Genomic DNA, 56,910 nt, shown 5'->3' on the forward strand with positions numbered 1-56,910 from the left:
GACCCCGCGCTGCTGGGGCTCGACCTGCACGCGCTCGACGTGCCGGTCACGCCCGACGGTGCGGCCGACGCCGCGGGTGCGGACACCTCGGCACCGTCCGACGCGTCCGCGTACGCTCCTCACGTGGACGCTGCAGCCCGCGAGGCCGAGGTGGCCTACGCATGACGACGCCGAGCACGGCTTCTGAGGCCGCGCCGGACTCCGGTGCCGCCGTGGGCCGCGCCGCACCCGTCCGGGCGGTCGCTGCGCAGCCTGCGCTCGACCCGGTGCTCGCAGGCCTGACGGTCCTGATCACGGCGGACCGGCGCTCGACCGAGCTGCGTGCGGCTCTCGAGCGGCGCGGCGCGATCATCCGGCACGCCCCGGCGATGCGGATCATCCCGCACGAGTACGACACGGAGCTCGTCGCAGCGACGCGCGCCCTCCTCGCCGAGCCGCCGAGCACGGTCGTCGCGACGACGGGGATCGGCTTCCGGGCGTGGATCGAGGCGGCCGACGCGGCCGGGCTGGCCGACGAGCTGCACGCGCTGCTCGACCGGGCGCGCCTGATCGCTCGCGGCCCGAAGGCCCGCGGGGCGATCCAGGCCGCTGGCCTCACGGCCGACTGGGTGGCCGAGTCCGAGACGAGCGCCGAGATCCTCGACCTGCTGCTGACGGAGGGCGTGGCGGGGGAGCGGATCGCGATCCAGCAGCACGGCTCGGGCGCGGACCAGCTCGACGTCGAGCTGGCCGCGGCGGGCGCGGAGGTGCGCAACCTCGTCGTCTACCGGTGGGGCCCGCCCGCGGACCCGCAGGCTGTGGTCGCGTCCGTGCGTGCGGCGGCGCTCGGTGAGGTCGACGCCGTCGTCTTCACGTCGGCGCCCGGCGCGTTCGCGTGGCTCGAGGTGGTCGACCGTGAAGGGGTCGGGCAGGCGCTCGCGGCACGCTTCGCCGACCATTCGCTCGTCGCGGCTGCTGTCGGGCCGGTCACGGCGGCTCCGCTCGAGGCGCGCGGCATCGTCCCGATCGTGCCGGAGCGCGCTCGCCTCGGCGCGCTCGTCCGAGCTCTCGTGAGCCACTACGAGGAGGACCGCACGACGCAGGTCGGGACCGTCGCGGGCTGCCTGCAGGTCAGGTCGCGTGCTGCGCTGCTCGACGGTCACGTGCTGCCGCTGTCGCCCGCGACGCTCGAGGTGCTTCGCGTCCTCGCTGCCCGGGCGGGCGACGTCGTCACGCGCGCCGAGCTGCTCCAGGTGCTGCCCGGCCTCTCCGAGGACCCGCACACGGCGGAGGTCGCGGTCGCGCGCCTGCGGGACGCCGTCGCGCAGCACGCGCCCGACGCCCGCGCGCTCGTCCAGACGGTCGTCAAGCGCGGGTACCGGCTCGCCGTCCGGTGACGGCGTAGGCACTCCCTCGAGCTCGGCGCTCGCCCGCGCGCGGGCCCAGTCCCCGACGGGTGCGGGCCGAACGAGGGGAAGCACAGCGGCACGCCGCCGCGGATCGCCGCGCCAGGCGTGTACGCGGAGCGCGGGGACACCCACAGCACGTCGGCGCCGCCCGTCGGCACCCACGAGACGAGGTGCGCGCCGTACGTGTGCAGGCGCGCGGTGCCCGACGGCGTCTCGACGACGAGCAGCTCCGCGTCGCCCACGCCCGGCTCCACGTGGACGGACGGCGGCCCACCCCAGGCGGGGGTGGGAGGGCGTCGTCGTGTCAGCAGACCGGCGCGATGCGCGCCGAGACCGCGAGGTGGTCGGTGCCGTCGACCACGTGCGTACCCGCGGCCGTCGCGCCCGTGCCGACGGGGACGACGACGTGGTCGAGGTCGACCCACGGCCGCAGCGTGTCCGTCGGCCACGTCGGCGCCCACGCGAGCCCCGCTGCTGAGCGGGCCGTCGTGAGGCTGTCGCCGAGCATCGCGCGGAAGGTCGGCAGCGTCAGCCCGGCGTTGAGGTCGCCGGCGGCGACGTCGACGACACCGTCGTCGGACCGCAGGAACAGGCCGAGCGCAGCCAGCTCTGCACGCCACGTGCCCTCCGCCCCCGGGATCGGAGGCATCGGGTGCGCCGCGAGCACACGCACCGCGCAGCGGCCGACGTCGAGCGTCGCGAACGGCATGCGCATCGTCGAGCCCGGGATCTCGCCGCCGTCGCGCAGCGGCGTGGCCGACCACAGCCCCGAGCCCTCGGGCCCGCGCGCCGGCAGGACCTCGCGGTGGGGGAGGACGTCTGCGAGGCCCGCGTCATCGAGGCGCTCGACGAGCTCGGGCGTGAGCTCGACGACGACGAGCACGTCGGCCTCCTGCTCCCGGACGAGCGCGACGATCTGCTCCGCGTCCGCGAGCCCGTACCTGGCGTTGACCGACACGATGCCGAGCGTCGGACGGTCCGGGTCCGCGGCGAGCGCGCCCGCAGCGCCCGCCGTCGCGAGCGGGAACGCCCCCACGCCGAGGGCGACGACGAGGACCCCCGCAGCCCACCACCGGCGCACGACGAGCGCGACCACGGCGACGGCCGCGAGCACGAGGAGCGCCGGTACGCGCAGCGCGAGCACCTGCACGACGCCCGGGCCGCGGTCCCACGGCGTGAGCCCCCACAGCACGGGCAGCGGGAGCACGATGACGACCGCGAGCCACACCAAGGATGATCGACGCATGTGCCGACGCTAGCGGGCACCTCACCCGGTGGGGATCGTCCCAGGGGTTGACGCACCCGGGGCCGGTCACCACGATGGGGCGACGCCTGGGACGCGTTCACCGTGCGGCCCGGCGCGATCGTCGACGGCTCGTCGGGCGAGGTCGCGTGCGACCATGACCACCGCTACCCCGAGGGCGTCGCGCTCATGCGCGACCTCGGCGTCGACGCCTACCGCTTCTCGATCGGCGTCGACGTCGGCATCGCCTGCAACCACGCCCCCCGTGGTCGGCGCCCGCTGACCCCCTCTCGACGGATTGACGGCCTCCGACCGTTCAACGGGGGTGCAGCGCCAATCGGTCGAGAAGGGGGCACGGCAGGCGCAGGGGTGTGGGGACCCGGGGCGGTCGCGGCGGCGGGGGCCCTTCTGGTAGACCGGTGGGAGAACCGCCCGTCCCGCGAGGAGCTCGTCGTGCCCGTCACCCTGCCGTCAACCGTCCGCCTCGAGCCAGGGGTGGGCGACGCGCCGCTCGTCGTCGTCGAGCACCCCGCCGCGACCGCGCGCGTCCACGCGTACGGGGCGCACGTCGTCGCGTGGGCGCCCGCCGGCGCGCGCGACGCGCTGTGGCTGTCGCCCGACGCGGTGCTCGCGCCGGGCGCCGCGATCCGCGGCGGCATCCCCCTGTGCTTCCCCTGGTTCGGGCCGCACCCGGACGGTGCCGGTCCCGCGCACGGCTTCGCGCGGACAAGCGCGTGGCGGCTCGTCGGCGCGACCGAGCTCCCGGACGACGAGCAGCGCCCCGGCGGCGCCATCCTCCTCACCTTCGAGCTCACGCCCGCGGACGTCGACCCCGCGCTCGCGGCCCTGTGGCCGCACGACTTCACGGCGCGCACGGAGGTCGAGGTCGGCGCGTCGCTCACCGTGAGCCTCACGACGACGAACCACGGCGGCGAGCCCGCTGACCTCACGCAGGCGCTCCACACGTACCTCGCGGTCGACGACGTCCGGCGGGCGCGCGTCGACGGGCTCGACGGCGGCCCGTACCTCGACAAGGTCGACGGCGACGCCCGTCAGGTGCAGGACGGTCCCGTGCTCTTCACGGGCCCGACGGACCGCGTCTACCGGGGGACGTCGGCGCGGCTCACGGTCTCGGAGCCGGGCGGGCGGACGCTCGAGGTCGCGAAGGCGGGCTCGCGGACGACGGTCGTGTGGAACCCGTGGGCCGAGGGCGCGTCGGGCATGCGTGACGTGCCCGACGACGCGTGGCCGCGCTTCGTGTGCGTCGAGGCGGCGAACGCGGCCGACGACGCCGTCCGTCTGCCGGCGGGCGAGACCCAGACCCTCATGACTCGCCTGACGGTCCTCTGACGTCGCGCGGCTGCGTTGGATAGCCGATCCGTGCGCGTGCGGCGCACGGATCGGCTATCCGCACCCCTGCGCCGCGTACTCTCCCTTAAGGTCGGGGCATGGACAGCGCTGTCGGCAGGTCGATCGTCGCGGTCGAGATCGCGGTGCAGGACGCCGCCGGAGCGCGCGTCGCCCGCGAGGCGGGCGCCGACCGCGTCGAGGTCTGCGGCGCGCTCGCGGCCACGGGCGGCCTCACACCGTCGCTCGGGACGATCGAGCAGGTCGTCGCCGTCGGGCTTCCCGTCCACGTGCTCGTGCGCCCGCGTGCCGGTGGCTTCCAGCACGACGCCGACGAGCTCGCGCTCATGGCCGCCGACGTCCGTCACGCGGTGCGGGCGGGCGCCGCAGGCGTCGTCGTCGGCGTACTCGACGCACGGGGCGACGTTGACCGCGACGCGGTCGCGCGCCTGCGGGACGCGGCCGACGGCCGTGACGTGACGTTCCACCGGGCCCTCGACGTCGTCCCCGACCGGCTCGCCGCGCTGCGTACGCTCGCGGACCTCGGCGTGCGGCGCGTTCTCACCTCGGGCGGCGCCGCGCGTACGATCCTCGGCCTCGCCGAGCTTGCCGCGATGGTGCGCGAGGAGACGGGCGTCGAGATCATGGCCGGCGGCGGCCTGCGCTCACAGGACGTCGCACCGCTGCTCGTCGCTGGCGTCGACGCCGTCCACCTGTCCGCGTCCGTCGAGCGCGACGACCGCGGGCCCGCCGGGCCCGGCGGCGGCGCGGGCGCGGCCTACCTCGTCACGGACCCCGAGCGGGTCCGGGCCGTCGTGAGCGCCGCCCACACCTGATCCTCCACGATCTCGCCATGCGGACCCCGAGGGCGAGGCGTGCACTGCCGTCGCGCCGTCGTCGCGGCGTACGTGCGGGAGGCGAAGCGCAAGGGACCAACGTTCCTGCGCCCCGGGGCACGACCTTGCCGCGGTCGGATCTTGAGACGTCACTGCAGCCCCGGGCACGCAGTGCCACAGTGGTCGGTTGGCGGCCTGGACACAACGTGCCCACTTACCGATACGTGCCGTCAGAACTGGGCGTCACCGCACGCCACGACGCCGAGGAGTCCCCATGCAGAGCTCACTTGAGCCGGTCTTCGAGCAGGTCCTTCGCAGGAACCCTGGGGAGACGGAGTTCCACCAGGCCGTCCGCGAGGTCTTCGACTCCCTCGGCCCCGTCCTCACGAAGAATCCGCAGTATGCGGACGCCGCCGTGCTCCAGCGCATCTGCGAGCCCGAGCGCCAGATCATCTTCCGCGTGCCGTGGGTCGACGACTCCGGCCATGTCCAGATCAACCGCGGCTTCCGCGTCGAGTTCAACTCTGCGCTCGGCCCCTACAAGGGCGGCCTGCGGTTCCACCCCTCGGTGTACCTCGGCATCATCAAGTTCCTCGGCTTCGAGCAGATCTTCAAGAACTCCCTCACCGGCATGCCCATCGGCGGCGGCAAGGGCGGTTCGGACTTCGACCCGCGGGGCAAGTCCGACCGCGAGATCATGGTGTTCTGCCAGTCGTTCATGACCGAGCTCTACCGCCACATCGGCGAGTACACGGACGTCCCCGCGGGTGACATCGGCGTCGGCGGGCGCGAGATCGGCTACCTCTTCGGCCAGTACAAGCGCATCACCAACCGATACGAGTCCGGCGTGCTCACGGGCAAGGGCATCTCGTGGGGCGGCTCGCTCGTCCGCACCGAGGCGACGGGCTTCGGCACCGTCTTCTTCGCGCAGCACATGCTGGAGACCGTTAACGGCGGCTTCGAGGGCAAGCGCGTCGTCGTCTCCGGCTCGGGCAACGTCGCGATCTACGCGATGCAGAAGGCCCAGCAGCTCGGCGGACACGTCGTCGCGTGCTCCGACTCCTCGGGCTACGTCGTCGACGAGGCCGGCATCGACGTCGAGCTCGTCCGCCAGGTCAAGGAGGTCGAGCGCGCTCGCATCTCCGAGTACGCGGAGCGCCGCCCGTCGGCGACGTTCGTCCCCGGCGGCCGCGTCTGGGAGGTCGGGGCGCAGGTCGCGCTCCCGTGCGCGACGCAGAACGAGCTCGACGAGGGCGACGCGCGCTCGCTCATCGCCTCCGGCCTCGTCGCCGTCGCCGAGGGTGCCAACATGCCGACGACGCCCAAGGCGATCCAGCTCCTCCAGGAGGCCGGCATCCTCTTCGGACCCGGCAAGGCCGCGAACGCCGGCGGCGTCGCGACGTCCGCGCTCGAGATGCAGCAGAACGCCTCGCGTGACGCGTGGAGCTTCGAGCACACCGAGGAGCGCCTTGCCCGCATCATGAGCGACATCCACGACCGCTGCGCGACGACAGCCGAGACGTACGGTCAGCCAGGCAACTACGTCGCGGGCGCGAACATCGCGGGCTTCACGAAGGTCGCCGACGCGATGCTGGCACTCGGCGTCATCTGACGCCGTCACGTTCCGGGCCGGTCCGCCGGCCCTGCCGTCGCAGGTCCCCACCACGGGCTGGCACGGTTCCTCGAGGGCGGACTCCCCACAGGGAGTCCGCCTTCGGCCTGTCCACAGGACGGCAGAACGCGACGTCGTCCACGGATGTCGCCGGAGGTCTGCGGCAGGACGAGACGAGACGGTACCGTGACGCCCATGCGTGCTCTCCACCACCGTTCCCTCGTCGTCGGGCTCCTCGCCCTCGGCCTCGCCGCGGGCACCGGCCTGCCCGCAGCAGCGGTGCCGGCGGCCGCGGCATCCGCGGTCGCGTCGGTCGTGTCGGCCGCACCGGGAGACGGCCCGACGGTCTCCGTGAGCCGCACGGGTGGCCGCACGGCCGCGCGGACCGCCCGCAAGCTCTACGTCGACCCGACCTCACAGGCCGCGTCGGCCGCGGCCGCCGCACGACGCGACGGCCGACGCTCGACCGCGAAGAAGCTCGACGTCATTGCGACCGCACCCCAGGCCCGCTGGTTCGGCACGTGGAACCAGACCCGCACGGTCAAGGCCGAGGTCCGCGCCTACGTCAAGGCAGCCCAGAAGAAGAAGCGCGTGGCCCAGCTCGTCCTCTACGCGATCCCGGACCGCGACTGCGGCGGCTGGTCGTCGGGCGGGTTCTCCGCGACCGAGTACCGTGCGTGGATCCGTCAGGTCGCGGCCGGCCTCAAGGGTTCGAAGGCCGTCGTCGTGCTCGAGCCCGACTCGCTCGGCCACACGTGCGGCGGCTCGCAGCGCACCGCACTGCTCAAGGATGCGACGAGCAGGCTCGCCAAGGCTGGGGCGTGGGTGTATCTCGACGGCGGGCACTCGCGATGGAACAGCCCCGCGACCGCCGCGAAGCGCCTCAAGGCCGCAGGTGTGAGCAAGGCGCGCGGCTTCGCGGTCAACGTCTCGAACTTCAACTCGACGAAGGCCGAGGTGGCGTACGGCAGGAAGGTCGCCGCACAGCTCGCGAAGCGTGGTGTGAGCTCGACGCACCGGAAGTTCGTCGTCGACACCTCGCGTAACGGCCGTGCGACCGCGAACGGCCAGTGGTGCAACCCGGGCGGACAGGGGCTCGGACTACGTCCCCGGTGGGTGTCCTCGGGCGGCGTCGACGCGTACCTGTGGGTCAAGCGTCCCGGCGAGTCCGACGGCGCGTGCGGTGGCGGGCCTGCCGCCGGCGAGTGGTTCGAGTCGTACGCGCTCGGGCTCGTCGCGCGACGGGTGAAGGGATGACGCGCCACACGCTGCGGCTCGCCACGGGTCCCGGCGCAGAGCTCGAGGCGTCGTTCGCCGCGCTGCGCGCCGAACTCGAGCTGCCCGGGGACTTTCCCGCACCCGTCGTCGCGGAGGCTGACGCGGCCGCCTCGCGCCTCTCCGCAGCCGTCGCTGCGCCCGGGGCCGGTGTGCTCGACGCGCGCGACGTGCCGTTCGTGACGATCGACCCGCCGGGGTCGATGGACCTCGACCAGGCCGTGCACATCGCGCGCGGCACCGACGGCTTCGTCGTCCGCTACGCGATCGCCGACGTCCCGGCCGCCGTCGTTCCAGGAGGCGCGCTCGACGCCGAGACCCTCGCCCGCGGCACGACCGTCTATGGTCCCGGCACCCGGATCCCGCTGCACCCCGAGGTCCTCTCCGAGGGCGTCGCCAGCCTCCTGCCCGGCGTTGACCGTCCCGCGCTCCTGTGGGACATCACTCTCGACGCGCGGGGCGTGCAGACCGCCGCGACGGTGCGCCGAGCCGTCGTCCGCTCGCGCGTGCGCCTGTCCTACATGCAGGCGCAGGCCGTGCTCGACGGTGAGGATACGCGCCTCGACACGCACGACGAGCTCGGCCACGACGAGATCGCGTCGCTTCTTGATCTGCTGCGCGAGGTCGGCACGCTGCGGCAGGAGCGCGAGCGGGAGCGCGGTGGTGTGTCGCTCGACGTCCCCGAGCAGGAGGCAGCGGTCGTCGACGGCGTGCCCCTCCTCGAGTTCCGTCACGTGCTGCCCGTCGAGGGCTGGAACGCTCAGATCTCGCTGCTCACAGGCATGGCGGCCGCGCAGATCATGCTCGACGGCGGCATCGGGATCCTCCGGACACTGCCGCCCGCAGACCCCCGCGACCTCCGTCGGCTCCGTCGTGCGGCCGCGGCGCTCGGCATCGAGTGGCCCCGTGACGTCGACTACCCGGGGCTCGTTGCGACGCTCGACGGCCGCGACCCGCAGCACGCGGCATTCATGGAGGAAGCCACGTCGCTGTTCCGCGGCGCGGGATACCTCGCGTTCGACGTCGAGCGCGGTCTGCCCCTGCCCGACGGCGAGGGCGGCCGCCGACACGCGGCGATCGCCGCCCCGTACGCGCATGTCACCGCACCCTTGCGCAGGCTCGTCGACCGGTTTGGCCTCGCGATCTGCGTCGCGCTGTGCGCGGGCGAGGACGTGCCGCCCGCGATCCGCGAGGGTCTCGCGGGCCTTCCCGAGATCATGTCGTCGACCGGACGCCGAGCCGGTGCGTTCGAGCGAGGGTGCCTCGACGCGGTCGAGGCCGCTGTGCTGCGTGGCCGGGTCGGCGAGGTCTTCGACGCCGTGTGCCTCGAGGCGAACGAGCCGGGGACGAAGGGTGAGATCCTCATCGCCGATCCTGCGGTCCGCGCGAAGGTGACCGGAACTGGTCTTGAGCCGGGGGAGCGCACGAAGGTGCGCCTCACCGTCGCGGACGTCGCCGCGCGCACGGTGCGCTTCGAGACGCTCGCAGTGCCGGCCCCGACCCACGACTCGTAGGGTCTGAGCACCGTTCGATGGTGCTGGGGCCCTACGAGTCGGGGAGATCCCGGTCAGCGGGGGCGGGCCGCCTGGAGCGGAAGAAGCCGCGAGATGTCCGCACGGGTCCCCGACGGACGCAGACGACCGTCAGCGACGGCGTCCTCCCACATCACCGTCCCTGTGACGAGCCCGAGCCACGTCTGGGGGTCCGTCTCCACGACGTTCGGCGGGGTGTCGCGGGTGTGTCGCGGCCCCTCGATCGCCTGGACCGCCCCGTCCGGCGGCACCCGCACCTCGACCGCGTGCCCGGGTTCGATCTCGGCGATCTCCTCGAGCGTGAAGCGCACGGCGGTGCGTCGTGCGGCGCGGTCGTCGGGGTTCTCACGCCAACGGGCGAGAGCCGCATGGCCTGCGGCGGGGTCGGTGCGTCGTCGGGCGGGCATGCTCCGATCGTAGGCGCGCGGGAGGCTAGGGTCAGGGGGTGAGCACGACGCCTGCCGACCAGCCCGAGCCGATCCGCCCCGCGGACGAGAACCACGACATCCCGTCGTCGCCGTCCGGCACCGACGAGTCTGCTGCCGACGTGCACAGCATCGACGGATCCGACGGGGCCGCGGCCAGCACCCCCGAGGACGGTGCCTCCGCGCCCGAGGCCCCCGAGGCTGCCGACCTCGTGTCCGAGCGCGCCGCTTCCTCGGTGCTCAGCTTCGAGACGGGCGAGGACCCTGGGGCGGACGAGGCCCCCGCGACCCTCACTGCTTACCCGGATGCGGCGCACCCCGTGGTGCTCGACCGCGACACGATCCGACGGGCACCACGCTTCGGGCGGTTCGCGCTCGCGGCGGTGCTCGGCGGGCTGCTGCTGGGCGTCATCGTCGGCTACGTGATCTTCCCGGCCTCCCACCCGGGCTGGTCGCGCACGATCTTCGCGTTCGAGGTCATGCTCGTGACGCTCGCGGTGACGCTGCTCGTCGCGCTGGCGTCGGACAGGCGCTCCCGCCGCCCCCGCCGCCGCTGAAGTGTTCCGATAGCCGATCCGACCACGCGGCCGGCACCTGGCCAGTCCTCGATCGCGGATCCGTTCGTCTGACCTGTACCGATCCGCTATCCGTGGAGTACCGCCGATGGTGTGCTGCACCGATCGGCTATCCACGGGGTGGTGTCGGTGGTGTGCTGCACCGATCGGCTATCCACGGGGTGGTGGCGGTGGTGTGCTGCACGGATCGGCTATCCACGGGGTGGTGGCGGTGGTGTGCTGCACCGATCGGCTATCCACGGGGTGGTGGCGGTGGTGTGCTGCATGGATCGGCTATCGACAGGCAAGCGGGGCAGGGGTGTGCTGTGCGGATCGGCTATCCGCACCCTTCGCGGGCGTGCGCGGAGCCCGTGGACTCAGACCGCGAGCGTGAGCGCGTGCGGGGCCGGCCGCAGCCACACCGTCGAGCCCGCCTCCGCGCCGAGCGTCCTCGACTCCGCGCGCGTGAGCGTCACGGTCGTCGGCGCCGCGTCGGGCACACCCACGAGCGCGACGTCGAGACGCACCTCGAAGCCCACGCGCAGCGCGCGCACGACACGTCCCTCGGTTGACGCGAGACCCGCGGGCGGCTCCGTGAACACGTGGACGTCGTGCGGGCGCACGAGCCTCCCGCTGAGTTCCGTCACCGGCCCGAGGAACCCCATGACAAAGCGGTTCGCGGGGGCGTCGTAGAGGTCGTCGGGCGACCCGACCTGCTCGACGCGCCCCTCGTTGACGACGACGATCTCGTCGGCGACCTCGAGCGCCTCCTCCTGGTCGTGCGTGACGAAGACGGTCGTCACGGGCACCTCGTCGTGGAGGTGCCGCAGCCAGTCGCGCAGCTCCTTGCGGACCTTTGCGTCGAGGGCGCCGAACGGCTCGTCGAGCAGCAGCACGGACGGCCGCACGGCGAGGGCGCGCGCGAGCGCCATGCGCTGACGTTGCCCGCCGGAGAGCTGCGACGGCTTGCGGTCGGCGAACTGCTGCAGGTGCACGAGCCGCAGGAGCTCGTCGACGCGCTCGCGGATCTCCTCCTTGGGCGTCTTGCGGATCTCGAGGCCGAACGCCACGTTCTTCGCGACCGTCATGTGCTTGAACGCGGCGTAGTGCTGGAAGACGAAGCCGACGTTGCGCTTCTGCGCGGGCTCGTGCGTCGCGTCGCGACCCTCGATCGACACGGAGCCGGAGTCGGCGGTCTCGAGCCCCGCGATGATGCGCAGGAGGGTCGACTTGCCGCCGCCCGACGGCCCGAGCAGGGCGGTGAGCTGGCCGGTCGGGATCGACACGGAGACGTCGTCGAGCGCGACGAAGTCACCGAAGCGCTTGGTGGCGTTGCGGACCTCGATGCTCATGGCTGCTCCTGAGGGGCTGGGCGGGCGGGACGGATGGTGAGGAGGCTCATCGTGCGTTCCCGTGGGCGGGCCGCAGGTAGGTGACGAGGGTGATGCACGCGACGGACACCGCCGCGAGGAGGAAGGCGACGGCGTACGCGGTCGCGTGGTCGAAGTCGTGGTACCGCTGCTCGACGAGGAGTGTCGCGGTCTGGGTGCGGCCCTCGAGGTTCCCGGAGACGATCTTCACGGCGCCGAACTCGCCGAGGGAGCGGGCGAGGGTGAGGACGACGCCGTAGACGAGCGCCCACCGGATCGACGGCAGCGTGATGCGCCAGAACGTCTGGAGGCTGTTCGCGCCGAGGGATCGGGCGGCCTGGACCTCGTCGGTGCCGATCTCCTCGAGGACGGGCACGACCTCGCGGACGACGAGGGGCAGGGAGACGAACGCGGTCGCGAGGACGATGCCGAGGGGTGCGAAGAGGACGTCGACGCCCGCTCCCGTGAGCCAGGGGCCGAACCAGTCGCCCCGAGGCCCGTAGGCGAGGACGATCGCGAGCCCGACGACGACCGGCGACACTGACAGGGGCAGGTCGATGAGCGCGGACAGGAGCCGCTTGCCGCGGAAGTCGGTGCGCACGAGCAGGAGGGAGATCCCGACGCCGAAGACGGTGTTGAGGAGCGTCGCCTGGAGCGCGACGGACACGGTGAGCTTGAGCGAGAAGACGACGGTCGGGTCGGTCAGCGCGTCGCGCAGGGCGGTGAGTCCGTCGGTGAAGGTCGCGCGGACGACGAGGCTCACGGGCCAGCCGACGAGCAGCACGAGGTAGACGATGACGACGGTGCGCAGCGTGAGGCGCACCCAGGGGCTAGTGCGTGCCACGGTTCACCACCCGGCGCTGGAGGATGTCGAGCGTGAGGAGCGCGACGAGGGAGACGCCAAGGAGGACGGTCGCGACGGCGGCGGCCGACGTCTGGTCGCCGTTCTCGAGGTAGGCGAGGATCCGGACGGACGCGACCTCGGTGCGCATCGGGAGGTTGCCCGAGAGCAGGACGAGCGAGCCGTACTCGGAGATGCCGCGCGCGAAGGACAGGGAGGCGCCCGCGGCGATCGCGGGGACGAGCGCGGGCAGGACGATACGGCGCAGGACGGTGAACGGGCGGGCGCCGAGGGAGGCGGCGGCCTCCTCGACGTCGCGGTCGAGCTCGGCGAGGACGGGCTGGACGGTGCGGACGACGAACGGCAGGGTGACGAACGCGAGGGCGAGGGTCACGGACCACTGCGTGTTGGCGACGTTGACGCCGACGGGGCTCGTCGGGCCGTAGAGGGTGAGGAGGACGAGGCCTGCGACGATCGTCGGCAGCGCGAAGGGGATGTCGATGACGATCTCGAGGATGCGTCGGCCCGGGAAAGGGTCGCGGACGAGCACCCAGGCGATGACGGTGCCCATGACGGCGTTGAGCACGGTGACGCCGAGCGCGTTGAGGACGGTGAGGCGGATCGCGGCGGCGGTCTGCGGGGTCGTGAGGGCGCGCGCGAAGGCGTCCCAGCCGCCCTGGGAGGTCTCGACGACGACAGCGACGAGGGGGATGAGCGCGAGGATCGAGAACCATAGGACGCCGACGCCGAGGCCGACGCGCGAGGCGGGGGTGAGGGCGCGCGGGCCGCGGCTCCGGCGGGGACGGCGGGGCCGGGGCGCGGCCGTCCCCGCCGGGCTGGCGGGGGCGTCGGCCGGTGCGAGAGTGGTCGTCACGAGGTGCCCTTCTCCTGCTGGATGCGGGTGACGAGTCCGTCATCGGCGAAGAACCGGGCGTTGACGTCCGACCATCCGCCGAGGTCGGCGATGGTGAAGAGCTTCGACGGTGCGGGGAACGGGTCGGCCGGGTCGTTCGCGCCGGGGACGTTGAGGTCGCCGACGTCGACGAGGGGGCGGAAGCCCTTCGATGCGAAGATCTTCTGCCCGGCGGGGGAGTGGACGAAGTCGAGGTACTGCTGCCCGCGCGGGTCGGCGTTCTTCGTCACGGCGGCGGGGTTCTCGATGAGGAGGGTCGCGTCGGGCACGACGTACTCGAAGGTCTCACCCTGCTGGCGGGCGAGGATCGCCTCGTTCTCGTAGCTGAGGAGGACGTCGCCCGTCCCGGAGGTAAAAGCGGTCGTGGCGTCGCGTCCCGAGCCGGGGAGCGCGGCGACGTGATCGAAGAGGTTGCGCAGGTAGGTCTCGCCGTCGGCCTCGGTGCCGTCCGCGACGGCGGCGCCGTAGGCGGCGAGGATGTTCCAGCGCGCGGATCCGGAGGACCCGGGGTTGGGGGTGACGACGGCGACGTCGTCGCGTACGAGGTCGTCCCAGCCGCGGATGTTCTTGGGGTTGCCGGCGCGGACGACGAGGACGACGACGGACGTCGAGAGGATGCCGGCGTGGGGGCCGTCGTCCCAGGTGTCGGCGACGAGCCCGGCGTCGACGAGGCGCGTGAGGTCGCCCTCGAGGGAGAGGTGGACGACGTCGGCGTCGAGGCCGCTCGCGACGGCGCGTGACTGGTCGCCGGACGCGCCGTACGAGGTGGTCCACGTCGTGCCGTCGCCCGGGGCGGTCGCGGCGAAGGCCTTCTGGGCCTCATCGTGCGCGGCCTTGGGGACGGCGAAGCCGACGAGCGAGAGCGGCGCGTCGGACGTGCCGGGGGCGGCGGCGCCGCCGATCGGCTCGGGGCTGCAGGCGCCGAGTGCCAGCGTCGTGAGGATGGCGACGGCCGTGGCCGTCGCCGCGCTCCTGCGGCGGTCTCGTGCGGGCATGTCCTGATCCTTCCGGCGGGCCCGTGGCTCGGGCCGGTGTCGAGGAACGTACGGCCTTCCCGACCAGAACGCTCCAGATCGAAGCGTCCGTTTTGAATCCTGAGACGCGAGGCCGCCGACCTGGGACGAGGTCCGCCGCGGCCCCCGCGGTCCGCATGCTGGCGCCCTGCCGTGGCCCGTGGGCGCTGTGGGACACTTCTCCCGTGGCGCTGCGTGGAGACGGACGACTGAATCACGACCTCATGCCCGACGAGAAGGGTCCGCAGGACGCCTGCGGCGTCTTCGGCGTCTGGGCCCCCGGTGAGGAGGTCGCCAAGCTCGCGTACTTCGGGCTCTACGCGCTCCAGCACCGCGGTCAGGAGTCGGCGGGTATCGCGACGAGCAACGGCTCGCAGATCCTCGTCTACAAGGACATGGGGCTCGTCTCGCAGGTGTTCGACGAGACCGCGCTCGACGCGCTCCGCGGCCACATCGCCCTCGGCCACTGCCGTTACTCGACGACGGGCGGGGTGACCTGGGAAAACGCGCAGCCGACGCTCGGCGCGACGTCGTCGGGCACCGTCGCCCTCGCCCACAACGGCAACCTCGTCAACTCCGCCGAGCTCCTCGAGCTCGTCACCGAGCGCTACGGCCAGCAGGCGCGCGGCGAGCTCGCGCGCGGCAACACGACCGACACCGCGCTCGTCACCGCGCTCTTCCACGGTGACGAGGACCACACGCTCGAGCAGACGGCCCTTGAGGTCTTGCCGAAGCTCCGCGGCGCGTTCTCGCTCGTCTTCATGGACGAGCACACGCTCTACGCGGCACGTGACCCGCAGGGCGTGCGCCCCCTCGTCCTCGGCCGCCTCGAGCGCGGCTGGGTCGTCGCCTCCGAGACGAGCGCCCTCGACATCGTCGGCGCCTCGTTCGTCCGCGAGGTCGAGCCCGGAGAGATGATCACGATCGACGGCGACGGCCTGCGCTCGCAGCGCTTCGCCGAGGTCAAGCGCGCCGGCTGTGTCTTCGAGTACGTCTACCTCGCGCGCCCCGACACCTCGATCTCGGGCCGTTCGGTCCACGCCGCGCGCGTCGAGATGGGCCGCCGCCTCGCCGCCGAGCACCCCGTCGACGCGGACCTCGTCATCCCCGTCCCCGAGTCCGGTACGCCCGCCGCCGTCGGCTACGCACAGGGCTCGGGCATCCCCTTCGGCCAGGGCCTCACGAAGAACGCCTACGTCGGGCGTACGTTCATCCAGCCGTCCGACACCCTGCGCCAGCTCGGCATCCGCCTCAAGCTCAACCCGCTGCGCGACATCATCCGCGGCAAGCGGCTCGTCGTTGTCGACGACTCGATCGTCCGCGGCAACACTCAGCGCGCCCTCGTCCGCATGCTCCGCGAGGCTGGCGCGGCCGAGGTCCACATCCGGATCTCTGCGCCGCCCGTCAAGTGGCCCTGCTTCTACGGCATCGACTTCGCGTCGCGCGCCGAGCTCATCGCCAACGGCCTCGACACCGACGCGATCGCGAGCTCGCTCGGCGCCGACTCCCTCGGCTACATCTCGCTCGAGGGCATGATCGAGGCGACCGAGCAGCCTCGCGAGAAGCTCTGCACCGCATGCTTCACGGGCGACTACCCGATCGACCTTCCGTCCGACGACAAGCTCGGCAAGAACCTCCTCGAGCCCCCGGCCGCCCTCGGTGAGCCCGAAGCCGGCCTGCGCCACCTCACCGTCGGCGCGGGCGGTGCAACCGCCCTCGACCACCCCTGACCACGGCCGGCCCGGCCGGCACCGCCCGGCCCGTGGGAACCCCGCGGGCGGACACGACCAAGGAGAGCCACATGACCGAGCCGATCACCTACGCCGCCGCAGGCGTCGACACGGAGGCCGGTGACAAGGCCGTCGAGCTCATGAAGGACGCGGTGCGCAAGACGCACGGCCCCGAGGTCCTCGGTGGTGTCGGTGGCTTCGCCGGATTGTTCGACGCGTCCGCGCTCGTCGGGTACACGCGGCCCCTGCTCGCGACGTCCACGGACGGCGTCGGTACGAAGGTCGCGATCGCGCAGGCCATGGACAAGCACGACACGATTGGCCACGACCTCGTCGGCATGGTCGTCGACGACATCGTCGTCGTGGGTGCCAAGCCGCTCTTCATGACGGACTACATCGCGTGCGGCAAGCTCGTGCCCGAGCGCATCGCGGACATCGTCCGCGGCATCGCCGAGGCGTGCGAGATCGCCGGCACGGCTCTCGTCGGCGGCGAGACCGCCGAGCACCCGGGCCTGCTCGGCGTCGACGAGTACGACGTCGCGGGTGCCGCGACGGGCGTCGTCGAGGCCGAGCGGATGCTCGGCCCGGACCGCGTGCGCGTGGGAGACGTCCTCATCGCGCTCGCGTCGTCGGGACTGCACTCGAACGGCTACTCGCTCGTCCGTGCTGTCGTCCGGCACGCTGGCTGGGAGCTTGACCGTCACGTCGACGAGCTCGGCCGCACGCTCGGTGAGGAGCTGCTCGAGCCGACGAAGGTCTACGCGTCCGACTGCCTTGCGCTCGCCGCCGACGAGGCTGCTGACGTCCACGCGTTCACGCATGTCACGGGGGGCGGACTCGCGGCGAACCTCGCGCGCGTCCTGCCTGCCGGGCTCGTCGCGACGGTCGACCGTGGCTCGTGGGAGGTGCCCGCGATCTTCCAGCTCGTGCGCGAGCTCGGCAGCGTGCCGCGTGGTGACCTCGAGAACACGCTCAACCTTGGCGTGGGCATGGTCGCGATCGTCGGTGCCGAGGGAGCCGACGCGGCGCTCGAGCGCTGCCGCGCGCTCGGGCTTGACGCGTGGGTGCTCGGCGAGGTGGCGGAGCTCACGGACGAGACGTCGCGGGGGAACCTCGTCGCGGGCACGAAGGGCGTCCAGGCGGGCGCGGTGCTTCTCACGGGCGACTACCGCTGATCCCGATCCTGGCTCGTGGCGTCTGAGCACCGTTCGACGGTGCTCACGACCGACGAGTCGGGGACACCGTGCAGCAACGAGGAGCGCCGCCCGGCGGGCGGCGCTCCTCAGTCATGCTCCGACGGACGGACCGGCGCTCAGTCCTTGTCGCTCCAGCTGGCGTACGGATCGTCGTCCTCGCGGTCGTCGACCGCGACGTCTGAACGCTTCGTGTGGGCGAGCTCCTGCTCGAGCGCCTTGATGTCCGTGGGAGGCGTGTAGTACTTCAGCTCGCGAGCGACCTTGGTCTGCTTCGCCTTCTGACGGCCGCGGCCCATGGCTCCGACCTCCCTTTGAGTCGAGGCGGGACTGGTCCTGCGTCGGCTCCGGACGCGGGCGGCCCCTCGTGGTGTCTCATTCGAGGCCCACGGTACATGAGACGGACGGGTTCCGACCACTTTCTGAGAACGTGACGATGGCCGCGGGGACCGGTTCCGCCGTCCGCGAACAGAGTGTCGGGCACCGCTGGCGGGGGGCGCGAAATCGCGCGACGATGAGGTCGTAGGTCCTGATTCGGAGATTAGTGGTGCATATCTCACCAGTTCACGAGCTGGACTTGCTACGCTTCTCACTTGCAGGTGGGAACATCATGCAGTAACTGAACACTTTCTAAGGAGTGACCATGCCCGTCCACGGCACTGAGTCCGAAGTCCTGCTCACGCCCGCCGAGGTTGCGAGCCTGTTCCGCGTCGACCCGAAGACGGTGACCCGCTGGGCCAAGGCTGGCAAGATCTCGGCGATCCGCACCCTCGGTGGCCACCGCCGCTACCGCGAGGCGGAGGTGCTCGCGCTGCTGAGCGCCGGTTCCTCCGAGGCAGGCACGCCGAGCGTCTGAGACGCATACCGCCCCCGTCCACGGGGCGGAGACACCGATGGCCGGGAACCTTCGAGGGTTCCCGGCCATCGGGGTCTCGCCGTGCGGACGCCGTCAGCGTCGGCGGATGACGAGGATCGCGACGAGCGCCACGGTGCCGAGCACCGCGCCCGCGAGGAGCTTGACGTTCCGCGACCGCTTCGGGTCCTCAGCAGGGAAGCCGTTCCCCGAGAGGAGTCCCTGAGCGTCGTGCACGGCCGTCCTGGCGGCCGTCGCCGCCTCCTGCGCCTTGACCCGGGGATCGAGCCGCGCCGCGAGGGCGTCGACGGTCGCGGTGAGGTCGCCGCGCGCGGCGCGCACGGCCGCCTCTGCCGCGACGATGCCGGGGTCGGTCACGGTGATCGGTTCCTTGGCCATCATCGTCCGAGTCCCTTCTTGAGCGCCTCGACGTCGTCCTTGAGGTTGGCAGCCGCCCGCGACGGCGCGGGCGGGTTCCCCGCCTTGAGCAGCCGCAGCCCCACAGCGGCGAGCACGCCGACGACGACGAGCAGCACGACGCCGACAATGAGGAACCCGAGCCAGGGCGGCAGGGGGACCGACAGCCCCAGAGCGGCGGCGTCGAAGAGCTTGTCGAGTGCGTAGAGGGCGAGGACGCCCGCCGCTGCGAGGAGCCCCGCCCCGGCGCCGAGCCGGATGGCCCGGGCCTTCATCTCCGCCTTGGCGAGCTCGATCTCCGCGTGGACGAGGCGGCTCGTCTGCTCGCTCAACCGGCCGAAGAGCTCGCCGAGGCTCGGCTCGACCTGCGGGTCGTCGGTGGTGCTCATGTCTACCTGCCTTCGTCGGCGGTGCGCGCGTGGCGCCTTGGTCCACTCTTGCAGCGAAGCTCCACGGACCTCAACCGGAGGGGCTCCGAGGGCCGGTCAGGCCTCGATGCGACGGGGCCCGGCCTGCCACGCGTTCCACGCCGACGTGAGGATGTCATCGAACGTCCGGGTCGCGTGCCAGCCGAGGACCGTGTTGATGCGCTCGGGCGACGCGACGAGGTGCGGCGGGTCGCCGGCGCGACGGGGCTTGATCTCGGCGTCCATCGTCACGCCAGAGATCTCGGCGAGGCCGTCGATGACCTCGCGCACCGAGGCTCCGCGACCCGTGCCGACGTTGAAGACGTCGTGCTCGCGCGTGTCCTCGGCGAGGTACTCGAGCGCGGCGACGTGCGCCTCGGCAAGGTCGAGCACGTGGATGTAGTCGCGGATGCACGTGCCGTCGGGCGTCGGGTAGTCATCGCCGAAGATCGCAGGGCGCTCACCGCGCTCGACACGGTCGAGCACCATGGGGATGAGGTTGAGGATCGCCGGGTCGCCGAGCTCGTCCCAGCCGGCGCCCGCGACGTTGAAGTAGCGGAGCGCGACGAAGCGCAGGCCCCAGGCGCGGGACGCCGCCCGGCCGAGCCACTCGCCGATGAGCTTCGTCTCGCCGTAGGGGTTGATGGGCTCTGCGTGGAGCTTCTCCTCGACGAGGGAGACGGCAGGCATGCCGTACGTCGCGGCCGACGACGAGAAGACGAGGCGGTCGACGCCGGCCGCCTCCATCGCGCTGATGACGTTTGTGAGGCCGCCGACGTTCTGCTGGTAGTAGTACGCGGGGCGCTCGACGGACTCGCCAACCTGCTTGCGCGCTGCGAAGTGGATGACGGCGGTGACGTCATGGTCACGCATCGTGCGGGTGAGCGTGCCGACCGCCTCCGGGGAGGCGACATCGAGGTGCACGAGGGTGGCGCCGCCGATGCGCTCGGCGCGGCCGGTCGACAGGTCGTCGACGACGACGACCTCCTCGCCACGCTCGTGGAGCACTCGGACAACATGGGCACCGATGTAGCCGGCTCCGCCGGTCACGAGGATCGTCATGGAACCGATCCTATCGGCGGCGGGGCGTCGGCGACGGGACGTCCGGTCTCAGTCCCACCCGAGGTCGTGGAGCGCGTCGTCGTCGATGCCGAAGTGGTGAGCGATCTCGTGGACGACCGTGATCGCGACCTCGTCGACGACGTCCTCCTCGGTCTCGCAGATCGCGAGCGTCGGGTTGCGGAAGATCGTGATGCGGTCGGGCAGGCCGGTCCATGCGAGGGTGCGTTCGGTGAGCGGGATGCCGTCGTAGAGGCCGAGGAGGTCGGGGTCGTCGGCCGGGGCGTCGTCCTCGACGAGGACGACGACGTTGTCCATCATCGCGGTGAGCTCGGGTGGGATCTCGTCGAGCGCGTCGCTCACGAGCTCCTCGAAGCGTTCCCTGGTCATCTCGATCACGCACCCATCGTGACAGGTACTGGCGGTTCTGCGCGCTTCCCGGCCGCGGGATCGCGCCGATTTTGCGTGCGAGCCCGGACCCGCATATAGTTACGCAAGTCCTCAGCGGCTCGGCCTCTACGGCGGATCGGCGAGATGGACTAGGCCCCCATCGTCTAGCGGCCTAGGACGCCGCCCTTTCACGGCGGTAGCACGGGTTCGAATCCCGTTGGGGGTACTAGTAAGATCAAGGTCTTGCACGTCAAGGCCCCGTAGCGCAGTTGGTTAGCGCGCCGCCCTGTCACGGCGGAGGTCGCGGGTTCAAGTCCCGTCGGGGTCGCTCGATCAGCGCCCGGTCCACAAGGCCGGGCGTTGTCGGCTACGGCCACTTAGCTCAGTTGGTAGAGCGTTCGACTGAAAATCGAAAGGTCGGCAGTTCGACCCTGCCAGTGGCCACAGTACAGGAAGGCCCCGTCCGTGAGGACGGGGCCTTCCTCGTTCCCCGCGCGCCGTCCCCGGCGGCGACGGCGCCGCCAGGTGGCGGCGCGACACCGCCCGGCCGGGTGACGTTCACGCGCGCGCAGGACGTTGGGCCTACGATCCGACCATGACCTTCGAGGCCACCCACGTCGCTGACGACGTCCCCGCCGCCCCCGTCCCCGCGCGCAAGGTCGTCGCCTGGGCGCTGTGGGACTGGGGCTCGGCCGCGTTCAACGCCGTCATCACGACGTTCGTCTTCACGCGCTGGCTCACGTCCGAGGCGTTCGTCGACGCGAGCGTCGTCGACGCCGCCGACGCCGAGGTCGCGGCGGGGACGGTCGGTGGCCCCGCCCAGGCGGCTCTCGACTCCGTTCTCGCGGACCACTCGTCGTGGCTCGGCTGGGGCCTCGCCGCGGCCGGCCTGCTCATCGCGCTCATCGCCCCCGTGACGGGCGCACGGTCCGACGACTCGGGCCGCCGACGACTGTGGCTCGGCACCCACACGGGCATCACGGTCGCGATCAGCGCGGCGATGTTCCTTGTGACCCCCGACCCGGGCTCGCTCACGCAGAACCTCCTGCTCGGCATCTTCCTGCTCGCCGCCGGCAACGTCTTCTTCGAGCTCGCGTCCGTCAACTACAACGCGACGCTCTCGCAGGTGTCGACGCGCAAGAACGTCGGGCGGATCTCGGGCATCGGCTGGGGTGCCGGGTACATCGGCGGGATCGTCCTCCTCCTCATCCTCTTCGTCGGGTTCATCAACCCTGAGGTCGGCTGGTTCGGTGTCACCGGCGAGAACGGCATGGACATCCGCGTCGCCGTCCTCGTCTCCGCCCTGTGGTTCGGCGCGTTCGCGGTGCCCGTCCTCGTGGCCGTGCCCGAGGTGACGGCGTCCCGCAGCCGCGCACGCCTGGACATCGTCGGCTCCTACCGCAAGCTCTTCGCGGACATCGCGACGCTGTGGCGCGACCGACGCGACGTGCTGCGCTTCCTCGTCGCGTCCGCGGTGTACCGTGACGGGCTCGCCGGCGTCTTCACGTTCGGTGCTGTCATCGCGTCGGTGTCGTTCGGGTTCTCGGCGTCGGGCGTCATCGTCTTCGCGATCGCCGCGAACGTCGTCTCGGGCATCGCGACGATCATCGCGGGGTTCGTCGAGGACCGGGTCGGGCCCAAGGCGATCATCGTGACGTCGCTCGTGGGGCTGCTCGTCTCCGGGCTCGCGGTGTTCGTCCTCCACGACGGCGGGCAGACGATCTTCTGGATCTTCGGCCTGCTGCTCTGCGTGTTCGTGGGTCCCGCGCAGTCGTCGAGCCGCGCCCTCCTCCTGCGTCGCACGCCGCCGGGCCGCGAGTCGGAGATCTTCGGCCTCTACGCGACGACCGGCCGCGCCGCGAGCTTCATGGCGCCGGCCGCGTGGGCGGTGTTCATCTCCGTCTCGGGCCAGTCGCACGTCGGGATCCTCGGGCTCATGCTCGTCCTGCTCATCGGCCTCGTCCTGCTCCTGCCCGTCCCGGGCGTCCCGGCGGACGCGGACCGCACCGTCGACGACGTCACCGCAGCCTGAGACGCCCGTGCGCTGGGTTCCTGACGTCCTCGGCGACGGCTACGAGCAGTCGACGTTCGACCTGCCGGGCGACGAGCGCGGCCCCGTCGTCGCGACGCTCGTTCGCCACGTGCCGCGCGGCCCGGACGCGCCGCCGCGGCGTCGCGCGGTGCTCCTCGTGCACGGCTTCAACGACTACGTCTTCCAGACGCACGTCGCCGAGGCGTTCGACGACGCCGGGTGGGACGTCTACGGGCTCGACCTGCGCGCCGCCGGACGCTCCCTGCGACCCTGGCAGCTGCCGCACTACGTCACCGACCTGCGGGTCTACTCCGAGGAGCTGACGCGCGTCGCCGCGTGGATCCGGCGCGACCACGACGTGCTCGCCGTGCACGCGCACTCGACCGGCGGGCTCACCGCCGCGCTGTGGGCGCACTCGATGCGCCGCAAGGTGGTCCTCGACGCGCTCGTGCTCAACTCCCCGTGGTTCGACCTCGACGCCCCGTGGTTCGACCGCACGGTGGGCACGGCGATCCTCGATCGGGTCGCGCCGTGGGATCCGGAGCGGATCGTCCACGCCTCCCCGTCGGGCTACGCGTACGACCTGCTGCGCGCCCACGGCGGCGAGTGGGACTTCGACCCTGCGTGGAAGAGCCCCGCAGGCGTGCCCGTGCGGGCCGGCTGGATGCGCGCCGTGAGGCGGGGGCATGCGCGCCTCGCCCGCGGGCTCGACGTCGGGGTCCCCGTGCTCGTCGCCGCGTCGACGACGTCGGGGCCGGGCGGCGACCGCGTGCTCGACGTCGAGCAGATCGCCGACCGCGCGCACCTCGTCGGGCGGGACGTCACCCTCGAACGGTTCGAGGGCGGCCTGCACGACCTCACGCTCTCGCCGTCGCCCGTGCGCGACGCCTACCTGCGGCACGTCATCGCGTGGCTTGAGGTGCGGACCGTCCGAGGCTGAGAGTTTGGCGCGCAGCTGCACGCCGTGTGCGTAGTAGTGGTGAACGCCACGTCCGCACGCGAGAGTTCACCCACCGGTGCTCCCCGATTCGCGACCATCGCGGCAGGAGTGCCCGGTAGCGTTCTCATGGCCGTTATGACGACGGGCTCTCGCCGTGTCACGGAGATCTCACTTTGGCATGGCGGGCAACTGCGGTGGGGTCAGCGGCGGGGGCTCGGCGGTCATTTTCTGCCGAGGCGCGAAATACTCAGGAGGCTGTTTCTTATGGCGAGTGACATGACAAAGCGGGGCCGGCGCGGGGCGCGTCATTCCCGTGGGCTGTCACAGTGGTGGCGCAAGAGGGTTGCGGTTCTTGGTGCTCTGCTCCTGGCGTTCAGCGGCATCCTGGGTGCCGCGAATGTCGCCATTGCCGCGCTCCCTGGTATCGCCATTGATCTCCTTCACAACGGTCAGGTGGCTGCCGACGGCCATGAGGTTGAGACCGGGCAGAACGTCCAACTGCGCGTCAGCTACGACGCCGAGCAGTTGGCCGGGGGCGAGTCCATCGTGGTGTCGCTGCCGTCGGGTATTGACCTCAACGGTGCGCTCCCCGACAACTCTGCTATCGAGTCGGTGACGGACCACGGTAATGGCACCTACACGGTTCTTTTCAAGAACCCGAAGCCGGTGGGAGTCACCGAGGGCGCCTTTGCCTTCACCTTCCGTGCCGCAAATGAGTCCGGTGAGGGCGGTTCGAGGATCACGTGGGAACTTGGCGGGGAAACGCACGGCGTGACCATCGTTGTCAAGGACCGCGAAGTGACGCCGGGGGAGCCGTATTCGCACTGGAACGGACACAACAAGGGCGTCAATTCGTCGGCAAACCTCAGTGACTTCGTCACGATGGGTGTCGACAATGGCGACATTGTTTTCACGGGGCTTGACTCCGACATTGAAGACGCGGTCCTCACCTACACGCTGACAATCGACTCGAAGGAAGCGCGCCCGGCCGGCTACACGGTGAACGACGCGCTCTCGGCTGGCCTCAGCTACGGGACTGGCTTCCAAGCAACGCTGACGACCTTCGACACAGACGGTGTTGCTGACGCGGGCACCCCCATCGCGTTCGTGCCAGCAGTGACTGGCACCAGCCCGCAGAGCTTCACCGGAACCCTTCCCGCGCTTCCGCAGAACTCGCGTGTCACGATCACCTACACGGCAGCTGTGACGGACACCGCCGCGCTTGAAGCGCTCCTGCGCGCAAAGTTCAACGAACTGGGCGGGGCCCCCGGCAGCTTCGGAATTTCGCTGTCTAACACCGCGACCTTCGGAGGCGGCGACCCGAGGACCGCGTCCGTCTACGTCGGAGGCAACGTCGCCGGTGTGGGCGTCGGCGACGAGCAATTCGCGAAGCTGCAGAGCTGGAACCAGCAGACCCTCTACATCGGCGATGATGGCGCGGTCGATGACCTCGACACCATGACGTACACCCTCCGCGCGAACCTCTCAGCGTGGGATGGCCGCAACGCGAACTTCACGCTGTCGCGCAACGTGGTGATTCAAGACACTCTGATTGACCAGGCCGAATGGCTCGATGGCGAAGCCGGCTTCCTTGTGGTGCGCCCTGCCTCCGGAAGCGGTCTGCAGACCCTCACCCAGGCGACAACGTGCACGACCGCCGACGCCTTCGCATCAGACGCGTACATCGGCCAGTGGTGCCTCAACGGGCAGACGCTCCTCATCAACGTCGGCAAGAACAACCCCGCGAGCCAGACGAACATCGAGATCGACGTCCGAGCGAAGCTCAACACCGTGACGGGCCTCCCCACCGGCTGGACCCCCATCCAGGGCGCCACCGCGTACAACTGGTCGAACAAGGCCACGTTCTACTACCGTGCCGGCGACGCCACCGATCGGTGGTCGCCCGGCGCGACGATCGTTGACCTGCCCGGCAGCCCCGGAGAGGGCATCAAGGAAGACCAGACGTTTAACAAGACGTCCCAGACCGATGTGGTTCGGGTTAACCCCGGTCAGTCGGCCAAGATCAAGTACAACTTCACGATCGACATCGGGCGAGCCGAACTCGACATCACGAAGAGCCGAATCGTCGACGAGGTCAACCCGGAGCTCTTCGACCTCAGCGATCTTTCCAACGTCAAGGTCACCGGCCAGTACAACTACTGGCGGCCGCTTGGTGAGAGCGATTTCACCAAGAGCGTCGACGGTGACGGCAACCTTGTTGTCGAGCTGAGCCCCTCTGGAATCAACGAGGTCGAGACAGGACCATCCGGCACCCCGCAGCGCTTGGTGGTGGAGGTTGAACTCACTACGGTTCCGTTGACGGGCAAGGAAACCCTCGAGGTCTACAACAAGGCTCGGCTCATTGGCGAGGCCGGAGACCAGATCTACTGGAACGAGGACGAGACCGAGGCGACGTCCTACGGTGACGAAGCCGAGCTGCGCAAGCGGCTCATCGACCCGGTGACCGGCGAGGCCGCCCAAGAGATCGAAGTGCCCGTCAAGGACGGCGAGTTCCTCAACGACGAGTTCATCTACTCGATCGAGGTCATCCCGCGCGGCAACTACGGCACCGCATTCCCGGTGCAGATCTTCACGCGTCACGATGTCTTGCCCGAGAACCTCACCTTCCTGGGCTTCGTCGATGTCGACTCGCAGGGCGTGCCGAGCTCGACCGTCAAGACTGAGACGACCGTCGACCTGAACGGCAACATCCAGGCCCTCTACGACAACGGCGTGGTGACCATTCAGCAGCGGCAGGGTACGAACCTCCAGACCGGTCAGAGGATCGTCGTCTACTTCAAGGTTCGCGCCACCGTCCCCGATGGCGACCTTTCCAACTCCATCGCGGGTTCGACGGCGGTCATCAAGCCGGTCGGCGACCCGAGCATTGACATCGAGAAGTGGTCGGACGAGGGCGAGGAGCCTGAGTACAGCGAGGGCGGCACGCTGACGAACGACAAGTTCGACGGCGACTTCGATGCAGCCCCGGGCAAGACCCTGACCGCTGGTGCGACGTTGCCGATCAACTTCACGATCTCCAACGACGGCCACGAAGACCTCGTGGATGTCGTCGTGAGCGACGAACTCACCAGCGGTGAGGGGGAGATTCAGGATCTCGTCTGTACTTTCCCGGACGAGAGCACTGGTGTGTCGTGGGCTGGTCCGTTCAAGGTCGGCACGCAGTTCGACTGTACGGGCACGCTCCCGGCGCTTGAGGCCGGCGAGACGCACGCCAACCTCGCCACCGTCACCGGTATCGGCAGGGTCACGCGTGAAGAGGTGGAAGACGAGGATGCCTGGCATGGCCGCGTCCCCGAGGCTGGCACCGAGGCGCCGAGCATGGACATTGAGAAGTGGTCTGATGAGGGCGAGGCCCCGGAGTATGACGCGTCGGGTGCGCTGACGAATGACAAGTTCGATGGTGACTTTGATGCTGCTCCGGGCAAGACCCTGACGGCTGGTGCGTCGTTGCCGATCAACTTCACGATTTCTAACGACGGTTCTGAGCCGTTGGTGGACGTGGTGGTCAGTGATGAGCTGACTGGTGGTGTTGGTGCGATCACTGGTTTGGTCTGCACGTTCCCTGGTGGGAGCACGGGCACTGAGTGGGCTGGTCCGTTTGCGGTGGGCACGCAGTTCGACTGCACGGGCACGTTGCCTGCGTTGGCTGCTGGTAACACGCACGCGAATCTTGCTTCGGTGACTGCTGAGGGTGCGAACTCTGGTGTTGGTGTTGACGATGAGGATGCCTGGCATGGTCGGGTTCCTGAGGCGCCGAGCATTGACATTGAGAAGTGGTCCGATGAGGGCGAGGCCCCGGAGTATGACGCGTCGGGTGCGCTGACGAATGACAAGTTCGATGGTGACTTTGATGCTGCTCCGGGCAAGACCCTGACGGCTGGTGCGTCGTTGCCGATCAACTTCACGATTTCTAACGACGGTTCTGAGCCGTTGGTGGACGTGGTGGTCAGTGATGAGCTCACTGGTGGTGTTGGTGCGATCACTGGTTTGGTCTGCACGTTCCCCGATGCGAGCACTGGGGTGTCGTGGGCTGGTCCGTTTGCGGTGGGCACGCAGTTCGACTGCACTGGCACGTTGCCGGGTCTTGCGGCGGGTGCTGTTCACGCGAACCTTGCGTCGGTGACTGCTGAGGGTGCGAACTCTGGTGTTGGTGTTGACGATGAGGATGCCTGGCATGGTCGGGTTCCTGAGGCGCCGACTCCTGAGCCTGGTGATGGTCCGACGACCGAGCCTGGTGATGGTCCGACGACCGAGCCTGGTGATGGTCCGACGACCGAGCCTGGTGATGGTCCGACGACCGAGCCTGGTGATGGTCCGACGACCGAGCCTGGTGATGGTCCGACGACCGAGCCTGGTGACGGTCCGAGCACGGAGCCTGGTGACGGTCCGAGCACGGAGCCTGGTGACGGCCCGACATCTACGCCTAGTGACGGATCCAGTGACGAGCCTGGCGATGGCCCGGGCACGGAGCCCGGTGACGAACCGAGCAACGCCCCTGAGGACGTTCCGAGCATCGACATTGAGAAGTGGTCTGACGAGGGCTCCGCGCCTGAGTACGACGAGTCGGGTGCGCTGACGAACGATGGGTTCGACGGTGACTTCGACGAGGAAGACGGCAAGCAACTTGTCGCCAACACGTCGCAGAAGATCAACTTCACGATCTCGAACGACGGCACCGAGCCGCTCATTGACATCGTTGTGAGTGACAAGCTGACGTCAGGCAAGGGCAAGATCGAAGGCCTCGTCTGCACCTTCCCTGACCGCAGCACCGGTACCGAGTGGGATGGCCCACTTGCCGTAGGCGCTCAGTTCACGTGTGTGGGTACGCTCCCCGCGCTGAGCGCTGGAGATACGCACGCCAACACGGCCACCGTGACTGCGGTTGGTGTGGACTCCGGTGCGGGCGTCGACGACGCTGATGACTGGGCCGCTTTCGTGCCGTCGGATGGCGATCTGGCCGCGACCGGTGGCCAGCTCGGCACGGGCCTCATCGCGCTCGTCGTGCTGCTGCTCGGCGGAGGCGGTGCTCTCCTGGCGATTCGTCGTCGCGTGAGCTGATGCGCACCGATGCCCGGTCGTCCCCTCGGGGGCGGCCGGGCATCGGCGTCTCTAGGCGGAGAGTGCGGCGCGCAGTGCGCCGGGCCGGTTTGTCGTGAGGCCGTCGACACCGAGCTCGATGAGGAAGCGCGCGTCGTCGGCGTCGTCCACGGTCCAGACGCGCACGTGCCTGCCGGCCGCAACCGCGGCACGTACGTCGTCCGGATGGGCGCGGCACCACGCAACCGAAGGTCCCAGACCGCCGATCCGGCCCGTAGTCACGTCGGCCTGTGCATCCGCGATCAGGGCGCGCAGGCGCCCGACGGTCTCGGGCGTTGCGCCGCTTTCAGGGGCGAACTCCGCCACCAGGTCGGTGTCCGCGGCCTCGTCGAGCAGGAACATGAGGCGCTCTGCCGGGACGGTCACCGCCAGGCGACGCTGTGAAGCGGGGGAGAAACTCATGAAAGTGACGTCGACGTTGGTCCCCGTAATGAAGCCTGTTTCCGAGTCCCATCCGGCGGCGCGCAGCGTCGCCACGACGGCGTCCTCAAGGGCACCCTCTCCATCGGAGAAGAGGGACGAGCGTTTGAGTTCGATGACCAGCGTGACCGGGCGTGCTGCCGCTGCCGCGAGTTCTACGAAGTCGGTGAGGGTGAGTACCTGGTCAGCGAGGGTGCCGTGCGACGCCGGAGGCGGCGCGGCCTGATGCCACGACCACACGTCGAGAGCCCGGAGCTCCGCGAGCGTGCGCTCGTGGAGCAGGCCGCTCGCGTCCGACGTGCGGTCGAGCGTCGCGTCGTGCCACAGCACGACGACACCGTCGGCCGTCAGCTGGACGTCGCACTCGAGGCCGTCGGCCCCCTGCGCGAGAGCCTCGACGTACGAGGCGCGCGTGTGCTCGGGGAAGGTGGCGGAAGCGCCCCGGTGGGCGATGATCTGCGGCACGTGCCTGACGCTACCGCGCCCTGTCCGGGCGGGGCGACGGGTGTGGGGGCGAAGGGTGGGCGTGGGGCGGGCTCAGCCCGCCTGCCCCGTGGCCTGCTCGAGCTCCGTGACGCGCTGCTGCAGGATCTCCCGCTGTCGCTGCGCTTCCTTAAGCTCCGTCGTGAGGTCGACGACCTCGAGCCGGGCGTCCTTGTCGTCCGCGCCGAGGGACGCCCCGACGCCGAAACCGATGAGACCCGACGCGAGCGCTGCCGCGATGATGACCGTCACTGCCTTCCACGGGCGCGCCGTCGCCTGGTCGTCGGGTGCGAGCGACGAGGCGTGCTTGTCGAGCCACTGACCCTGCGTCGGTCCGATGGCGGTCGTGCGGTCCGGCGTCGTCGTCATGACAGATCCCCTTCGTCGGCGTGTGCGCCGATTCTTCCACCTCCGCGGCTGCGTGGCGAGGACGGGTCACTTCTCGCAGGCGATGCCGTCCTTGTCGCGGTCTAGTCCTTTGTTCGCCGTGTAGAGGGCCTTCGAGATCTTCGGCCGGTACGTCGACGCCGCCTTGACCTTCTTGCCGCGGACGGTCTTCGTGTTGACGGCCTTCGAGTCGCGCGCGACGCCGCCGCGGTACGCCTTGTTGAGCGCCGTGCAGTTCTTGTACTTCTTCGCCTTCGCGGCGCCTCCGACGGCGACGCTCGACGGCGCCGCGGCAGCGACCGTCGACGTCGCGGCCACGACGGGCGCGGCCAGGACGGGCGCGGCCACCGCACCCCCGGGGACGGCGACGAGGGCAGCGGGAAGGAGCGCAGCGGCGAGCGCGAGCGACACGAGGCGACGGTTCATGGCCCGCAGCGTAGCGGCCGCGCGGGACGCTGAACAGGCCTCGGGCCCTGGTGTTCTCGCAGGTAGATCATGGTGGGCCCCGTGGGGCTCGAACCCACGACCCGCGGATTAAAAGTCCGATGCTCTGCCAACTGAGCTAGAGGCCCGGGCGTGAGTCTAGTGCGACCGCAGGGCAGCGACGTGGAATGTCCATGGCTCACGACATGCTGAGCGTTTCGTCCACCCGGGGTGGATCGGACGGAGGAAGCATCGACCTGCTCGGTCCCGGGCACTAGCGTGGCCGCCATGACGGAGCAGGAGCGCGCCGAGGCGCAGGGAGCCGGCCGCGCAGGGCAGGGCCCTCCGGGGCCCGAGCTGCACTGGTCGCAGCGACCCGGGCATGACCGGACGGGCGTCGAGGCGCACCTCGCTGCGTTCGTCGGGATCGACTCGCTCCACCACCGTGCGCCGGTCGACGAGCTCGTGCTGCCCGACCCGGCCCGGACCCGCCAGTACCTCGAGGAAGGATGGCGCATCCCCGACGTCCGGCAGCTGCGCGCTCAGATCCTCGACCTCCTCTGGCGCGGGCAGAGCCAGAAGTTCGCGACCGAGCGCGAGACCTGGTCACGCCTCGACCCAGAGGCAGCCAGCGCGATCGAGGCCGAGCTGCGGCTGGCAGCATCAGCCGGCGACCCCTTCGCGCGCGAGAAGCTCGTCCGGCTGCAGCGGGTGTGGGACGCCGACCCGGCCACCATGGCGGCCGACTTCGTCGTGTGGGACCACGTGCGCGTCATCGAGCTCGCTCGCGCCGGACGCACCGCCGGCATGCTCGACGACGCCGAGGCGCTCGACACGGCGCTCCTCGCGGCCGGATCCCTCCGCGAACGTTGCACGAGCTGGGAGGACTTCAGCGAAAAGCTCCGCGTGAGCCGACGCCACTGGGCGAGCCTGCCCGAGCCGATCTCCACGCGCTTCGACGCCAAGACCGACGCCGAGCTCGACCTGCTCCGCACGGACCCGGCGTCGCCCTGGATGACGATCCCGTGGTTCGCGCCGCTTCCTGACCCCGAGTACCTCGTCCTCGACGCGTTCGTCGCGGACAACCCGCCAGCGCAGGACCAGGTCGTCCCGACGCGGCCGACCGAGGGGAGGCCGTCCCGGTGGCGCGAGCGTTTCGTCCAAGCCTTCGGGGCACGCATCGAAGCCGCCCAGAAGTGACGCGCTCACCCCGGAGCCGTGCGCGGCTCGCCGTCGTCGTCGTGCTGCTCGTGCCCGTCGGGCTCGCCGCACGTCTGCTCCCCGGCACCGCCGGGGACGTCGCCGGCGGACTGCTCTACGCGGCGATGCTCGTCGTGCTGTGCGCGCTCGTCGCACCGCGCGCGCGATCAGTGACGCTCGGTGCCGTGGCGGCCGCGCTCGGCGTCGGGATCGAGCTGCTGCAGCTCACCGGCCTGCCCGCCGCGCTCGCCGAGACGCTCCCACCCGCACGCTACGTGCTTGGCTCGACGTTCGTCGCGGCTGACCTCGTCGTCGCCATCATCGGCGCGGCCCTCGCCGCGGCAGCCGAAAGCCTCGTGCCGCGGCTCCGAGCGCGCACCCACCCGCACGCGCCGGACGCCGCCCAGTCCGTGCCCCGACAACGGCAGGGCTAGGCTGGCAGCGCCATGGACAAGAAGCTGAACCACCACCCGGACATCCCCCTCGACCTGCCGACGGGCGAGCGGCTCCGCGCCGCCGTCGAGCACTACGGCGCGCAGACCGTCGAGCAGCGCGCCATCGCGCTGCTGCGCGGGGAGAACGCTGGCAAGGACTTCCTCCTCTACGCGGGAGGCCGGCACGGCCTCGGGATCCTCGACGGGGCGCCCGCCCTCTACTGGCCTGAGCTCTGGGGCGCCCGGGCGCTCCTCCACGTGTGGGACGACTCCGCCACCGAGCCCGTCCTCGCCGGACTGCGCAACCGTGCGTGGCGCGTGCGGGAGATGTGCCTGCGCGTCGTCCTCGAGCGGAACCTGCCCGCCCTCGACGAGATCGTCGCGCTGACGGACGACACGAACGCCCGCGTCCGCAGCGCCGCGTTGCGTGCGCTCGCCGCGCAGGGCGGCGCCGAGCACCAGGCGGTCATCGCCCGCCACTTCTCGGACCGCGACAAGGCCGTGCGGCCTGTGGCGCAGCAGGCGCGCGACGCGCTCGCGGCGCGCCTCGCAGCGTCCTGACCGGGGCCACCCTCTTCCTGGCGGACTGACGACTTCCGAGCGCGCGACTGGTCGGAAGCCGTCAACCCGTCGGGTTGGGGCGCGCAGTCAGCGGGGGAGGAGGGCCGCCGCGGCGTCGGCGAGCCCCGAGAACGTCGGGCCGACGAGCCACCACGCACCCAGCGCGAGGCACCCCGCCGCGACGAGTGCGAACACGCCCACCCACAGGCCGCCGGGCAGGTGCGTGAGCCTGCCGAGCGCGTCGGCGTCCGACGAGCGCGCCCTCCCGCCGCGACGTGAGAGCCCGAGCTCGACGACCGCCCGGACCGCCCCGGCGAGCAGCACGAGCGTCACCGTGTGTGCCGCGAACGCGTGGACCTCGGCCGTGCCCCACCACGTGAGTGCGCCCAGGAGCGCGAGCGTCACGAGGATCGTCCACAAGCCGTACCAGTTGCGGATCATGAGCAGCACGAACAGCGCAAGGACGACGAGCGCCCACAGGACACCGACGTCGTAGCCGCGACCCACGCCGAACGCGGCAGCCAGCCCGACGATCGCCGGGCCCGTGTACCCGGCGGCCGTCATGAGCACCATCCCCGGACCGCGTGGGCGCCCCTTCGACAGTGCGAGCCCCGACGTGTCTGAGTGCAGGCGGATCCCCATGATCCTGCGGCCCGTGAGCGCGGCGACGGCAAGATGGCATGCCTCATGGACGGTCGTCACACCGTGCCGGACGACGCCCCACGCGGGCCGCCACACGACGAGCAGCAACGCCGTCGCCGCAGCGGCGAGCACGAGGGCGGTCTCGGGGGCGGGCGACGCGGTCGTCGCGGCCTCCCAGATGTCACGCAGCACGTCGGTCACGGCACCATCCTGCCGTCTTCCGCCACCACGCTGGTCCGCGAGATAGCGCTCTGCGCCCGAGATAGCGGTGTGCAGGCGCTATCTCGGCACGGAACTGCTATCTCGCGGAAGTCGGGTGCGTCACCACGGGGACGGGGTGACGGTCACCGCCCGCAGGTGAGACAATGGACGACGAGGGCCGCGCGTACCGCCGGTCCCGCGTCGTGGAGTCCCGCACGATCCCCGCCCGCGCACAGCGCGGAGCCGTGATCCTGCCTCGTGCGGCGGACCCCGACCCCGGTCGACACCGAGCGCCCCCGTGCGCCGTGCTCCGGGCCGAACCAGGAAGACACATGCCTCAGACCATCCGGTCGTTCTCCGACCTGCCCCTGCCCACGCCCGTCCTCGACGCCCTCGCGCGCGACGGCAAGACCGCACCGTTCCCCATCCAGACCGCGACCCTCCCCGACACGCTCGCGGGCCGCGACGTCCTCGGGCGTGGCCGCACCGGCTCCGGCAAGACCCTCGCGTTCTCGCTCCCCATCGTCACGCGGCTCGACGCGTCGCGCTCCGGCCGCACGAAGCCCGCCCGGCCGCGCGCCCTCGTCCTCGCCCCGACGCGCGAGCTCGCCTCGCAGATCGACGCGACCCTCGCGCCCCTCGCCAAGGCGCTCGGCCTCACGACGACCGTGATCTTCGGCGGCGTCTCCCAGTCGCGCCAGGTCACCGCGCTGCAGAAGGGCGTCGACGTCGTCGTTGCGTGCCCCGGCCGCCTCGAGGACCTCCTCGGCCAGCGTCACCTCACGCTCGACGACATCGAGATCACCGTGCTCGACGAGGCGGACCACATGGCCGACCTCGGGTTCCTCCCGGGCGTCAAGCGCATCATGGACCGCACCCCGTCCCAGGGTCAGCGCATGCTCTTCTCCGCGACGCTCGACAACGGCGTCGACGTGCTCGTCAAGCGCTACCTCCACAAGCCGCTGCACCACTCCGTCGACCCCGAGACGTCGCCCGTCACCGCGATGACCCACCACGTCCTCGAGGTCGCCGACGCCGCCGCGAAGAAGGACCTCGTCCTCGCGCTCGCCTCAGGCGTCGACCGTCGCATCCTCTTCATGCGCACCAAGCACCAGGCCAAGAAGATGGCCAAGACGCTCACCGCCGAGGGTGTGCCCGCGGTCGACCTCCACGGCAACCTCTCGCAGGGAGCCCGCGAGCGGAACCTCGAGGCGTTCACGTCAGGCGCCGTCAAGGTGCTCGTCGCGACGGACATCGCCGCGCGCGGCATCCACGTCGACCATGTCGGGCTCGTCGTCCACGTCGACCCGCCCGCCGAGCACAAGGCGTACCTCCACCGCTCCGGACGCACGGCGCGCGCGGGCGAAGGTGGCGTCGTCGTCACCGTCATGACGCCCGAGCAGCGGGGCGACGTCAAGGATCTCACCCGCAAGGCCGGCATCACCGTGACGCCCGTGCGCGTGCGCGCGACCGACAAGCTCGTCACCGACCTCGTTGGTGAGGTGGCGCCGCGCGTCAAGCCGTCCGAGGCTCCGGCTGCGGCACAGCCAGCGCCGAAGCAGCCGCGCAAGAAGAAGGCTGCCGACGGCGGCCGGGGCCGCGGCACGTCGACGTCCGACGGGTCCGGGCGTCCCGCCCGCGGGTCGGCCGGCTCGCGTGGCTCCGACGTCGCGGTACGCGGCGACCAGCCGCGCGGCGGGCGTCCCGGCACGGGTCGTGGCGGTCAGCAGGCCGACCCGTCGCGTCCTGGGGGCGCACGCTCGGACGGACGTCGGGGCGGTTCCGGACGCGGGGCGTCCGGTCAGCAGCAGGGCCGTGGCGGTGCGTCTCGCGGCGGTTCGCAGCCTGTGTGGTCGTCGACGACGGGGGAGCCGTCCGGGGGATCTGCGGGTCGCTCGGGTGGCGGTTCTGCCGGTGGTGCTGGTGGCGCGTCCGGTCGTGTGTCGCGTGGGGGATCGTCGGGCGCGGGGCGTGGCCTCGTCGAGATGTCGCGTGGCGCGCGCTCGGGTCGCCGCTGATCTCAGCCGTTCTCACGAGGCCCCTCCGCACCGTGTGCGGAGGGGCCTCGTCGTCCGTGGAACCGGCGGGCCTTGCCCGGGCCGGGCTGGGCCGACCGGGACGGCTGGCAGGGGCCGGGCCGCGCCGGGCCGGCCAATAGCGGATCCGTACGCGTCATGCGTACGGATCCGCTATCGAAGCCCCCTGCTCCCGGCGGAACGGAGTCCCGATAGCCGATCCGGGCACGTCCCGTGCACGGATCGGCTATCGGCACCCGGGGTGTCGGCACCCGCGGTGTCGGCACCCGGGGTGTCGGCACCCTGGGGCGTCGCTGGTGCCACGGATTTGACGCTGCGCCCCCGTGGGACGGGGGCGCAGCGTCAATCCGTCGGGAGCGGCGCGAGCGGCAGGCAGGCCGGAGCGGCGGCGCGAGGCAGCGCGAGCGGGCGCTGGGCGAGGGATGATGGGATCACCGACGACGGAGGGAACGACATGGCGTACGAGATCGAGAAGACCGACGACGAGTGGGCTGTCGAGCTGAACCCGCAGGAGTTCCACGTCCTGCGTCAGGCCGGCACCGAGCGGCCCTGGTCGGGCGCGCTGCTCGACGAGGCGCGCGCCGGCACGTACAGCTGCCGCGCGTGCGGCGCCGAGCTTTTCGACGCAGGGACGAAGTTCGACGCCGGCTGCGGCTGGCCGAGCTTCTACGAGGTGAGCCGCTCCGACGCGGTCGAGCTGCTCGACGACGACTCCCTCGGCATGCGCCGCACGGAGGTGCGGTGCGCGCGCTGTGGCTCGCACCTCGGGCACGTCTTCCCCGACGCACCGCAGACCCCGACGGGCAACCGGTTCTGCATGAACTCGGTGTCGCTCACCTTCGACCCGAGCTGACCCACCTCGCCACGACTCGTCGGCCCTCAGCACTGTCGAATAGTGCTGAGGGCCTACGAGTCGAGTCAGTCAGGTGACTTGTAGGTCCCTAGCACCATTGGATGGTGCTAGGGACCCACGAGTCGGGGTCAGGTGCGGCGGGTGGGGGCGGCCTCCGGATCGGCCGCCACAGTCTGGGCCGCCTCGGTCTGGGCTGCCTCTGCTCGGGCCGCGTCTGCTCGGGCGCTCTCCGCCAGGGCCTCCTCGCGGGCGGCCTCTGCCCGGGCGAGCTCCTCGCGGCGCAGCTCGAGGTTCGAGCGCGTCGCGAGCGGGACCTCCTTGATGAACAGGACCGCGACGAACGCGATGAGCGCGAGCGGTGCCGCGACGAGGAACACCTCGGCGACGCCCGCCCCGTAGGCGGCCTTGACGATCGTCGCGACGGCGGCGGGCAGCATGCTGACGTCAGGCAGGGTGCCGTCGGCGATCGACGCGGGCGGGGTGATGCCGGCCGACGTGAGGCCCGACGTGAGGTCGGCGGTGACACGGTGACCGAGGATCGCGCCGAGCGCCGAGACGCCGATCGCACCGCCGAGCGACCGGAAGAACGCGATCGACGCGGACCCCGTCGAGAGCTCGGCGGGAGTGAGCGTGTTCTGTGCGGCGAGCACCATGTTCTGCATCTGCAGGCCGACGCCGATGCCGATGAGCAGCATGTAGACGCTGATGAGGACGAGGCTCGTGCGGTGGTCGATCGTGCCCATGAGCAGGATGCCGGTCGGCATGATGATCGCGCCGACGACGAGGTACCGCTTGTAGCGTCCCGTGCGGGAGACGGCGCGGCCAGAGAGGATCGACGCGGCGAGCTGCCCGACGATCATCGGCACGGTGAGCAGGCCGGAGACCGTCGGGGTGTAGCCGCGTGCGATCTGCATGTACTGGCTGAGGAACACCGTCGTGCCGAAGAGCACGATGCCGAGCGCGACGGACGCGATGATGACGAGCGCGACTGTGCGGTTGCGGAAGAGGGTGAGCGGGATGATCGGCGCGACGGCGCGGGACTCGGCCCACACCGCAAGGGCGAGAAGCACGACGGCGCCGCCGGCCATGACAACGGTCTGCCACGACAGCCAGTCGAAGCGTGTGCCGGCGAACGTCACCCAGAGCAGGAGCAGCGCGATGCCGCCGGAGATGAGGGTGGCGCCGAGGTAGTCGATCGGCGCCTTGCCGTCACGCGGCAGGGGCGGCAGGTGGAGGGTGCGCTGGATGAGGATGATCGCCGCGATCGCGAAGGGTACGCCGACGAAGAACGTCCAGCGCCAGCCGGCGGTGTCGGTGAGGAACCCGCCGAGGAGGGGGCCGCCGATCGTGGCGACGGCCATGACTGCGCCCATGTAACCCATGTACCGGCCGCGTTCGCGCGGCGAGATGATGTCCGCGATGAGGACCATGCCGACGGCGGTGAGGCCTCCGGCGCCGACGCCCTGGACGGCGCGCCATGCGATGAGGGTGGCGGGGCTGTGGGCGAGCCCGGCGAGCGCCGCGGAGACGACGGTGATGACGAGCGTCAGCTGGACGAGCCGCTTGCGGTCGACGAGGTCAGCGACCTTGCCCCAGATGGGCGTCGAGATGGTCTGGGTGAGGAGCGTCGCGGTGACGACCCAGGTGAACGCGGACTGGTTGCCGCCGAGGTCGGAGACGATGTGCGGCAGGGAGGACGACGTGATGGACGTCGCGATGATCGAGACGAACAGGCCCATGAAGATGCCGGAGATGGTCCGGAGGATCTCCTGGTGCGTCATCGGCGGCGCGGTGGTGGGGGCGGCGGGAGAGGTGCGTGTCATGCGGGGTCCTTGCTGTGGTGCTGCGTGCCGCTGAAGTAGGTCGTGACGGCGTCGGAGAGGTCGTTGAGGGAGGTGGCGAGCGTCGCGAGACGGTCGGGCTCCCAGTCGCCGAGGGCGCTGGCGAGGAGGCGGGAGACGGAGCGGCGGGCGGTGTCGGCGCGCTCGCGGCCGGCGGCGGTGAGGGCGATGGTGCGGGCACGGCGGTCGTCGGGGTCGACGTCGCGGACGGCGAGGCCCGCGTCGACGAGCGTGGCGACCTGCCGGGACGCGACGGAGACGTCGACGTGGAGGATCTGGGCGAGCTCGCTGATCTGCAGGGCGCCGTGGGTCTGGAGCTTGAAGAGCACGCCGAGGGAGGCGCGGGGCAGGTTGAGCTCGTGGACGAAGGCGGTGCCGATGCTGCGCTGGGCGCGGCCGAACGCCTCGATGGCGAGGAGGACGGCACGGACGTCGTCTGTGGGTGCGTCGGGTTCGTCGAGGAGCGAGGGGGGCCGGGCGGCAGCTGGGGTGGTCATCACGTCTCCTTGTTATGACAGGACGACGCTAAACCGATTGCTTGCGACACACAAACGATTTGGGTGTGAGGCGCGCGACGTCCGGGGTCCACCCGGACGCGGCCGGGCAGCTCAGTCCGTCATGTCCTCGAGCTCCTTGCCGCGCGTCTCCGCGACGAACTTCCACACGAACAGCCCGCTGAGCAGTGCCATCGCCCCGTAGACGCCGTAGACGACGGGCAGACCGAGGCCCGCGGACATCGGCGGGAACGACACCGTCACCGTGAAGTTCGCGATCCACTGCGCCGCCGTCGCGAGGGCGAGAGCCGCCGCCCGGATGCCACCGGGGAACATCTCGCCGAGGAGCACCCACACGACGGGTCCCCACGACGCCCCGAACGACACGACGAAGAGGTTCGCGCCGACGAGCGCGACCGTGCCCCATGCCCCGGGCAGGCTGACGTCGTCACCCGAGCCCGTCGCCTGCGTGAAGGCGAGCGCCATCGCGGCGAGCGACACCGTCATGCCGGCCGAGCCGACGAGGAGCAGAGGCCGCCGCCCGACCTTGTCGACCAGCGCGATCGCCACGAGCGTCACGACGACGTTCGTCACCGCCGTGATCGTCGAGACGAGGAACGCGTCCGAGTCGTCGAACCCGACCGAGCGCCACAGCGTCGTCGAGTAGTAGAAGATGACGTTGATCCCTACGAACTGCTGGAAGACCGAGAGGGTGACGCCCACCCACACGACCGGTCGCAGCCCGAAGCGGCCGCCGCGCAGCGTCGAGCCCTGCTGCTTCTTGCGGTCGGACTCGAGGGCGTGCGCGATCTGCTCGACGCGGTCCTCGGCGTCCTGCGTGCCGAGGGAACGCAGGACCTCGGCCGCCTCCTCGCGTCGTCCCGTTGCGACGAGGTGGCGCGGAGACTCGGGCGCGCGCAGCGCGACGACGAGGTAGACGACCGACGGCACCACGGCGACGAGGAACATCCACCGCCACGCATCGAGCCCGAAGAGGCTCGCACCGAGCGCGATCGGCGCGCCCTCGTCGACCGCCCCGGCCGTCGTCGCGAAGAGCTGGTCGGAGAGCAGGGCCGCAAAGATGCCGAGCGTGATCGCGAGCTGCTGCAGCGACGCGAGTCGGCCCCGCACCGCGCTCGGGGAGATCTCCGAGATGTAGGCGGGCGTGATGACTGAGGCGACGCCGATGCCCATGCCGCCGACGACCCGCCACAGCACGAGGTCCCACACCGCGAACGCGAACGCGGCTCCCACCGACGAGACGAGGAACAGCACGGCCCCGAGGAGCATCGCGCGAGGCCGCCCCCAGCGGTCCGCGGCGCGACCCGCGAGCCACGCGCCCAGCGCGCACCCGAGCAGCGCGACGGCGACGGCGAAGCCGGTGACAGATGAGGAGAGGTCGAACTCGTGCTGGATCGCGTCGACCGCGCCGTTGACGACGGAGGAGTCGAAGCCGAAGAGGAAACCGCCGACGGCGGCGGACACCGCGAGGACGACGGCCCGCCTGTGCTGGGACGAGGTGAGGGTCGTGGGCTGCTCGGGCAAGGGCTCCTCCTCGGTCCGTGGCGGGCGCACGGGACGTGGCGCGGCCGCGTGGTCAACACTGTAGGAGTGAATGACGTGACCGGCCCGCGCAGAAGCTTCCGACGACCCGCGATGCTCGACCCCGCCGAGGCGGAGCAGATCCCCGGCGGGCACGACCCCGCGCTCCGCGAGGAGATCGCGCACACGACGGCCCGCGCCCTCGTGCACGAAGGCCGTGCCACGGACGACGCGGAGGTCACCGCGCGCATCCTCCGGCTCGTCGAGACGGAGGGCCTCGACACGGTCGCAGCCCTGTGGGCGGACGCCGCGCCCGTGACGCTGCCAGGGGCGCTGTGGCGCCTCTTCGTCCTGCGCGAGTGGGTGCGTCGCGACGCCCGCACGGTCGGGCTGCGCTACCGCCTGGGCGTCGAGCACACCCCGGTCGCGGAGGTCGTCGCGGGCGCGGCGGGTCCCTCGCCCGAGGACATGCGGGCGCTCGCGGACTCCGTGCTCTCCGGAGTGTTCGACGGTGATCTCGCCGTCGCGCTCGAGCGCGCTGCGGCCTTCTGCCGCATCCTCGCGACAGGGGCCGCGGTCGACGCGGACAGCGTCGAGCCGACGGACCCGGCGCGGGGTTCCCGCCTCACGTTCGGCGCCGCGTCGCTCGTCGCGACGGCCGACGACCTTGACGCGGCCGCGCGCTGCTGGCGTGCCGACCAGCTCGACTGATCCTGCGCAGCCCCGGGAGCCGCCGTTATAATGGAAGGGCGACGTCGGGCTGCGGTAGCCCCGGGCTCCAACATCAGCCGCTTCGAGCGGCCACGCGCCGAGAGGCGCTCCCGGTCCGGCGTCGCATCTTTGTGCCCGACGCTAGACGTCTCGTTCCTCACATCGCGGCAGAGCCGTTCGTCCCACGGCCTGCAGGGACCCAGGTGGCCTGCACCGCGATTTCCCGTGATGGTCGACGGAGGATCACCCGGACGGTTGCGCGTTCACCGTGACGTGGGCCTACGCTACGGAGGACAAGGCTGCCTCTTTACGGGAGTACCCGTGCGCATTCCGCGTATGACACCGCGCGACACCACGTTCTTCGACCTCTTCACCGCCTCGGCGGAGCACCTGGTGACCGGATCCAAGCTTCTCGGCGAGCTCCTCGGCGCCGACCTCGTCGGCCGCAAGGCCATCGCGAAGCAGATGAACGAGGTCGAGCACCTCGCCGACGAGGCCACGCACACGATCATGCGACGCATGAACTCGACGTTCGTCACGCCGTTCGACCGTGACGACATCTACGAGCTCGCGTCGGCGCTCGACGACTGCATGGACTTCATGGAGGAGGCGAGCGACCTCATCGTCCTCTACAAGCTCGACGAACTGCCGCGGCGCGTCGCCGACCAGGTGCAGATCCTCCAGCGCTGCGCCGAGATCACGGCCGAGGCGATGCCGCGCCTGCGCTCGATGAGCGACCTGCAGGACTACTGGGTCGAGATCAACCGCCTCGAGAACCAGGCGGACAAGCAGCACCGCAAGCTCCTCGCGCAGATGTTCGACGAGATCACCGACCCGATCCTCCTCATGAAGCTCAAGGAGGTCGTCGAGATCCTCGAGGAGGCCGCCGACGCGTTCGAGAAGGTCGCCAACACGGTCGAGACGATCGCGGTCAAGGAGTCCTGACCCCTCGTGGACGTCGCACTCGTACTCGTCGTCGCTGCGCTCGCGCTGACGTTCGACTTCACCAACGGCTTCCACGACGCCGCGAACGCGATCGCCACCTCGGTGTCGACGCGCGCGCTCACGCCGAAGGTCGCACTCGCCATGGCGGCCGTCATGAACTTCGCGGGTGCCCTCATGGGCACGGCGGTCGCGGAGACCATCGCGCACGACATCATCCACATCGACGGCGTCGGCACGCGGCTCACGCTCGTGGCCGTGCTCGCGGCGCTCGTCGGGGCGATCACGTGGAACCTCATCACATGGTGGTTCGGCCTGCCGTCGTCGTCGACGCACGCGCTCATCGGCGGGCTCGTCGGCGCGGGCCTCGCGAGCGGGATCGCCGTGTACTGGGACTCGATCGTCGAGAAGGTCGTCCTGCCGATGATCTTCTCGCCGATCATCGGGTTCGGCATCGCGTTCCTCGTCATGGTCGCGGTCCTGTGGATCTTCAAGAACGCGGCGCCCGCCAAGGCGTCGCGCAGGTTCCGCATCGCGCAGACGGCCTCGGCTGCTGCGATGGCGCTCGGTCACGGCCTCCAGGACGCGCAGAAGACGATGGGCGTGATGTTCCTCGCGACGACCGCCGTCGACTGGACGACGCGCGGCGACCCCATCCCGTGGGAGATCAAGATCCTCGCGGCCGCAGCGATCTCCGCCGGCACCGCGACGGGCGGTAAACGCATCATGCGCACCCTCGGCCGCCGCATCATCGAGCTCGACCCGGCGCGCGGCTTCGTCGCCGAGTCCGTTTCCGCGATCGTCCTCTACCTCAACGCGTTCTGGCTGCACGCGCCGGTCTCGACGACGCACACGATCACGACCGCGATCATGGGTGTCGGCGCGACGAAGCGGCTCTCCGCTGTGCGCTGGGGCGTGGCGAAGTCGATCGGCATCGCGTGGGTGCTGACGATCCCCGCGGCCGCGGGTGTCTCGGTGGCGGTCTTCTGGGCCCTCCACCCGCTGCTCGTCTGACCCGTCCCTTGCACGGAGAGACGGCTCCCCACCATCGAATGGTGGGGAGCCGTCTCTCTGTGTCTCAGGGATCAGGCGACGCCTGCGCGGTTGCCGAGGATGCTCGCGTGCAGGTGGCTGCGGGAGATCTCGACGGCGACGACGCGCGGCCCGTCGGGCCGCGGCGCGACGTGCGCGACGAGCAGCTCGCCCGGCCGCAGGAACGGGTCCTCGGCGGGCAGCTGGGCGCGCACGCTTCGGCGCGCGTGCAGGCGCAGCACCTTGAGGACCGTCGGGAGCACGGGCCGGTGCGTGCACAGCACGGACGCGACGGGATCCTCGAGGAGCCGCTCGACGACGTCGCGCGCGTCCCGCGGGTCGTCGGCGTGCGCAAGCTCGGTGAGGTCGAAGCTCAGGCCCGCCGAGAGCCCCGTCGCGCGCGCGTACGGCGCGATCGTGTCGGTGCAGCGCAGCCACGAGCTCGAGACGATCTGCGCCGCACCGTACGCCGAGAGGATCGGCACGATCGTCGCGGCCTGGAGGTAGCCCGCGGGTGTGAGCGGGCGGTCATCCTCGCCGCCCGCCCACGCGCCGCGCTTGCGCGCCCGGGCGTGCCGGGCGACGACGAGCGCGTGCGTCGCGAGGCGGTCCTTGGCGTGCGCGTGCACAAGGGCGTCGAGCGGCTCGCGGTCCGTCGCACGCGAGAGGCGCTCGTGCGCCACGTCGACGTCGAGCCAGACGACGTCGTCGATCTCGGTGGGATCGACGGGAGCGACCGGCGGGCGCACCCGCACCGCGGGAGCATCGACGTCGGCCGCGCGACGCGCCGCCCAGTAGTGGACGCGCTTGAGCCGGCCCTCGGGCGTCCGGTAGCGCTGCATGGGCAGCGGCACGCCGAGGACGACGGGCCTGCCCGTCTCCTCGGCGACCTCGCGCACGGCGCACTCGCGCAACGTCTCGCCCGAGTCGAGCTTGCCCTTGGGCCACGACCAGTCGTCGTACCGCGGCCGGTGGACGAGCTGCACCTGCAGCCGCCCCTTGCGCTCGCGCCACACGAGCGCGCCCGCAGCCTCGATCGCGGGCCGGCGCACCGACTCGCCCGTGTCGAGGAGGCTCGAGCCCGAGGGCACGGCCACGCGGCTCACCGCCCCCGGCCCATCCCCAGGCGCCGTCGCTGCCGGGAGATGAGAGTGCCCTGGAGGTCGCGCAGCGGCTCGCCGTCGGCACCGAGGTGGTGCCGCACCCACGAGCCGTCCGGGCCGAGGTGCCACGACGCGGTGCCGTCGTCCATCGAGGCCTCGAGGAGCTCGACGAGGTTGACGACCTGCTCCTCGTCGACGATCGACACGAGTGCCTCCACGCGCCGGTCGAGGTTGCGGTGCATGAGGTCAGCCGAGCCGATGAGGACGTCGGCCTGGCCGTCGTTGCCGAACGCGAAGATCCGAGAGTGCTCGAGGAACCTGCCGAGGATCGACCGCACCCGGATCGTCTCCGAGAGGCCCGGGACGCCGGGCCGCACGGCGCAGATGCCACGGACGACGAGGTCGACCTGCACGCCCGCCTGCGACGCCCGGTAGAGCGCGTCGATCGTCGCCTCGTCGACGATCGAGTTGACCTTCATGCGGATCCACGCGGGACGGCCCTCGCGCGCGATCTGCGCCTCGCGGTCGATGCGCTCGACGAGCCCCGTCCGCACCGAGCGCGGCGCGACGAGCAGCCGCTGGAAGCGTGAGCGCGGCGCATAGCCGGAGAGCTGGTTGAAGAGACGCGAGAGATCCTGGCCGACGTCCGGGTCGCACGTGAGCAGGCCGAGATCCGTGTAGAGGCGCGCCGTCTTGGGGTTGTAGTTGCCCGTGCCGACGTGGCAGTAGCGGCGGAGGCCGTCGGCCTCCTGCCGGACGACGAGCGAGAGCTTGCAGTGCGTCTTGAGCCCGACGATCCCGTAGACGACGTGGACGCCCGCCTGCTCGAGCTTGCGGGCCCACGAGATGTTGTTCTGCTCGTCGAAGCGCGCCTTGATCTCGACGAGCGCGAGGACCTGCTTGCCGGCCTCGGCCGCGTCGATGAGCGCGTCGACGATCGGGGAGTCGCCCGACGTCCGGTAGAGGGTCTGCTTGATCGCGAGCACCGACGGGTCCGCGGCAGCCTGCTCGAGGAACGTCTGCACCGACGTCGAGAAGGAGTCGTACGGGTGGTGCAGGAGGATGTCGCGCGCGCGGATCGCCTGAAAGACGTCCGTGGGCGTCGCCGACTCGACCTCCGCGAGATAGCGGTGCGTCGTCGGCACGAAGCGCGGGAACGAGAGGTCGGGACGCTCGATGTCAGCGATGACGTTGAGCCCCGTGAGATCGAGCGGCACGGGCAGCTCGTACACCTCGTCCGGCTCGACGCCCAGCTCTTTGAGGAGAAGCTTGCGGATGCGTGGCGTGACGTCGGGCGTGAGCTCGAGGCGCACGGGCGGACCGAAACGTCGGCGCAGCAGCTCCTTCTCCATCGCCTGCAGGAGGTTCTCGGCGTCGTCCTCCTCGACCTCCACGTCCTCGTTGCGCGTCACGCGGAACAGGTGCCGCTCGACGATCTCCATGCCGGGGAAGAGCTGGTCGAGGTGCTCCGCAATGACGTCCTCGATCGGCACGAAGCTCGTCTCCTGCGCAGCCGCGACCTGCGCGTCCGGCGCGGACGGGCGGCCCCGGGAGTCGACGGCGACGAAGCGCGGCAGGATGGGCGGCACCTTGACGCGCGCGAAGTGCTCCTTGCCCGTCGCCGGGTTGCGCACGAGCACCGCGAGGTTGAGCGAGAGCCCCGAGATGTACGGGAACGGGTGCGCCGGGTCGACCGCGAGGGGCGTGAGGACGGGGAAGATCTGCTTGCGGAAGTACTTGCGCAGCCGGTCCTGCTCGTTCGACGAGAGGTCGTCCCAGCCGACGATCGTGATGCCCTCGTGCGCGAGTGCGGGCTGGACCTGCTCGGTGAACACGCGGGCGTGACGCTCGGCGAGGACGTGCGCGCTCTCCGCGATGCCCTCGAGCACCTGACGCGGCGACTGCCCCGATGCCGACGGTACGGCGATGCCCGTCGCGATGCGCCGCTTGAGACCGGCGACGCGCACCATGAAGAACTCGTCGAGGTTGGACGCGAAGATCGCGAGGAACCTCACGCGCTCGAGCAGCGGCGTCGCCGGGTCCTCGGCCAGCTCGAGGACACGCTGGTTGAACGCGAGCCACGACAGCTCGCGGTCCGCGAAGCGGTCGTCGGGCAGGGGCGCGAGCTCGACGGGAGCGTCGGGCGCGTCGACGGGCTCGGCAATGTGCTCCGCGATGTGCGCGGCGAGCTCCGGGTCGAGCGGGATCGTCGGGACGGTGCGCGCCACCTGGGCGGGCTCGTCGGGGACGGTCGTGGCGGTCGCGTCGTTCATGGCAGACATCGTGGCATCTTCCGGTGGCTCTGCGGTGATCAGGAGATGGCCGACGTGCCGCGGACGAGCACGTGCCGGTCGGCGAGGTCGAAGCCCGCGCGGCGGTAGACGTTGACGGCGCGCAGGTTGTCGCCGTCGACGTAGAGCAGCGCTCGGGTGCAGCCACGCGCGGCGAGGTGCGCGAGCGCGACCTCGGTGAGGAGGCGGCCGAGGCCGCGGCCCTGGTGCCCCGGGTCGACGGCGACGACGTAGAGCTCGCCGTCGGTCCCGACGACCTTGGTCCACACGAACGCCGCGGGGCCGTCCGGGCCGTCGACGAGCAGCAGGTCGTCGGCACGGAACCACGGCTCGGCGAGGCGGGCGTCGAGGTCGGCGCGCGTGAGCCGGCCCTGCTCGGGGTGGTGCGCGAACGCGCGCGCGTTGAGGGCGAGCCATGCGTCGGCGTCGTCGGGCGTGAAGGTGCGCAGCGTGTAACCGTCGGGGGGCGTGGGGCGCGTCGCCGTCCCCGGGAGGGGGCGGTCCATGACGAAGAGCTCGCGCACGGTCTCGAGCCTGTGGTGCTCGGCGAACGCCTGCGCACCCGTGCCGTGCCCGTAGGCCCACAGGCCGAAGCCGTCGGGCGCGAGGGCCCGCAGGCCCTCGAGGAGCGACGTGCCGAGACCGCGACGACGGGCGTCGGGGGAGACCGCCATCTCGGCGGTCGGGGGCGCGCCCCCGAGGTCGAGCTGTGCGTATGCGAGGAGCTTTCCCGCGCCGTCGCGGCGCAGCACGTGGACGACGTCGTGGTGGTCGGCCGTGAGGTTGAGGAGCGGCTGCTCGGAGATCGGCGGGACGCCGTCGGCGTGCGCCGCTGCGGCGGCGAGCGCGCGCACCTCGACTGCGACGACGTCGTCGAGCGGCCCCCGGACCGTGAGGTTCGAACCCATCCCCCCATCCCACCACAACCTTGGCGGCGCACGGTCCGGGGCATCCCGTGCCGTGCGGGAGGCGAGGGAAGGCGAGCCTCGGCCGGGGCGTCCGGGAACGACGAAGGGCCGCCCCGAAGGCGACCCAAGAACTGACACTACCCGTTCCCGGCCCATCTGCCCAGGGCCATCGGTCCCTGGAAAAGCGCAGGATCCTGCGGCAGACTCGATTCCACAACAGCACAACGGAGCAGGCCGGACCCACGAGCGACCAGTCCACGCATAGGACCTGTGGCACCGACCCCAGTGGATCGACCGCAGATTTTTCTCGCCTGATACCCCTGCTCCAGCTGGCCGGACGGCGGCTCCCCCCGGGACCGCCGTTCGTGCTGTGCGACGGGAGCCTCCGACGGCACGACCCCAAAGGGTTGAATGACCAACTCATCTTGAGTGAGGCATTTTGCTGCCCTGGTTGTTGCGTCATGGTCGGGTGGCAGGCATGATTTGCCCCGCAAGCCTGACTCTCGCCAGGGACTCAGGGACTGAGGGACCCAGCGACTAGGGGATTGTCGATGCGTGCAGCAAAGCTTGTCCGAGGGACCCTCGCCTTCTTCACCGCGACGCGTGGCGTCGTCGCGTGAGACTCATCCGGTTGAGCGTGACGTTGCCCCTGCTCGCCGCGGTGACGCTGACGGCGGCATGCACGCCGGAGGCCCCGCGGCCGCCGGCGGCGGCCACACCGTCCGCTACGGGCACCGCGACGCCGTCCGGTCCGACGCAGCTGCCGACCCCGAGCAAGAACGTCGAGGAGCCTCGCGCGCTGCTCGATCCCGACGGCCGGGTGCTTGACGTGCGCTGGGTTCCGGTCGCGTCGCAGGTCGAGGCCCGCCAAGGAGAGACGTACACCGTGCTGGACACGATCCGCTCCGAACGCGGTTGCGTCGAACGCATCGGTGCTAGGGCGGTGCTTGGGGGCGGCGCCACAGTTGTTGGTATCGGGCCGAAGGAGACCTGCACCTGGGACGGCGGGCCTCGGCTTCCGGCCAACGACCGCATCGGTGTCCGCGACGCGGATGGGACGCTCCGTCGCTTCGTCACGACCGAGGGCCTCGTGCCCGAGGACGACCCGCGGCAGATCACCGCAGTAGCAGCCTCCGCGACGCACGTCGTCTGGGCAGAGACCGCGAGCACCGACCTGTTCCACGACGACTGGCGCATCTTCGCCGCGCGGCTCGACGACGGTGTGCCGCATCTCGTCGCGAAGGCCGAGGACTTCACCGGCGGCAAGGAGCCGCTCACCTTCTTCGAGGTGCAGCTCGCGGTCGGGGCCGACAGGGTGTGGTGGAGCACTGCGCCCGCCGACGGCGAAGGGCCGCCCGTCGTCGTCAGCCGACGGCTCGACGGCACGGGTCCGATCGACGTCGTCGCGAAGGCGAGCGACAGCCCCGTCGTCACGTCCGACGGGCTCGTCGTCCGGACGCTGACAGAGGTTTCCACCATGTCGCAGGACGACCAGGGGGAACCCGCTGCCGAGATCATGTGGCGCGGAACGGGTCTCGCTCTGGTCGCAGACAATGAGGCGACGCCGCTGCTGTCGATCGACACCACGGAGACGCTCGGGACGGAGGAGGAACTCGGGGCGCTGTCGTCCGACGGGGTCCGCGTCGCGTTCGCCGTCGGCGACGCCGTCTACGCGCTGGACTTGTCGAGAGAGGCGATCGTCGGTGTCCACGGCGGCGGGGTGAAGCCCACCACAGACATCAGTGACGAGTTCCGTGAGGCGACGACCATCGCGTCGACCGCGCTCGATGAGGGCCGTCTCGTCTGGTCCTTCGGCGGGGGAGCCGGTGCGACCACCTCTCCCGTGTACGTGCTCGAGCTCGCCAGCGACGCCCTGCAGCGCATCGTTGTCGAGGACAACGCGGGTGAGGTCGTGGCTGCGGCAGGCAACATCGCGTGGTCCGGGTTCGTCGACGACCGGAGGACCACGACCGTCGTCGACTGGCGCGACTGAGCACTTCTCGAAAGTCGGCACGGGTGTCGACCTCCTCGGAGGTCGACACTCGCGCCGAGCGAGCGTGCGCCAGGCGCGTGGCCTGCGTCACAATGGGGCATGAGCCCAGCGCCGAGCGTCTCGTCGTCCATCACCGCGCGCCTCCGCGTCGAGGCCAGGCCGACGGTCGTGAGCGAGCTGACGACGGCCGTCGAGCAGCACGGCGGGCTCGTCACCGGCATCGACGTCACCGAGTCGGGCAGCGCCCGCATGACCGTCGACCTCACGTGCGCGACGAGCGGCGACGCGCATGCCCAGGAGATCGTCGAGACGCTCCGGCACGTCCCGGGCGTCGAGGTCGACCGGGTCTCCGACCGCACGTTCCTCATGCACCTCGGCGGCAAGCTCCGCATCGAGCCGACCGCCCCCATTCGGAATCGCGACGACCTCTCGATGGTCTACACCCCGGGCGTCGCCCGCGTGTGCGAGGCCATCGCGGCACGGCCCGACGACGCCCGCCGCCTGACGATCAAACGCAACACGATCGCCGTCGTCACCGACGGCACGGCCGTCCTCGGCCTCGGCGACATCGGCCCGCTCGCGTCCCTGCCCGTCATGGAGGGCAAGGCCGCGCTCTTCAAGCGGTTCGCCGGCATCGACGCGTTCCCCATCGCGCTCGACACGACGGACGTCGACGAGATCGTCCGCACCGTCAAGGCCATCGCCCCCGTGTTCGCGGGGATCAACCTCGAGGACATCTCCGCGCCCCGCTGCTTCGAGATCGAGCGGCGCCTGCGCGACGAGCTCGACATCCCCGTCTTCCACGACGACCAGCACGGCACCGCGATCGTCGCGCTCGCAGCCCTCATCAACGCCCTCACCGTCGTCGGCAAGAGCCTGCCGGGCGTGCGCATCGTCCTGTCCGGTGCGGGCGCCGCCGGCACCGCGATCCTCAAGCTCCTGCTCGCGGCCGGCGCGCGGGATGTCGTCGTCGCGGACATCGACGGCGTCGTCCACACGGGCCGCGCCGGGCTGAGCGAGCAGCTGCGCTGGACCGCGGAGCACACCAACCCGCGCGGCGTCACCGGAACCCTGGCCGGTGCGCTCGCGGGCGCCGACGTCTTCATCGGGGTGTCCGCGCCCGACGTCATCACGGCGGACGACGTCGCGACGATGGCCGACGACTCGATCGTCTTCGCGATGGCCAACCCGCGCCCCGAGATCGACCCCGTCGAGGCCGCCAAGCATGCCGCGATCGTCGGGACCGGTCGCAGCGACTTCTCCAACCAGATCAACAACGTGCTCGCATTCCCCGGTGTGTTCCGCGGGCTGCTCGACGCGCAGTCCTCGCGCATCACCGACGAACTGCTCCTCGCGGCGGCGCGCGCGCTCGCGTCGACGGTCCACCCCGGGCAGCTCAACGCGACGTACATCGTGCCGAGCGTCTTCAACCCCGACGTCACGACTGTCGTCGCGGAGGCCGTCGCGGACGTGGCGCGCCGGACGGGGATCGCGAACAACTGAGGTGTCCTGCCGGCGGTCGTCCTTTGCGCCGAGGCGAGCCGTTCCGTCCTAAGGTCCTACGATTTTGCGTCGGTGGACGGCGATGCTCGAGGCATGCTGAGCATCGACGAGAACATCGAGGTCCAGGCGAGGTATGCGGCGACGAAGGTCGCGTTCACCCGCCGCCCCGGCGCCTACACCGTGCAGTCGATGCTCGCGGGCGCCTACATCGGCGTCGCCGTCATGCTCATGGTCTCCGCCGCCGGCCCGCTGCAGGCCGCGGGATCGCCCGCGACGAAGCTCGTCCAGGGGCTCGTCTTCGGCGTCGCCCTCACCCTCGTCTACACGGCGGGCGGCGAGCTCGTCACCTCGACGATGATGACGACGACCCAGGGCGCCTGGCGCCGCACCATCACGTGGCTGGAGGCGGGGCGCACGATCCTCTTCTGCTTCGCCGGCAACCTCCTCGGCGCGTTCGCGTTCGCGGCGATGCTCCACCTCACCGGGCTGCTCGAGCGCACGACGCCCGCGGGCGCGATGCTCGCCGGGATGCTCGAGGCCAAGGGCGGCGAGAGCAACGTCGAGCTCTTCTGGCGTGGCGTCCTGTGCAACATGCTCGTCTGCCTCGCCATGTGGTCCGCCAGCCGGCTGCAGTCGGAGGTCGCGCGCCTCGTGACGATCTTCTGGTGTCTGCTCGCGTTCATCACCTCGGGCTTCGAGCACGTCGTCGCGAACATGACGACGTTCGGCGTCGGCCTCATCTCGGGCCTGCCCGAGACGGGCTGGGCGGACTTCGCGCGGAACATGACCGTCGTCGGGCTCGGCAATCTCGTCGGCGGGGCCGTCGTCGTCGGGCTCGCCTACGCCGTGAGCGCGAGCCGCCGCGCGACGGCGCTTGCAGAGGCCGAAACCTCCAACCCTTCCCAGCCCGACGCGACCCCCGCTGCCGCAGCACTGCCGGCGGCGACGGTCGAGTGGCGTGAGTCCAACGACGCCACCTCGGTTGCGTGGAGCTGTGCAAACTTCTCGCCCGTCACGCGCGACGCCGACGCAAGCGACGAGAAGCGCACGCCGGTCTGACCTGCGCGGCGCCTCCCGCGCCGCTCCAACGCCGTTCAACACGACGTGGGAGCGAACCCCTGTCATCTTCGCGGGATTTCACGTACGCGTGCGCTCAAGATGAGGGGAATCCCGATAGCGCACGGCCCTGGCAGGACTAAACTCCGAGCGGGACCTTGGTCCTATCGCACCAGCGTCGATGCGTAACGGGAGGACATGTCGTGACCCAGGACGGCACGCCGGCACAGGCCGGCCTCGAGAATCTTCTTCACGAGAGCCGGAGCTTTCCTCCGAGCCCGGAGTTCGCCGCGCAGGCGAACGCGCAGCCCGCGCTGTACGAGGCCGCCGCAGCCGACCGCCTCGGCTTCTGGGCCGACCAAGCCCGTGACCTGCTCACCTGGCGCAAGCCGTTCACCGAGACCCTCGACTGGTCCGGCGCGCCCGTCGCCCGCTGGTTCGCCGACGGCACGCTCAACGCCGCCTACAACGCGGTCGACCGTCACGTCGCCGAGGGGCGCGGCGACCGCGTTGCCATCCACTTCGAGGGCGAGCCTGGCGACACCCGTACCCTCACGTACAGCGACCTCCTTCGCGAGGTGTCCCGCGCCGCCAACGCGCTCGCAGCCCTCGGCGTGAGCACTGGCGACCGCGTCGTCATCTACCTACCGATGATCCCCGAGGCCGTCATCGCGATGCTCGCGTGCGCGCGCCTCGGCGCCCCGCACTCCGTCGTCTTCGGCGGGTTCTCCGCCGACGCGCTGCGCTCGCGCATCGCCGATGCCGAGGCCAAGGTCGTCATCACCGCCGACGGCGGCTTCCGGCGCGGCGCCCCCTCTGCGCTCAAGCCCGCCGTCGACGAGGCGCTCGTCCCGCGCGACGGCGTCGAGAGCCCGGTCGCGCACGTGCTCGTCGTCCGTCGTACCGGACAGGACACAGCGATGGCCGAGGGTCGCGACGTGTGGTGGCACGACGCCCTCGAGTCCGCCGACGTCACGCACGAGCCCGTGTGGGTCGAGGCCGAGCACCCGCTGTTCATCCTCTACACCTCGGGCACGACCGGGAAGCCCAAGGGCATCCTCCACACGACCGGCGGCTACCTCACCCAGACCGCGTACACCCACAAGTACGTCTTCGACCTCAAGGCCGAGTCCGACGTCTACTGGTGCACCGCCGACATCGGCTGGGTCACCGGCCACAGCTACGTCACATACGGGCCGCTCATCAACGGCGCGACCCAGGTCATCTACGAGGGCACCCCGGACTCCCCGCACCAGGGCCGCTGGTGGGAGATCATCGAGAAGTACAAGGTCACCATCCTCTACACCGCGCCCACCGCGATCCGCACGTGCATGAAGTGGGGCGAGGACATCCCCGCGACGTTCGACCTGTCGACCCTCCGCGTCCTCGGTTCGGTGGGCGAGCCCATCAACCCCGAGGCGTGGATGTGGTACCGCCGCGTCGTCGGCGGCGACCGCACGCCGATCGTCGACACGTGGTGGCAGACCGAGACGGGCGCGATCATGATCTCGCCGCTCCCCGGCGTCACGGCCGCCAAGCCCGGCTCCGCGCAGGTCCCGCTGCCCGGCATCGTCGCGGACGTCGTCGACGACGAGTTCCGTTCCGTGCCCGACGGTGGTGGCGGCTACCTCGTACTCTCCGAGCCGTGGCCCGCGATGCTCCGCGGCATCTGGGGCGACCTCGAACGGTTCAAGGACACCTACTGGTCGCGGTTCCCCGGTGTCTACTTCGCCGGTGACGGCGCCAAGAAGGACGACGACGGCGACATCTGGCTGCTCGGCCGCGTCGACGACGTCATGAACGTCTCGGGACATCGTCTCTCGACGACCGAGATCGAGTCGGCGCTCGTCTCGCACGACGCCGTCGCCGAGGCCGCCGTCGTCGGCGCCACCGACGAGACGACCGGCCAGGCCGTCGTCGCGTTCGTCATCCTGCGCTCCGACCACGCCGAGGCGCTCGGCACGACGGACGAGGACGAGATCATCCAGATCCTCCGCAACCACGTCGGCAAGGAGATCGGCCCGATCGCCAAGCCCAAGCGGATCCTCGTCGTCGCCGAGCTCCCCAAGACGCGCTCGGGGAAGATCATGCGACGCCTGCTGCGGGACGTCGCCGAGAACCGCGCCGTCGGTGACGCGACGACGCTCGCGGACTCCTCGGTCATGGACCTCATCGCCAAGGGGCTCAGCAAGTAGGTCTCTTCCTGCCGCGACGGCTGGTTCCCCTGCGGGGGAGCCGGCCGTCGGCGTGTCTGGGCGGCAGCGTGGACGGGGGCGGCGTGTCGCCCGGCCGAGGGGATCGAGTAGTTGAATATGCGAATATCCCGGGGAACGGGATGATCGGACAGAAGTCTTGAAGTGCATGTCTCGTGCGTGCTAGTTTCGGCAAGCGCGACCCCAGGGAGGCCGCGCCGGCCATGTGCCGAAGTTCGAGAGAGAGAGCCTTGAAGAGCTTCTCCAGAACGTTGACGACGTGTGTCGCGAGCACGGCGCTCCTGGTCGCGAGTGCAGGTCTCGCGCAGGCCTACGACCCTGATGCTCCCGCGACGGAGGTCGCCGAGGCCATTGCCGCGGTCGCTCCCGAGGCGGGTGCGGTCCTGGAGGCTGCGAGCGCCGGGGACGGGTTCGAGGCGCAGGTCGGCGAGGCCACTGTTGTCGTCCCTGAGGACGTGAGCACCCCGGTCTCGCTCACGAGCGAGGACCAGGCGCTTCCCGATCTCACCGTCGCCCTGCCTGACCTCGCTGGTGCGGACACGGTGCGGCAGGCTGACGACGGGACGCTCGTGTACACGACCGACGACGATGCCTCGCTCGCGGTTCAGCCGCTCGCCGACGGTTCGACGCGTTTCCTCTCCGTCCTTGAGAACGAGGCGGCGCCCGAGCGCTACGACTACACGTTCGAGGGCTTCGACCTCGCGCTGCAGGAGGATGGCTCCGTTCTCGTGCTCGACGGTGAAGAGCCCGTCGGGGTGGTCGCTGCGCCGTGGGCGACCGACGCCGAGGGCGTCTCCGTTCCGACGCGCTACGAGGTCGAAGGCTCGACGCTCACACAGGTCGTCGACCACGCTTCAGGCGGCTTTGGGTATCCGGTCACCGCTGATCCCTGGATCAACTTCGGCTGGGGGACGTATCTCAACATGCAAGGTTGGGAGCTCAAGACCATGGCAACAGCGTTGATCGCACTCGGCGGTGGCGCCGTCGTCGTGACCTGTAGCGGTCTTTCAAAGCTCCCGCATGGCGCAGCTAAAATCGCACAACTCCTCTGCACCCTGACGGGCGGAGTCACCGGGATACAGATGTGGAACCTCATCGTCAAGACGTGGCGCACGAAGTCCATCAAGAACCTTGGTTGTTACCAGGCGCGAGTCGTCATCACACAGTACGCCGTGATTCCTTATACGCCCTTCTACGAGGTGAAGCAGCGGAGGAACTGCGGATGGTGACATCTCGAGTTCCCCTGGCGCAGCAGGGTTGGTTCACCACCATGGTGATCGCAGGAGTGATGGTCGTCGGTCTCGTCGCCTACCTGCTGACAGACTCCGTTCTTGCGACCTTCATTGCGAGCAGCCCGATCGGGCTCATCTGCTTCTTTGTCGTCGCTCCGCTCGTCGATCGCCGCCGGGCGCGGACTGCGAAGCGAGAGCCGGACAGCTCCGACGGCTGACCGGCGTTGCTCGACGTCGCCGAGAGCCGCACCGTCGGGGACGCGACGACGCTCGCGGACTCCTCGGTCATGGACCTCATCGCCAAGGGGCTCAGCAAGTAGGTCTCTACCTGCCTCGACGGCCGGTTCCCCTGCGAGGGAGCCGGCCGTCGACGTCCCATCTGCTGGCACGTCGCGTCTCATCCGTCGTCCGAGCCCGTGCGGAGCCGCCGGTCGCGGCACGAGGATGAGGCATGGTGACCTTCGACGATGTCATCCCGGAGGCGGTTGCGCTCGCGCGCCGCTGGCTCGCCGCGACCGCCCACGACGAGACGCCCACCGAACGCCGCTCGACCCGCCGCCTCGCGTCGCTCGTCGCTGACCCCGACGGGCTCGAGCTCGCCCTCCGGTTCGTCGACCGCGTCGCCCGGCCCCGCGACCCGCGCGTCGCCGCGCACGAGCTCGCCGCACTGGGCCGCGCAGGCCTGCACCCCGCGTTCCTCGGACCGGCCGACCGCGTGCTGCTCGGCGCAGGGTCGCGCCTCGCCCCGCTCGCCCCGCGCCTCGCAGTACCGGCCGCGCACGCGCGCATGCGCCAGATGATCGGGCACCTCGTCGCCGACGCGACGCACCTCGGGCCCCAGCTCTCGCGCCTACGGGGCGGAGGCTTCCACGTCAACGTCAACCTCCTCGGCGAGGCCGTCCTCGGTGAGGCCGAGGCCGCATCGCGGGCCGCCCGCCTGCGCACGCTCGTCGCCCGCGAGGACGTCGACCACGTCTCCGTCAAGGTGTCCGCGCTCGTCCCGCAGATCGTCACGTGGGACCTCGACGGGTCCCGTACGCGCGTGCTCAAGCGACTGCGGCCGCTCGCGCGCGCCGCGAGCGCGCACGGCACGCACCTCGCGCTCGACATGGAGGAGTACCGGGACCTCACGCTCACGCTCGGGGTCGTCGCCGAGCTCGCCGACGACCCCGGGCTGCGCGACCTGCGCCTCGGCGTCGCCCTCCAGGCGTACCTGCCCGACTCCCGGGCGGCGCTCGAAGAGGTGCTCCACCTCTCGCGTCGGCGCGAGGCCGCAGGTGGACGGCCGCTGCGCGTGCGGCTCGTCAAGGGCGCGAACCTCGCGATGGAGCGCGTCGAGGCCGAGCTCCACGGCTGGGAGCAGACCGTCTACCCCACGAAGGCGGAGGTCGACGCGTCGTACCTCGACCTGCTCGACCTTGCGCTCACGCCCGGGCTCGGGCTGCGCGTCGGCGTCGCGAGCCACAACCTCTTCCATGTCGCGGCCGCGCACCTGCTCGCGACCGAGCGCGGGGAGGCGGCGCGCATGGAGGTCGAGATGCTCCACGGCATGGCGCCCGCGCAGGCGCGCGCCGTCCGTGCCGAGACCGGTCGGGTGCTGCTCTACGTGCCGGCCGTCGACCCAGCGGACCTCGACGTCGCCGTCGGCTACCTCGTGCGGCGGCTCGAGGAGAACGCCGCCCCGCAGAACTTCCTCCACGCGATGACGGCCGGGGCCGCGGCGCTCGACGCGCAGGAGGCGGCATTCCGCGCGGCGGTCGCGGCGGCTCCCACGGTGGACCGCACCCCGCGCCGGCTGCGCGCGCCCGCCGGGGCTCCGTCGGGCGCCGACGTCCCGTCGCCCACCGCGTCAGCCACCGATGCCCCGCCTACGCGCGGTTCTGAGTCGTACACGCGTGTTGAGACCCGCGTGTACGACTCA

General features: G+C 71.0%; 50 protein-coding genes, 4 tRNA genes and 1 pseudogene (2 of these 55 only partly in view). 32 read left to right on the plus strand and 23 right to left on the minus strand.

The features are described from left to right. Both cobA and IGS67_RS00470 read left to right on the plus strand, forming a co-directional pair. Window positions 1-165: the 3' portion of a uroporphyrinogen-III C-methyltransferase gene (cobA, locus tag IGS67_RS00465; protein ID WP_328741232.1), read on the plus strand. Its footprint begins 705 nt before the window's first position; 165 of the gene's 870 nt are visible here — the last part of the coding sequence; its start codon lies beyond the left edge, outside the window; the stop codon is at window positions 163-165. Beyond that, the gene (locus IGS67_RS00470) at window positions 162-1,376 is read left to right on the plus strand and encodes a uroporphyrinogen-III synthase (protein WP_192276680.1); all 1,215 of its coding nucleotides are present in this window, start codon (window positions 162-164) and stop codon (window positions 1,374-1,376) included. Before cobA ends, IGS67_RS00470 begins: the two co-directional genes overlap by 4 nt. A gap of 62 nt (window positions 1,377-1,438) precedes the next feature. Here IGS67_RS00470 and IGS67_RS14465 read toward each other — a convergent pair. Both IGS67_RS14465 and IGS67_RS00475 read right to left on the minus strand, forming a co-directional pair. Beyond that, window positions 1,439-1,642: pseudogene (locus IGS67_RS14465) on the minus strand (aldose epimerase family protein); the annotation flags it as partial. A 50-nt stretch (window positions 1,643-1,692) separates the two neighbouring features. Continuing rightward, window positions 1,693-2,634, minus strand: coding sequence for an endonuclease/exonuclease/phosphatase family protein (locus IGS67_RS00475; protein ID WP_192276683.1), 942 nt, complete (start codon window positions 2,632-2,634; stop codon window positions 1,693-1,695). A 102-nt stretch (window positions 2,635-2,736) separates the two neighbouring features. On the opposite strand from IGS67_RS00475, the gene IGS67_RS13705 reads away from it, so the two are divergent. The 5 genes from IGS67_RS13705 (at window position 2,737) to IGS67_RS00500 (ending at window position 9,215) form a co-directional block, all read left to right on the plus strand. Next, window positions 2,737-3,981, plus strand: a complete 1,245-nt coding sequence (locus IGS67_RS13705; RefSeq protein ID WP_192276686.1) for a D-hexose-6-phosphate mutarotase — start codon at window positions 2,737-2,739, stop codon at window positions 3,979-3,981. Between the two features lie 98 nt (window positions 3,982-4,079). Continuing rightward, complete coding sequence (locus IGS67_RS00485) at window positions 4,080-4,814, plus strand: copper homeostasis protein CutC (RefSeq protein WP_192276689.1); 735 nt, start codon at window positions 4,080-4,082, stop codon at window positions 4,812-4,814. A 274-nt stretch (window positions 4,815-5,088) separates the two neighbouring features. Beyond that, a complete protein-coding gene (gdhA, locus tag IGS67_RS00490; protein WP_192276692.1) occupies window positions 5,089-6,426 on the plus strand; it encodes an NADP-specific glutamate dehydrogenase in 1,338 nt (445 codons plus the stop codon). Between the two features lie 195 nt (window positions 6,427-6,621). Next, window positions 6,622-7,683 carry a glycoside hydrolase family 6 protein gene (locus IGS67_RS00495; protein WP_192276695.1) on the plus strand — a complete coding sequence of 354 codons (1,062 nt, stop codon included), beginning with the start codon at window positions 6,622-6,624 and terminating at the stop codon, window positions 7,681-7,683. Next, window positions 7,680-9,215: an RNB domain-containing ribonuclease gene (locus IGS67_RS00500; RefSeq protein ID WP_192276697.1), complete on the plus strand. Its 1,536-nt coding sequence runs from the start codon at window positions 7,680-7,682 to the stop codon at window positions 9,213-9,215. The genes IGS67_RS00495 and IGS67_RS00500 overlap by 4 nt, the downstream gene beginning before the upstream one ends. Window positions 9,216-9,268: 53 nt before the next feature. On the opposite strand, the gene IGS67_RS00505 is transcribed toward IGS67_RS00500, so the two are convergent. Continuing rightward, window positions 9,269-9,640: a sterol carrier family protein gene (locus tag IGS67_RS00505; RefSeq protein ID WP_192276699.1), complete on the minus strand. Its 372-nt coding sequence runs from the start codon at window positions 9,638-9,640 to the stop codon at window positions 9,269-9,271. A 38-nt stretch (window positions 9,641-9,678) separates the two neighbouring features. Between IGS67_RS00505 and IGS67_RS00510 the strand changes: the two genes are divergently transcribed. Continuing rightward, window positions 9,679-10,215: a hypothetical protein gene (locus IGS67_RS00510; protein ID WP_192276701.1), complete on the plus strand. Its 537-nt coding sequence runs from the start codon at window positions 9,679-9,681 to the stop codon at window positions 10,213-10,215. Window positions 10,216-10,589: 374 nt separating this feature from the next. Here IGS67_RS00510 and IGS67_RS00515 read toward each other — a convergent pair whose 3' ends face one another. From IGS67_RS00515 to IGS67_RS00530, 4 genes are read right to left on the minus strand one after another with little or no spacing between them, the layout of a single operon-like run. Continuing rightward, entirely contained in the window at window positions 10,590-11,564 is a 975-nt protein-coding gene (locus IGS67_RS00515; protein WP_192276703.1) for a sulfate/molybdate ABC transporter ATP-binding protein, read from the minus strand. Window positions 11,565-11,610: 46 nt separating this feature from the next. After that, window positions 11,611-12,426, minus strand: a complete 816-nt coding sequence (locus IGS67_RS00520) for a sulfate ABC transporter permease (protein WP_192276705.1) — start codon at window positions 12,424-12,426, stop codon at window positions 11,611-11,613. Beyond that, window positions 12,413-13,297, minus strand: coding sequence for a sulfate ABC transporter permease subunit CysT (cysT, locus tag IGS67_RS00525; protein WP_192276707.1), 885 nt, complete (start codon window positions 13,295-13,297; stop codon window positions 12,413-12,415). Before cysT ends, IGS67_RS00520 begins: the two co-directional genes overlap by 14 nt. After that, window positions 13,294-14,331 carry a sulfate ABC transporter substrate-binding protein gene (locus IGS67_RS00530; protein WP_192276709.1) on the minus strand — a complete coding sequence of 346 codons (1,038 nt, stop codon included), beginning with the start codon at window positions 14,329-14,331 and terminating at the stop codon, window positions 13,294-13,296. The genes cysT and IGS67_RS00530 overlap by 4 nt, the downstream gene beginning before the upstream one ends. Window positions 14,332-14,534: 203 nt before the next feature. Here IGS67_RS00530 and purF point away from each other — a divergent pair, with 203 nt between their 5' ends. Then, window positions 14,535-16,079 carry an amidophosphoribosyltransferase gene (gene purF / locus IGS67_RS00535; protein ID WP_192276712.1) on the plus strand — a complete coding sequence of 515 codons (1,545 nt, stop codon included), beginning with the start codon at window positions 14,535-14,537 and terminating at the stop codon, window positions 16,077-16,079. 71 nt (window positions 16,080-16,150) lie between these two features. Next, on the plus strand, window positions 16,151-17,254 hold the full coding sequence (gene purM / locus IGS67_RS00540) for a phosphoribosylformylglycinamidine cyclo-ligase (protein WP_192276715.1): 1,104 nt from the start codon (window positions 16,151-16,153) through the stop codon (window positions 17,252-17,254). A gap of 137 nt (window positions 17,255-17,391) precedes the next feature. Here purM and IGS67_RS00545 read toward each other — a convergent pair whose 3' ends face one another. Beyond that, window positions 17,392-17,571 (minus strand): DUF3073 domain-containing protein, encoded by a 180-nt coding sequence (locus IGS67_RS00545; protein WP_102509978.1) that lies wholly within the window; start codon window positions 17,569-17,571, stop codon window positions 17,392-17,394. A 344-nt stretch (window positions 17,572-17,915) separates the two neighbouring features. On the opposite strand from IGS67_RS00545, the gene IGS67_RS00550 reads away from it, so the two are divergent. Beyond that, on the plus strand, window positions 17,916-18,128 hold the full coding sequence (locus tag IGS67_RS00550) for a BldC family transcriptional regulator (RefSeq protein WP_102509979.1): 213 nt from the start codon (window positions 17,916-17,918) through the stop codon (window positions 18,126-18,128). 93 nt (window positions 18,129-18,221) lie between these two features. On the opposite strand, the gene IGS67_RS00555 is transcribed toward IGS67_RS00550, so the two are convergent. From IGS67_RS00555 to IGS67_RS00570, 4 genes are all read right to left on the minus strand, one after another. After that, the gene (locus tag IGS67_RS00555) at window positions 18,222-18,527 is read right to left on the minus strand and encodes a DUF3618 domain-containing protein (protein ID WP_192276718.1); all 306 of its coding nucleotides are present in this window, start codon (window positions 18,525-18,527) and stop codon (window positions 18,222-18,224) included. After that, window positions 18,524-18,931, minus strand: coding sequence for a phage holin family protein (locus IGS67_RS00560; protein WP_192276721.1), 408 nt, complete (start codon window positions 18,929-18,931; stop codon window positions 18,524-18,526). The genes IGS67_RS00555 and IGS67_RS00560 overlap by 4 nt, the downstream gene beginning before the upstream one ends. Window positions 18,932-19,027: 96 nt before the next feature. Continuing rightward, window positions 19,028-20,011, minus strand: coding sequence for a UDP-glucose 4-epimerase GalE (gene galE, locus IGS67_RS00565; RefSeq protein ID WP_192276725.1), 984 nt, complete (start codon window positions 20,009-20,011; stop codon window positions 19,028-19,030). Window positions 20,012-20,059: 48 nt separating this feature from the next. Beyond that, a complete protein-coding gene (locus IGS67_RS00570; protein WP_102510650.1) occupies window positions 20,060-20,398 on the minus strand; it encodes a metallopeptidase family protein in 339 nt (112 codons plus the stop codon). Between the two features lie 153 nt (window positions 20,399-20,551). Between IGS67_RS00570 and IGS67_RS00575 the strand changes: the two genes are divergently transcribed. From IGS67_RS00575 to IGS67_RS00600, 6 genes are all read left to right on the plus strand, one after another. Beyond that, window positions 20,552-20,624, plus strand: a tRNA-Glu gene (locus IGS67_RS00575). 28 nt (window positions 20,625-20,652) lie between these two features. After that, window positions 20,653-20,726, plus strand: a tRNA-Asp gene (locus IGS67_RS00580). Window positions 20,727-20,769: 43 nt separating this feature from the next. Then, window positions 20,770-20,842: transfer RNA gene (locus IGS67_RS00585), tRNA-Phe, on the plus strand. Window positions 20,843-20,993: 151 nt separating this feature from the next. Continuing rightward, entirely contained in the window at window positions 20,994-22,430 is a 1,437-nt protein-coding gene (locus IGS67_RS00590) for an MFS transporter (protein ID WP_192276728.1), read from the plus strand. Between the two features lie 7 nt (window positions 22,431-22,437). Then, window positions 22,438-23,370 (plus strand): alpha/beta hydrolase, encoded by a 933-nt coding sequence (locus IGS67_RS00595; RefSeq protein ID WP_192276731.1) that lies wholly within the window; start codon window positions 22,438-22,440, stop codon window positions 23,368-23,370. A gap of 276 nt (window positions 23,371-23,646) precedes the next feature. Then, entirely contained in the window at window positions 23,647-28,449 is a 4,803-nt protein-coding gene (locus tag IGS67_RS00600; protein ID WP_192276734.1) for an ICP22 family protein, read from the plus strand. A 51-nt stretch (window positions 28,450-28,500) separates the two neighbouring features. On the opposite strand, the gene IGS67_RS00605 is transcribed toward IGS67_RS00600, so the two are convergent. The 4 genes from IGS67_RS00605 to IGS67_RS00620 form a co-directional block, all read right to left on the minus strand. Further along, entirely contained in the window at window positions 28,501-29,373 is an 873-nt protein-coding gene (locus IGS67_RS00605) for a glycerophosphodiester phosphodiesterase (RefSeq protein WP_192276737.1), read from the minus strand. A 72-nt stretch (window positions 29,374-29,445) separates the two neighbouring features. After that, entirely contained in the window at window positions 29,446-29,760 is a 315-nt protein-coding gene (locus tag IGS67_RS00610) for a hypothetical protein (protein ID WP_192276740.1), read from the minus strand. A gap of 66 nt (window positions 29,761-29,826) precedes the next feature. Continuing rightward, complete coding sequence (locus IGS67_RS00615) at window positions 29,827-30,204, minus strand: excalibur calcium-binding domain-containing protein (RefSeq protein WP_192276743.1); 378 nt, start codon at window positions 30,202-30,204, stop codon at window positions 29,827-29,829. Window positions 30,205-30,274: 70 nt separating this feature from the next. Then, a tRNA-Lys gene (locus tag IGS67_RS00620) sits at window positions 30,275-30,350 on the minus strand. A gap of 139 nt (window positions 30,351-30,489) precedes the next feature. On the opposite strand from IGS67_RS00620, the gene IGS67_RS00625 reads away from it, so the two are divergent. Genes IGS67_RS00625 through IGS67_RS00635 form a run of 3 tightly spaced genes read left to right on the plus strand, consistent with a single transcriptional unit; the run spans window position 30,490 to window position 32,396 of the window. After that, window positions 30,490-31,401 (plus strand): DUF1266 domain-containing protein, encoded by a 912-nt coding sequence (locus IGS67_RS00625; RefSeq protein WP_192276746.1) that lies wholly within the window; start codon window positions 30,490-30,492, stop codon window positions 31,399-31,401. Next, entirely contained in the window at window positions 31,398-31,835 is a 438-nt protein-coding gene (locus IGS67_RS00630) for a ribosomal maturation YjgA family protein (RefSeq protein WP_192276749.1), read from the plus strand. Before IGS67_RS00625 ends, IGS67_RS00630 begins: the two co-directional genes overlap by 4 nt. A 12-nt stretch (window positions 31,836-31,847) precedes the next feature. After that, complete coding sequence (locus IGS67_RS00635) at window positions 31,848-32,396, plus strand: HEAT repeat domain-containing protein (RefSeq protein WP_192276752.1); 549 nt, start codon at window positions 31,848-31,850, stop codon at window positions 32,394-32,396. 87 nt (window positions 32,397-32,483) lie between these two features. Here IGS67_RS00635 and IGS67_RS00640 read toward each other — a convergent pair whose 3' ends face one another. Continuing rightward, complete coding sequence (locus IGS67_RS00640) at window positions 32,484-33,239, minus strand: M50 family metallopeptidase (RefSeq protein ID WP_192276755.1); 756 nt, start codon at window positions 33,237-33,239, stop codon at window positions 32,484-32,486. A gap of 332 nt (window positions 33,240-33,571) precedes the next feature. On the opposite strand from IGS67_RS00640, the gene IGS67_RS00645 reads away from it, so the two are divergent. Then, on the plus strand, window positions 33,572-35,257 hold the full coding sequence (locus tag IGS67_RS00645; protein WP_192276759.1) for a DEAD/DEAH box helicase: 1,686 nt from the start codon (window positions 33,572-33,574) through the stop codon (window positions 35,255-35,257). Window positions 35,258-35,729: 472 nt separating this feature from the next. Then, window positions 35,730-36,128 (plus strand): peptide-methionine (R)-S-oxide reductase MsrB, encoded by a 399-nt coding sequence (gene msrB / locus IGS67_RS00650; RefSeq protein WP_192276762.1) that lies wholly within the window; start codon window positions 35,730-35,732, stop codon window positions 36,126-36,128. A 128-nt stretch (window positions 36,129-36,256) separates the two neighbouring features. On the opposite strand, the gene IGS67_RS00655 is transcribed toward msrB, so the two are convergent. The 3 genes from IGS67_RS00655 to IGS67_RS00665 all read right to left on the minus strand — a co-directional run bounded on the left by IGS67_RS00655 (window position 36,257) and on the right by IGS67_RS00665 (window position 40,008). Beyond that, window positions 36,257-37,951: an MFS transporter gene (locus IGS67_RS00655; protein WP_192276765.1), complete on the minus strand. Its 1,695-nt coding sequence runs from the start codon at window positions 37,949-37,951 to the stop codon at window positions 36,257-36,259. Continuing rightward, on the minus strand, window positions 37,948-38,466 hold the full coding sequence (locus tag IGS67_RS00660) for a MarR family winged helix-turn-helix transcriptional regulator (RefSeq protein WP_192276768.1): 519 nt from the start codon (window positions 38,464-38,466) through the stop codon (window positions 37,948-37,950). Before IGS67_RS00660 ends, IGS67_RS00655 begins: the two co-directional genes overlap by 4 nt. A gap of 111 nt (window positions 38,467-38,577) precedes the next feature. After that, window positions 38,578-40,008 (minus strand): sugar porter family MFS transporter, encoded by a 1,431-nt coding sequence (locus tag IGS67_RS00665; protein ID WP_192276771.1) that lies wholly within the window; start codon window positions 40,006-40,008, stop codon window positions 38,578-38,580. 111 nt (window positions 40,009-40,119) lie between these two features. Between IGS67_RS00665 and IGS67_RS00670 the strand changes: the two genes are divergently transcribed. The 3 genes from IGS67_RS00670 (at window position 40,120) to IGS67_RS00680 (ending at window position 42,672) form a co-directional block, all read left to right on the plus strand. Next, window positions 40,120-40,716 (plus strand): hypothetical protein, encoded by a 597-nt coding sequence (locus IGS67_RS00670; protein WP_192277783.1) that lies wholly within the window; start codon window positions 40,120-40,122, stop codon window positions 40,714-40,716. Window positions 40,717-41,052: 336 nt separating this feature from the next. After that, complete coding sequence (locus tag IGS67_RS00675; RefSeq protein ID WP_215905447.1) at window positions 41,053-41,661, plus strand: DUF47 domain-containing protein; 609 nt, start codon at window positions 41,053-41,055, stop codon at window positions 41,659-41,661. 6 nt (window positions 41,662-41,667) lie between these two features. Continuing rightward, on the plus strand, window positions 41,668-42,672 hold the full coding sequence (locus tag IGS67_RS00680) for an inorganic phosphate transporter (protein ID WP_192276779.1): 1,005 nt from the start codon (window positions 41,668-41,670) through the stop codon (window positions 42,670-42,672). A gap of 71 nt (window positions 42,673-42,743) precedes the next feature. On the opposite strand, the gene IGS67_RS00685 is transcribed toward IGS67_RS00680, so the two are convergent. Genes IGS67_RS00685 through mshD form a run of 3 tightly spaced genes read right to left on the minus strand, consistent with a single transcriptional unit; the run spans window position 42,744 to window position 46,992 of the window. Then, entirely contained in the window at window positions 42,744-43,787 is a 1,044-nt protein-coding gene (locus tag IGS67_RS00685) for an NUDIX hydrolase (protein ID WP_328741263.1), read from the minus strand. A gap of 5 nt (window positions 43,788-43,792) precedes the next feature. Further along, window positions 43,793-46,066, minus strand: a complete 2,274-nt coding sequence (locus IGS67_RS00690; protein WP_192276782.1) for an RNA degradosome polyphosphate kinase — start codon at window positions 46,064-46,066, stop codon at window positions 43,793-43,795. Window positions 46,067-46,104: 38 nt separating this feature from the next. Next, on the minus strand, window positions 46,105-46,992 hold the full coding sequence (mshD, locus tag IGS67_RS00695; protein WP_192276785.1) for a mycothiol synthase: 888 nt from the start codon (window positions 46,990-46,992) through the stop codon (window positions 46,105-46,107). Between the two features lie 616 nt (window positions 46,993-47,608). On the opposite strand from mshD, the gene IGS67_RS00700 reads away from it, so the two are divergent. The 7 genes from IGS67_RS00700 to IGS67_RS00730 all read left to right on the plus strand — a co-directional run. After that, entirely contained in the window at window positions 47,609-48,985 is a 1,377-nt protein-coding gene (locus tag IGS67_RS00700) for a hypothetical protein (protein ID WP_210766945.1), read from the plus strand. 99 nt (window positions 48,986-49,084) lie between these two features. Beyond that, window positions 49,085-50,488: an NAD-dependent malic enzyme gene (locus tag IGS67_RS00705; protein ID WP_192276791.1), complete on the plus strand. Its 1,404-nt coding sequence runs from the start codon at window positions 49,085-49,087 to the stop codon at window positions 50,486-50,488. A 93-nt stretch (window positions 50,489-50,581) separates the two neighbouring features. After that, entirely contained in the window at window positions 50,582-51,547 is a 966-nt protein-coding gene (locus tag IGS67_RS00710) for a formate/nitrite transporter family protein (RefSeq protein WP_192276793.1), read from the plus strand. 200 nt (window positions 51,548-51,747) lie between these two features. Continuing rightward, window positions 51,748-53,739 (plus strand): acetate--CoA ligase, encoded by a 1,992-nt coding sequence (acs, locus tag IGS67_RS00715; protein WP_192276796.1) that lies wholly within the window; start codon window positions 51,748-51,750, stop codon window positions 53,737-53,739. 269 nt (window positions 53,740-54,008) lie between these two features. After that, complete coding sequence (locus IGS67_RS00720; RefSeq protein WP_192276799.1) at window positions 54,009-54,986, plus strand: hypothetical protein; 978 nt, start codon at window positions 54,009-54,011, stop codon at window positions 54,984-54,986. A gap of 41 nt (window positions 54,987-55,027) precedes the next feature. Then, window positions 55,028-55,207 (plus strand): hypothetical protein, encoded by a 180-nt coding sequence (locus IGS67_RS00725; RefSeq protein WP_192276802.1) that lies wholly within the window; start codon window positions 55,028-55,030, stop codon window positions 55,205-55,207. 233 nt (window positions 55,208-55,440) lie between these two features. Beyond that, window positions 55,441-56,910, plus strand: the beginning of a protein-coding gene (locus IGS67_RS00730; protein ID WP_192276805.1) for a proline dehydrogenase family protein. The gene runs 2,118 nt beyond the window's last position; 1,470 of the gene's 3,588 nt are visible here — the first part of the coding sequence; the start codon lies at window positions 55,441-55,443; the stop codon falls past the right edge of the window.

Origin of the sequence: Flavimobilis rhizosphaerae, from assembly GCF_014852685.1 — a bacterium.
GTDB lineage: Bacteria > Actinomycetota > Actinomycetes > Actinomycetales > Cellulomonadaceae > Flavimobilis > Flavimobilis rhizosphaerae.

Coding starts and splice junctions, on each gene's coding strand:
- IGS67_RS00500 (WP_192276697.1), top strand. CDS start 7,680: ATGACGCGCCACACGCTGCGGCTCGCCACGGGTCCCGGCGCAGAGCTC.
- IGS67_RS00610 (WP_192276740.1), bottom strand. CDS start 29,760: ATGACGACGACGCCGGACCGCACGACCGCCATCGGACCGACGCAGGGT.
- IGS67_RS00725 (WP_192276802.1), top strand. CDS start 55,028: ATGGTGATCGCAGGAGTGATGGTCGTCGGTCTCGTCGCCTACCTGCTG.
- IGS67_RS00615 (WP_192276743.1), bottom strand. CDS start 30,204: ATGAACCGTCGCCTCGTGTCGCTCGCGCTCGCCGCTGCGCTCCTTCCC.
- IGS67_RS00550 (WP_102509979.1), top strand. CDS start 17,916: ATGCCCGTCCACGGCACTGAGTCCGAAGTCCTGCTCACGCCCGCCGAG.
- IGS67_RS00495 (WP_192276695.1), top strand. CDS start 6,622: ATGCGTGCTCTCCACCACCGTTCCCTCGTCGTCGGGCTCCTCGCCCTC.
- purM (WP_192276715.1), top strand. CDS start 16,151: ATGACCGAGCCGATCACCTACGCCGCCGCAGGCGTCGACACGGAGGCC.
- IGS67_RS00530 (WP_192276709.1), bottom strand. CDS start 14,331: ATGCCCGCACGAGACCGCCGCAGGAGCGCGGCGACGGCCACGGCCGTC.
- IGS67_RS00475 (WP_192276683.1), bottom strand. CDS start 2,634: ATGCGTCGATCATCCTTGGTGTGGCTCGCGGTCGTCATCGTGCTCCCG.
- IGS67_RS00570 (WP_102510650.1), bottom strand. CDS start 20,398: ATGACCAGGGAACGCTTCGAGGAGCTCGTGAGCGACGCGCTCGACGAG.
- IGS67_RS00625 (WP_192276746.1), top strand. CDS start 30,490: ATGACGGAGCAGGAGCGCGCCGAGGCGCAGGGAGCCGGCCGCGCAGGG.
- IGS67_RS00635 (WP_192276752.1), top strand. CDS start 31,848: ATGGACAAGAAGCTGAACCACCACCCGGACATCCCCCTCGACCTGCCG.
- IGS67_RS00675 (WP_215905447.1), top strand. CDS start 41,053: ATGACACCGCGCGACACCACGTTCTTCGACCTCTTCACCGCCTCGGCG.
- msrB (WP_192276762.1), top strand. CDS start 35,730: ATGGCGTACGAGATCGAGAAGACCGACGACGAGTGGGCTGTCGAGCTG.
- IGS67_RS00470 (WP_192276680.1), top strand. CDS start 162: ATGACGACGCCGAGCACGGCTTCTGAGGCCGCGCCGGACTCCGGTGCC.
- IGS67_RS00710 (WP_192276793.1), top strand. CDS start 50,582: ATGCTGAGCATCGACGAGAACATCGAGGTCCAGGCGAGGTATGCGGCG.
- IGS67_RS00590 (WP_192276728.1), top strand. CDS start 20,994: ATGACCTTCGAGGCCACCCACGTCGCTGACGACGTCCCCGCCGCCCCC.
- IGS67_RS00560 (WP_192276721.1), bottom strand. CDS start 18,931: ATGAGCACCACCGACGACCCGCAGGTCGAGCCGAGCCTCGGCGAGCTC.
- IGS67_RS00655 (WP_192276765.1), bottom strand. CDS start 37,951: ATGACACGCACCTCTCCCGCCGCCCCCACCACCGCGCCGCCGATGACG.
- IGS67_RS00505 (WP_192276699.1), bottom strand. CDS start 9,640: ATGCCCGCCCGACGACGCACCGACCCCGCCGCAGGCCATGCGGCTCTC.
- IGS67_RS00670 (WP_192277783.1), top strand. CDS start 40,120: ATGCTCGACCCCGCCGAGGCGGAGCAGATCCCCGGCGGGCACGACCCC.
- mshD (WP_192276785.1), bottom strand. CDS start 46,992: ATGGGTTCGAACCTCACGGTCCGGGGGCCGCTCGACGACGTCGTCGCA.
- gdhA (WP_192276692.1), top strand. CDS start 5,089: ATGCAGAGCTCACTTGAGCCGGTCTTCGAGCAGGTCCTTCGCAGGAAC.
- IGS67_RS00545 (WP_102509978.1), bottom strand. CDS start 17,571: ATGGGCCGCGGCCGTCAGAAGGCGAAGCAGACCAAGGTCGCTCGCGAG.
- IGS67_RS00555 (WP_192276718.1), bottom strand. CDS start 18,527: ATGATGGCCAAGGAACCGATCACCGTGACCGACCCCGGCATCGTCGCG.
- IGS67_RS00690 (WP_192276782.1), bottom strand. CDS start 46,066: ATGAACGACGCGACCGCCACGACCGTCCCCGACGAGCCCGCCCAGGTG.
- IGS67_RS00645 (WP_192276759.1), top strand. CDS start 33,572: ATGCCTCAGACCATCCGGTCGTTCTCCGACCTGCCCCTGCCCACGCCC.
- IGS67_RS00600 (WP_192276734.1), top strand. CDS start 23,647: ATGACAAAGCGGGGCCGGCGCGGGGCGCGTCATTCCCGTGGGCTGTCA.
- IGS67_RS00705 (WP_192276791.1), top strand. CDS start 49,085: ATGAGCCCAGCGCCGAGCGTCTCGTCGTCCATCACCGCGCGCCTCCGC.
- IGS67_RS00485 (WP_192276689.1), top strand. CDS start 4,080: ATGGACAGCGCTGTCGGCAGGTCGATCGTCGCGGTCGAGATCGCGGTG.
- IGS67_RS00515 (WP_192276703.1), bottom strand. CDS start 11,564: ATGAGCATCGAGGTCCGCAACGCCACCAAGCGCTTCGGTGACTTCGTC.
- galE (WP_192276725.1), bottom strand. CDS start 20,011: ATGACGATCCTCGTGACCGGCGGAGCCGGCTACATCGGTGCCCATGTT.
- IGS67_RS00660 (WP_192276768.1), bottom strand. CDS start 38,466: ATGACCACCCCAGCTGCCGCCCGGCCCCCCTCGCTCCTCGACGAACCC.